Genomic DNA, 55018 nt, shown 5'->3' with positions numbered 1-55018 from the left:
GCTGGCGCGCATGAAGGCATGATTGTTTCGCCCAGCCTGACCTATTTCACGCCGCTCAGTCGCGGGGCAGCGGTCAGTCTGATTCTCAACGCCGAGCATGTCGACGATGATTTCGGAGACTATTATTACAGCATATCGCCGACTGGCAGCGCCGCCAGCGGACTGCCGACTTTCGCCGCTGAAGGGGGCTGGAAAAGTGTTGGCGCCAATGCCTTTGCCGTGGTCGATCTTGACGGCAATGCGCTCAATGGCGGCTGGGGCCTAATTTTTCTCGGCGGTTATTCGCGGCTGCTTGGTGATGCCAAGCGCTCGCCAGTGACATCCATCCGGGGCAGCGCCGACCAATGGTTTGGCGCGGTTGGCATCGGCTATACCTTCTAGGCAGATCTTTCATTTTGTGACGAAATTGCCGGTGAACAACCTGCAATTCTGAGATTTTCTTGTAATCGCGAGCGAAATATATATCCTTTCCCAACCATTTCCCCATGGAGGTCTTGATGCGCATTCAGAAAATGAAATATTCAATCGTCGCTCTCACCAGTGTTGCCCTGCTCGGCGCATGCGGACAGAATGAAGGAGCGGACGCCCCCGAAGCGGCGGCCGAAGCCGTCACCGAAACACTGGCCAATGGCATGACCGTCAAGGAACAGATTGAAACCCGTCAGGCGCAACTGAAGAAGATCGGCAAGGCCTTCAAGACGATCAGCGATAATCTGAAAGCCGACAGCCCGGATATTGCCGCGATACAGGCCGCTGCCGCCAGCGTACCGGAAAATGCCACCGGCTTGGGCGACTGGTTCCCGGCCGGCACCGGGCCTGAGTCCGGTATCGAAACCGACGCCCTCCCGGCGATCTGGGAAAATGAAGCGGATTTCAAGGAAAAGGCCCAGGCGATGCAAGATGCCGCTGCGGCTTTGAACGAAGCCGCGCAGGGCGGTGATATTGCTGCCATCGGCGCTGCGTTCAAGGAAACGGGTGGAACCTGTAAAGCCTGTCACGACGATTATCGCCTGGACGACTAGCGGGCCGTGACCGCCGATCAGATCCAAATATTGATCTGGGACTGGACGGTCCGGCTGTTTCACTGGTTGATCGTGCTGTTAATTCCGCTGATGTGGTGGACGGCCGAAGAAGGCATGATGGACTGGCATCGCCGCATGGGTCTGACCCTGTTCGGCCTGATTGTCTTTCGTCTCTGCTGGGGTGTGATCGGCACCGTGACCGCCCGCTTCGGTCCGATGCTGCGCCAGCTGGGATCATTGAAAGACTATATCCAATCGCTTAAAACCGGCGCAGATAAACCGAGTTTCGGTCACAGCCCTTTGGGTGTGTTGAGCGTTTTTGCGTTGCTTGGAACGCTGGCCCTGCAAGTGAGCACCGGTCTCTTTGCGGTCGATGTTGATGGACTGGAATCGGGACCGCTGGCGGTTCTGGTTTCTTTTGAGACCGGCCGTGATTTTGCCGATATTCATGAACTGAACTTCGACATTCTCAGCGGACTGATCGTGCTGCATCTGGTTGCCATTGCCGCTTACCATTGGGGTCTCAAAGCCAATCTGGTGCGCCCGATGATCACCGGCCGCCGCCGGATCGAGCCATCGCAGCCGAAGCCGGAAACACCTGTCAAGATTCATCCGGTCCAGTTCATCTCCGCCGCATTGATTGCGCTGGGCAGCGTCTATGCCGTGCTCGAAGCCGGATAGATACATCACGGCGCAATTCGAAGCTATCCGGACACCGTTCTGCCGGTTCGCACATTAATGGGGGAAGCTGCGGCGGAAAGAGGCCGCGGCCAAATGGAACTTCACCAGCGCTTCACTCAATGCGCGCGCGAAACTGGAGCGAAAAATTGGGATCGGGATTGCCGGCGGGAAAAACGCCCTTGGGGTTGAAGCAAATATAGCGGATATCGGGATCATAGCCGCTATCCGGTACATAGTCACAATCGGTCAGGCTGGCCGGCGCGGTCGGGGAATCGGAATAGGCCACATCATCTGTTGCATCGAACGAGATGGAAGAGCCGTTGTCGACAAACAGCACCGCATCGGTACCCGCGTCGCCGTCGTTCATGTCGCCGTTGAAGAAGCTGAGTGTGTCCGGCAACGCATCAACAACCAGAAGGCTGTTGGCATCGATATCAGCGCTGCCCTGGTTGGTCACGGTGATTGTATAAATGACATCATTGCCCGGAAGCGCGAAGATACTGCCGCTGTGAATTTCGGAAATTTTGGCGACCACAACCGCAATGTCTTCGACCGTCACTGATATCTGTGCGGTCGTGCAATTGCTGGGATTGGCGGTTTCGCAAAGCTGATAGTTGAACAGGTAGACGCCCGGCGCGGTGCCGGGTGTAACGTCGACATTGCCGGTCGCGGTGTCGAACATCAGACCCGGCGGGACCGATGCCCCGGTGGCAATGGAGAGGTTGCCATTGCCGGGGCCGGCCGGATCACCATCAACAGTGTCACCGGAAAATGCGTTGACGACCGCAGTGCCGCCCGTGCTGCTGTTGATACCGGTTATGCTGTCATCGGCCGCAACAATTGCGTTGGCGTCCCATTCAAAATTATAGAAGGCGAGGGTGACATTGAAATTGTCATTGCTGAATTTCGCGCCGATGAAGTTAAGCTCATCGATTTTCACGCCTGTTGGAAAGGTGAGGCGATATTGGTTGGCGGTTTCATCGGAATTGCCGGCCGCCGGCCCGATCAAGGTTGTGGTCGTCGCGGTCGTTGTCAAAACATTGACCCCGCCGGTAAAATTGTCGAAATAGCTTGGCAGCACAGGAACCGCGACGCCGTCGAGAAAGGCTTCAACCCTGACAGTGTCCTGTGCATCCAAGCCCCCGTGGGTGACGGTAAAATGATCGACTGATGCACTGAAATCAAATGCGAACCTGCCAACATCGCCATCAAAGTCGGTATTGTCATTCTGAGTCCACAGCTGCTCGAGACCAGACGGATTCTGAAACTGTACACCGCTCGCCCATTGCGCGGTGCCCGTGACGCTATAGGAAAAATCAAAGGTAACATTCTCATGCTCGCCGAGACCGGTCAACGTGCCGCTGGCAGTATCATCGGCATTGAGTTTGGTGTCGGTGGGATAGGTGCCATTGTTGATCGTGATCTGGGCGGCAGCAGGTCGACTGCTGATCAACAGCAGTGCCAGCACGCAGGCGGTTGCCCAGATCATTGTCTGGAGGATGGTATTGGAAGCCGTTCTGGTCATGGCTGCGTTGCGCGAAAGCGTTCCCCAAAAAATTGCGTCATTCCCGTGAGGAGGGAGCAGATAATCCTGGGGTTGAGAACGGTCGAGGACAGGCAAGCTTAAGAGATAATTGAATTTTCTGATCTGGGTAACGCTAGGTTTGCGCTTGCCACTGCTTCTGACGAGGTTCTAAAAGCAAGGGGCCTCATGGCGGGGCGAGGAAGGAAATGAAGCGTGTACAAGACTATTCGACTGTTACCGGCGGCGCTGTTAGGCCTTTTGGCAAGTACCGCTGTCGGACAGGCCTCGAACGACCATCATACCGATCCAGACGCCCCGATAGCTTCGCCTGCGCTCACCGGCCCAGCCATGGAGATACTGGGCATGACCATCCGGCTGCCATTACCGGACAATTATATCGATGCGCGCGCCAAAATGCAGATTGCACCAAATATGGCGCTATTCTTCACCGAGGCGGTGGAACCCTGGGAAGGCGCAGGTGAAGTCAGTGAATCGATTGTGTTTTACGGGATCGGTCTCAAACCGACGAGCGAAGACATCAAGCAACAGAAATTCGAGGAAATCGTCAGCCGATTTGTGGCCCGTGTCGAAGCCCAAATTGCGGGCGAGCCGGATTCCGAGATCATCAATAGCCCGGACCATCTGGTCCCCGGCGACATCATCCAGAGGATCTATGGTGGTTCGCATGGCAAAAATGCAGCGGTGCTGACCATTACCGATGATCGGAGCGACCGCAAAGCGGTGCTTATTCATTCCGGTTATGCCCTGCCTGGCACCGTGACCTATCCGCTGTTTGAGGAAATTTCATTCGTGCGGGTCGTGGATCGCATTGTGGTATTCCATGCCATTCGCGTGAACACCAATATGCTGACCGAAGCAGAGCAAGAGCGGCTTGGTACCGGCGACGCTCGTGCACAGTTGCTGGAGACCGGCCAATCGCTGCGCGATGGGCTGGTGACCCTTAATCGTTAGGCCGGACCGGGCGCTCCGGCCGGCATCGCTACGCGAGATTGGCAGGATCGATCAGCCGCCATGCATTTCCCGATCAACGCGCCTTGCGTCCCTCTCTTTAAAGCCCTAGTCTGCGACTCATCCCCGGGGAGCCGCCTGGACGCCATTTGCGAATGACGGGCAGCGGTTGAGAGCGGAAAATCCGCGACCCGTTGAACCTGATCCGATTAATATCGGCGGAGGGAGGGAGCGGTTTTAGACAAAAATCCCGCCTCTCTGCTCCGGTAACTGGAGTTAAGACTATGGCCGATCTTCCCGCAAAAACCGAAATAGGCGTCACCACCGGACCGATCCGCGGATCGAAAAAATCCATGTTGCAGCGCATAGCGGATCGGGCATTCGTGTTGCGATGCGCGAAATCCATCTCGAAGGCGGCGAGGATCCGGTGCGGGTCTATGACACGTCCGGCCCCTATACCGATCCCGATGCGCTGATCGATATCAACATGGGCCTGCCCCAGCTGCGCCGCGAATGGATCGAAGCGCGCGGCGATGTCGAAAGCTATGACGGGCGGGAGATCAAGCCGGAAGATAATGGCCAGCTTGGCCCCGATCGCAGCGGCGGTGTACCGCAATTTCCGAATGTCGTAAAACGCCCCCTTCGCGCCAAGCCCGGCGCCAATGTCAGCCAGATGCACTATGCACGCCAGGGGATTATCACGCCGGAAATGGAATATGTCGCCGAACGCGAAAATCTTGGGCGCGAGCGGCTCAAGGAATATGTCCGCGATGGCGAAAGCTATGGCGCGGCGATCCCCGACTATGTCACGCCCGAATTTGTCCGCGACGAAATTGCGCGGGGCCGGGCGATCATTCCGAACAATATCAACCACCCCGAAACCGAGCCGATGGCGATTGGCCGCAATTTCCTGGTCAAGATCAACGCCAATATTGGCAACAGCGCAGTGGCATCCGATGTCGCGAACGAAGTCGACAAGATGGTCTGGTCGATCCGCTGGGGCGGGGATACCGTGATGGATCTGTCCACCGGCCGCAATATTCACGACACCCGCGAGTGGATCATCCGCAACAGCCCGGTCCCGATCGGCACCGTGCCGATCTATCAGGCGCTCGAAAAAGTCGGCGGCGTCGCCGAAGACCTGACCTGGGAGATCTTCCGCGACACCCTGATCGAACAGGCCGAGCAGGGCGTCGACTATTTCACCATTCACGCCGGTGTGCGCCTGCCTTATGTGCCGATGGCCGCCAAGCGTGTCACCGGCATCGTCTCGCGCGGCGGGTCGATCATGGCGAAATGGTGCCTTGCGCATCACAAGGAAAGCTTCCTCTACGAGCATTTTGACGACATTACCGAGATCATGAAAGCCTATGACATTGCCTATTCGCTCGGCGATGGCCTGCGTCCCGGCTCGATTGCCGATGCCAATGACGAGGCGCAATTCTCGGAACTCTACACCCTCGGCGAGCTCACCCACCGCGCGTGGAAGTCGGATGTCCAGGTGATGATCGAAGGGCCCGGCCATGTGCCGATGCACAAGATCAAGGAGAATATGGAAAAGCAGCTCGAAGTTTGCGGGGAAGCCCCTTTCTATACGCTCGGACCCCTCACCACCGATATCGCGCCGGGCTATGACCATATCACCAGCGGCATTGGCGCCGCGCAAATCGGCTGGTATGGCACGGCGATGCTTTGTTATGTCACGCCGAAAGAGCATCTCGGCCTGCCCGATCGCGATGATGTGAAAGTGGGCGTTGTCACCTACAAACTCGCCGCCCATGCGGCCGATCTGGCCAAGGGCCACCCGGCGGCGCAGGTGCGCGATGATGCGCTCAGCAAGGCACGCTTCGAATTCCGCTGGCGCGACCAGTTCAACCTTTCGCTCGACCCCGACACGGCGGAAGAATATCACGACCAGACGCTGCCGGCAGAGGGCGCCAAGACCGCCCATTTCTGTTCGATGTGCGGGCCGAAATTCTGTTCGATGAAAATCAGCCAGGAAGTGCGCGACTTTGCCAGCAAGCAAAACCAGAGCGCCGAAGGTTTTATCGCTGCGGAAAAACTCGGTGCCGATACCGCCGCCGCCAGCAAGGCCGCAGCGGAGGAAGGCATGCGCGAAATGGCGAAAGTCTACAAGGACAAGGGCGACAGGCTCTACCTGCCCGAGGATGAAGTCGAAGAACCGGCGGAGTAAAGCCTATGAAAACTGTACGGACAGCGCTCACCGGCGCTCTGGCGATCATCGGGGCAAGCTCTGCTGCCCAGGCGGAGCCCAAGCAGACCCTGATGCCTGACAGCGAACAGGGCCGCGCGTTCATGGAGCAATTCGGTTTCTCCCAGGCGGTGATCCACGATGGCAAGGTCTATATGTCCGGCGTTATCGCCGGACCGACACCGGAAGGCATGACCGACGAGGAAAGCTATGCCCGGACCTTCGCCTATCTCGGCACGATATTGAAGCGCGCCGGGTCGAGCTGGGACGATGTACTCGATATCACCACCTATCATGTCGATATCGATCAATCGATGCCACCGCTCGCCGCAGCCAAAAACCGGTTTGTGAAAGCGCCTTTTCCGGCCTGGACCGCAATTGACGTGGACCGCCTTTACACGCCCGACGGCTTGGTCGAGATCAAGATCACCGCGCGCCTGACCCCCGAGGCGGATGAACCGGCGGAGTGAGGTTATTGATCGTCATGCTGAATGTGATTCAGCATCCAGAGTGGTTTGCCCGGACCGCTATTCTGGGTCCCGGATCAAGTCCGGGATGACGCAAAAGGCAAGGCCGGGATGATGCGATAGGCAAGACCGGGATGATGGCCGGGCGATCAGCGACCGGACGCGGATATCCAATGACCTACGTGCCTTGAAGGACCATCCCTATGTTGCCGCGCCGAGGATCCGCGAACAGGCGGCGTGAAGACCGGACCCAAGCTATGGATCGTCACGCTGAACGTGATTCAGCGTCCAGGGCGGAATGTACGGACCGCCATTCTGGATCCCGGATCAAGTCCGGGATGACGCAAAAGGGAGGTCTGGGGTGACGCAAAAGGTAGGACTGGGGTGACGCAAAAGGCTGGACAGGGGTGACGCAAAAGGGAGGGCTGGGATGACCGAATATGGTGTCCTGGGATAAACTGGAGTAAATACGCTTCATGACCCCGTCCGCTACCGCCCTGGTTGATCGCCTTCAGGCCTTTGATGGCCGGGCGGTCAGTATGCTGGGGGAAATTGAAGCCGATTATGGCGCTGAGCCTGCCTATCTCGACGCATTGATCGCGCTCGCGGCGCATGATCAAGCGGCGGTGTCGAGTGGGGCGACTTGGTTGATCATGGCGGCGCTCGACAGCGGGGCGGCGCTTTCCGCTGCGCAGCACGAAGCCCTCTGGGATGAAATCCCCGCGATCCGCTATTGGCAGGCGCAGCTGCATATCTGTCAGAGCGCCGCCGATCTCCGCTTTTCCGCCGATGGCGCGGCCGTCATGGACCGCTGGCTCACGCCGCTGCTCCACCATGATCGCCCATTCCTGCGCGCCTGGTCGGTCGATGCGCTGTGCCGGGTCGCCACCCAGCACCCGGAATATGGCACCGCCGCCCGCGACGCCGCGCGCGCCGCCGCCCAGGACAGCGCCGCCTCGGTCCGCGCCCGCGTCCGCCGGCTGGACGATCTGTTGGCAGATATCTGAACCGGGCAGGGCGCCATTGTCAGCATGGCAATGGGACTGCTATCGCAAGGCTTTGATACAGAAGAAGAGGAGGTGGCGTTGGCCATGCCAACCGAAGATTTTGACTCCTTAATTCCGGAAATGAAACTATGGAACGAAGGCGATGGGATAGACATTGATGCCTGGATCAGTTGTTCCGGAAACTATGAACTCGCCATTGGCTACGGCACGATATTCTGGCCGAAGTTCGTCGCGCATGGTCCGTACATATTGCTTGAGGACAACTTCAATGAGGAGACCGTGGCGCATTGGGAAAAGGCCCTCAGCCATCATCGCGGTCAGATTGAAGCGGTTATCAATCATTTTCATATTGACGACCTGCATTGCGACCGGGCTTTGACCGAAGCGCAATGCAGGCATCTGGGACGAAAATTGTCTGAAATTTACCGCGTGAAACTCGCGCATGATTTTCCGGATCGCTCGTTTGAAGTGACATTTACTGACGAGGATGGTCTGGGTATCCATGATTATGAGCTGACATTCTATCAAGTATGAAAAACGCCGCGCGGAGCATCCAAACCAACGCCCCTTCGTCATCCGGACCTTCACCGCCATCCAGACCCTCACCGTCATCCTGAACTTGTTTCAGGATCCATTCCAGAAAGCCACCGCCCATGACCGCTGAGACCCCCGCCGCGATTACACCGCAAAGTGCAGACCAATGGCGCACCGACGGACAGCTGGTCGACTGGCAGAGCCACCGGATTTTCATCCACACCGGCGGCAACCCTTCCGCGCCGCCGCTGCTGCTGCTCCACGGTTTTCCGACCTCCAGCCTCGACTGGTTGCCGGTCTGGGCCGAACTGACCGCGCGCTATCGGGTGCTGGCGTTTGATTTTCTTGGCTTTGGCTATTCCGACAAGCCGCAAAACCGCCGCTATGATCTGCAGGAGCAGGTCGACCTCGCGGTGGATCTGGTGGGCCAGTATCTGGCGGCGGATTTTCACATTCTTGCGCATGATTTTGGCGTCAGCCCGGCGCAGGAATTGCTCGCGCGCAGCGGGGAAGGGACGCTGGCCCATCGCGTGCTGAGCTGCGCCTTTCTCAACGGCGGCCTGCTGCCTTCGGAACATCGCGCGCGGCCGATCCAGAAGCTGCTCGCCGGCCCGCTGGGCGGGCTGTTCGTCCATCTGATGAACCGCGAGCGGTTCGGCCAAAGCTTCAGCGCGGTGTTCGGCAAGGACACCCAGCCCAGCGCCACCGAACTCGACGCCTATTGGCAAGTCATCTGCACAAATGGCGGCAACCGGATCCAGCACAAGCTGCTCCACTATATCGCCGACCGCCGCACCCACGGCGCGCGGTGGGAAGCGGTGCTGAAAGACCCGCCATGCCCGATCGCCCTGATCAACGGCACCCAGGACCCGGTCTCCGGCGGGCATCTGGTGGATGCGGTCGCGGCGCTAAGCCCGGCGGTGCCAGCGTGGCGGCTGGACCATCTGGGGCACTATCCGCAGACCGAAGGGGCGGTGGATGTGCTGCAGGCCTATGCGGAGTTTCGGGAGGGGGTTTGAGGGTTTGGAATAATGGACAAATGATATTTTCATTGGTTTCTGGAGAGTAATTCAACTGAGGTTATCAATAAGCACCACAAATAAATGATATATGCATGCCTTTGCGGCGATCGGCCAAAAACCCTCAACCCAGATCCGTAACCCTCACCAAACTCCAGTCACGGCCGAGATCTTTTTCCCCACCCAAGCAAGCCACTGGCCTTTGCCATCAAATGTCATTACCCTCCACTCCATGAACCTCCTATCCAACCCCGCCCTAAACTGGATCCCCTTCACCGACGCGGACAAGCGCTTTGCCTATCCGATCGCCTATCAGGGCGCGGTCCTGTTCGTGCGACCCGATGCGGAGGGGCCGGGTGGGCAGATTGATCTGCTCTACCGCTGGGAGCCGGACAGCTATTGCCATTTCCACCGCCATGTCTGCGCGACCACGTCCACGGTGCTGGCGGGGGTGTTGCATGTTGTCGACTATGAGGGCGGCGTCGCTGGCGAGACGCGTATTCGCGCTGCGGGCGATTATGCCGCGAAGGATCCCGGGGATGTGCATATGGAACATGGTGGGCCGGAGGGGGCGCTGGTGTTGTTTCATCTGACGACCGTCGATGGTCGACTGGCCGAGTTTCTCGGGCCGGAGGGGCAGGTGCTGACGACGATCACGCTGGAGGACATGACCACCGGGCGGCTGGCACAGCGTGCCGCTTAAGGATTGGCCACGATCGGTTATGAACCCATTTGGCACCCTATGACTTCAAAACAAACCAAAATCTTCGTACTGCTCCTCACCCTGACCGGCCTCATCGCCATCACCATAACCCTGTTCGCCGCCACGCTCGCCTGGGACGCCTGGCAGCTCCCCTATAATGCACAGGGGCGCTATTTTGATCCGGTGACGGGCGTGGTGATCAGCGATAATGCGCCGCTGGGCTATGGGATATTGGCGGCTGTCAGCGGGATTTTTGCCATGGCCGCTCTTGCCGGAGCGCGGCGATTATGGTTTAATGCCCGCACTAGTCTTCCGTCCGCAGGGGCACGGGAGAAGAGCTAGAAGGGGGTAAGTCATGCGTGTGCTGTTTCGGGTTGGAGCCGGCTTGTCGGCCTGTATGATGTCTTTGGGCTTTGCGTCGGCGGCGCAGGCTGGCGAAGTAATTATCTGTAATAAAAAGCAAACTACTTATTATATCGCGTCTTTCTGGAAAGAAGGCCCGATGAGCTGTGCCTTTCAGCGCACCAGCTGTGCGATCGTTTCGGCCGGCTGGTGGGAAGTGAAACCGGGCCAGTGCCACCGGCCGAAAACCGGGCTCCACCGCGAGGCCAATCTGGTGATCATGTACAAAGATGACAGCGGCCGCCGGCAATCAACCAGCATGGCGGTCAACCATGACGTGATGTCCGGTCGCCGGTTTCGCGGCAGTTCCGGCGTAACCAATCGCTCGGTCTGCGTGAAGTGGGACAGTTTCGACCGGCGCATCAACGGCGACTGGGGCGCGGCCTTCAACGCGCGCTGCCCAACCGGCTATGTGTCCTTTCCGGTGTCGATGTACGCGCGCGCCAGCGCCGACGGCAACGAGACGATCAACCTGCGCTAGTGCGGGCGGGCGCCAGGGCCGGCAGGAGAGCATATGACAGGACGGCAGAGACTGGCGACGCGGGAAAGCGTTCGCGCAGCGGTGGTGATGGCGGCTCTGCTCGCAGTCGCACCGGTGGCCGCGGAGCCCGCACCCGCATCCACAGCTTCTGATGCCGAATCCGGATTTGAAGCCAATGGCGCGGACCCGGCGGCCCGTCTTGCGGCGGCGATGCAGGGGCGCTTTGCTTCGCAGCCTGACGGTTCCGGCAATCGGGTGGCCGATTTCCGGCAGGTGATTCCAGCGCTCGGCGAAGGGACCTGGGTCTATTTCCAGCGCAATCAGGGCACGGATGATCTCGCCAAACAAGACAAAGCCTATCGCCAGCGCGTCCTCCAGCTGATCACGCAACCCGATGGCAGCGTGGTGCAAGTGACGTGGAGCCTGAAGGCGCCGGATGGCTATGCCGCCGCGCCGCGTGATCCCACCCTGTTGCGGACACTGCGCCGGGAGGCGCTGACACCGACCATGGCGCCGGGGTGCGAACAGATCTGGCATTTTCATGATCGCCCCGGAGCGCCGGCACCGCGCTGGGATGGCACGGTCGATCCGCAGCTTTGCACGATCTTTTCCAAACGCCGGCAGCAACGCATCCGGATCGGGTCCGACGTGCGGCTGACCGCGTGCGGGCTGCAGGAAGCGGAGCGCGGACTGGCCCTCGACGGCACCCGGATCTGGGGCACGCCGCAAGGGGCGTTCACGGTGATGGACCGGGTGACCGACCCATGACCGTCACTATCCGCCCCGAAACCGCCGCCGACCGCAAGGCGATCCACGCGCTGACCCGACAGGCTTTTGCGCCGATGCCCTATGCCGGCGGCGATGAACAGGATTTGATCGATCAATTGCGCGACGCTGGTGCGCTGGCGCTGTCGCTGGTTGCGGAGCACCGTCCGGCCACCGGCGCGGCGGCGGTGGTTGGTCAGATCACCCTGTCGCCTGCCTTTGCGGCTGATGGATCGGCCGGCTGGTATGCGCTGGGTCCGGTGGCGGTGCTGCCCGCGCATCAGAGTACGGGCATCGGCGGGCAGCTTATCCGTGTGGCCATCGACTGGTTGCGGGCCCGAGACGCGGCGGGCTGCGTGCTGATTGGCAATCCGGCTTATTATAGCCGGTTCGGATTTCGGCTCTATCCGGATCTCTGTCCGGAAGGGGAACCGGCCGAAGTTTTTCAGATCTTGCCGCTCGGCGTGGCAGAACCAGAAACGGTGGTGGACTTTCATCCCTTATTTCATGGGGCCTAGGGGGGCAGGCACGAACGCGGCAGGATGGTCCATATGGGTCAGTCGAGATGCGGCGGTCCAAACCACCCCTCGTCATCCTGAACTTGTTTCAGGATCTCAGGCGGCTTGGCGCTGCTTCCATGGATCCTGAAACAAGTTCAGGATGACGGTGAGAGGGTGTTTAGGATGGCGATAGATATTGTCGATACCGTTCAGGGCTGGGCCGTCGGCCGGACCAGCGACCAGTCATAGCCCAGATCCTTGACCCGTGCTTCGATGCGGCTGCGCAGGGCAGGGGCGGGCTGCGCGTCCCGGGTCAGCATCCACAAATAGCGACCGCTGGGTTCGCCGACAATCGCCCAGCTATAATCTTCGGCGCGATCGAGAACCCAATAGTCGCCATAAAATGGACCGAAAAACGAGACTTTCAGCTTGGCATTGCGGCTGCCTTGGACAATTTTGGCCTTACCGGTCGCGCGGTTGGTCTCGCCGTCCTTGGTGCAGCTGTTGACCACCTTGATCTTGCCATCGTCGCGCAGGCTGTACTCGGCCGTGACGCCGTCGCAGCCCTTTTGAAACGGCGCTTCATAGCGCGCCATTTCATACCAAGTGCCCAGATAGGCTTGCAGATCGACCGCTTTGGCCGGTTCCGGAACCGCAGCATTGCCCACCGGTCCCGGGCTTCCGGCACAGGCCGAGAGCAGGCCGAGCGCGAGCGGGGCGAGCAGGATCGGGAAGCGGCGCAATCGGGGCAGACATATCATCGGCGATCTCCATCAACACAAATCATCTCCTGTCTAGACGGTGATGAGTGGTTGATGAACATGTCTTATCGGTCAGGCTGCCTACCGTCTTCTTTAGCCCAGCTGAATACAGTCCCGGCCCGCATTTTTCGCGGCATAGAGCGCCTGGTCGGCTTGACCGATGGCCTCGTGCAACGGTTGATCGGCCTGCCATTCGGTAATGCCGAATGAAGCCGAAATACGCAGGGTTTCGGGCCAGTCCGCGCTGCGATGTTGGTTCAAGGCCGCGCGGATTTTCTCGGCAATCTGTTCTGCCTGCGATCCATCACAGCCGCCCAGCGCGATGACAAATTCTTCGCCACCCCAACGGGCAATAGCACCGCCATTGGCACCTTTTGCAGATACGTGCGCTTGCAGGATGGCGGCGGTGGCCTTGAGCACTTCATCCCCGGTGGCATGCCCATGATCGTCATTGATCCGCTTGAACTCGTCAAGATCGAGCAGGATGATCGCGGTTTTCCGGTCGTCGTCGGCAGCGCTTTCGGTCGGCTGAGTGTGCTGCCGGACAGATTCTGCCACGGCATCAAAGTCCCGCCGGTTGAGCAACCCGGTCAACGCATCATGCCGCGACAAATAAGCAGCATCATCCAGTGCGCGGCTAAGCCGTAGGGTCAGCATCGCGACTTCCATTTCCGCCTTCAGCGCCCCCAGGGCCTGCCGTTTCAGCGCATAGATGGGAAACAAGATACCGGACAGGAACAGCAGGATCGCACTGGTTGCATAGGTGCTGAAAATATCCTGAAAGCTGATCATGATCGGTATCGCGGTGGCGGCAAATCCGATCAGCAGCCCATAGACAAGCCGCGATACGGTCGCGGCCATGAGACAGGATGCGGTCAGCGTGACGATCAATGTCACACAGGCGGTCAAAGCCGCCATATTGACACCCTGGCTGCTGTTAATCCCCATGCTGTGCGTGATCGGCAATAGCATCAGCGCCCATATCACACCGGCCAACGCTTCGGTGAATGTCCAGATCGCCAATATCGTGCGCGATGGATGTTGTTCTTGCATTGTCCGTTTGACCGCGATGGAGCTTATCGCGATACCCAATTGGACCAGAAGCTGGACCCCGATCAAGCTGTAGAGAATGATGCTGTGCGGTGTGCCCGAGGCCGCATAAACCAGAATGGCGAGCGGAAACAGCAAGGAAAGCTGTCCCGAGATCCGCTTGTCGATCGCACGACTGAGCAATTCGCGCTCGACGTGCCGCGCAGAAATCGTCTCCACCGTAATCGGTGTCGCGTGGCTGTAATCGTGATGTTTGACCGACAGGTCCATAGGGCCGCACACTTTCGTAACAGACGTTGAATAGCCTGTAGCGACAATTGGTTAAGGGTCCGATAACTATGGGAAATCCGGGTTTTCGTTGCCCTTGTCTTGCGACAAGTTTGCCATGCTGTCACAAGAGCAAGAAAAGAGGAGAGAGGAAATGCGGACAAGCGCGAAATTTTTAGCAGCAGCGGCAGCAACCCTGACCATGGTCGCCGGACCCGTCGCGGCGCAACAGGCTGAAGAGAATTGGTATCCGTCGCCTTATGGTGCCGATGATCGGATCGGAGCGATGAATAATCTGTCCGAACAGGGAACCCGCGACGCGGCCAAACTGGTCAAATTGGGCAAGACCTATGCTCTCGGTGTCGTGACCGGGCCCAAGACACCCGCTTATCCGCCCCGCAGCTACAGCGCGGCGATCGTCCAGACCAATGATGGCGATGGCGGCGCGCTCGGCGCGAACCAGGTCACGGCGCATGATGACATCATCCACACCTGGGTTGGTATCGGATCCCAAATTGATGGTTTTGCCCATCTTGGCATCAATCATCGCTATTATAACGGCGTCAAAGGCAGCGAACTCTACCAACCGGGCGGCGTGACCCAATATGGCACCGAAACCATCCTGCCAACCGCAACCCGCGGCATATTGCTCGACATGACGAAACAGTTCAAAAAGGACGTGGTCGACGGGGGGACCGCCTTTAACCGCGCAGAGATTGATGCCGCTGCCAAAGCAGCCGGAGTCACGATTGGAAAGGGGGATGTCGTGCTGTTCCACACCGGTTGGATGTCCAAAGCCGAGAGCGATCCTGCGGGATTTATCGCGACCCAACCGGGCCTCGGCGTGGAAGGCGCACAATATCTGGCATCGCTGGGCGTGGTCATGATCGGGGCAGACACGGCGGCGTTGGAAGCGATTCCCTTTGAAGATCCGACCAGGCCGTTTGTGGTGCATCAGACCCTGTTGGCGAAAAAAGGGGTGCATATCTTGGAGACCATCAACACCGCCGAACTGGCCAGGGACGGGGCGACCGAATTCCTATTCGTGCTGGGTCAGCCGCGCTTCAAGGGGGCGGTCCAGATGGTGATCAACCCTGTGGCTATCCGCTAAAACTCAAGAAAGCGCCGGAACGATCCAAACTATCGACATCGCCAACAAAGCGAGCAGTAAGGACACGGCCAAAACCCACCGGACGCCTTGTGGCCGGGTTTTGTTGCTGGCCTCTTTTTCCGATACCGTGATATTCTCTCCGTCGCGTTCCACAGTCCTTCTCCTTGTCGATGCGGGAGGCGCGACAATAGCATGAAAGGCCGCTCAAGTCGAAAGCGGCGCTATTTTTGACGGAATGGCCAGTTGATTACATTCCCGGCAATCAGGGCCCACCAGATGAAGACCGGCTGAAACAACAGCCGTGGTCCGTGATAGAGCCAGGATGCGGTTGTCTCGCCAATTGCGATGTTATTGATGGCATGATTGATATTGGCGGGAAACACGAGCAGCGCATAGAGAGCCAGGCCGATACCGGCGGCCTGTCGCACTTTTGGGATGATCGCCGGCGGTATCAGCAGACCGATGGCACCCGCAATCTCGGCTATGCCGGTCCAGAATATGACCTGCTCCGGCATCGGCACCCACTGCGGGGTAATCGCCAAGAAGCCATCGGGACTGGCTATGTGGGCATAGCCGGCGATCAGGTAGATGGCGGCCAGCAAGAGGCGAAACGCGCTGCGGATCATCGCAGTAACCTGTGCCGATTGGGCAACCGGGTCAAGACCGCACGATGGTCAGTTGCGATCCCGATCCGTCTGATTGGGTTCATCGCCCCAGGCGGGCGGGGGAGCGGGAACCGGTGTGGACAGATCAAAGCGAACCTTGAACCGGCGGTTGTCCGAGGTTTCAAGGCGCCGCAATTCATAGCTGAAATGGGCGTCCGTCTGACCCGGCGGGTTGATTTCGACCGCCCAGACATTGGTCACGGAAACATCGAGGCCTTCGGTTTCAAACAAGGCAATGGATTCCGCGTCGACCGGAAATTCCTGTCTCTCCTCAGTGCCCTGATCCGCCGTATCGCCGCCATAGTTGGTGACCTTGTCGAGGCTGCCATCTTCGTGCCGGTGCTTGTGTTTCAGGCGCAGGCCGTCAGCCTTGCGGGTGATGATCCAGGTGCGCGACCGGTTCCATGTTTCGCCATCCTGACCGACATGGAACGGAATCTGAATTTCATTCTGATCACAGTGTGCGACATACATCACCATCGGCTGGCCCGCCATGTCGGCGTCCTGGGGATCCGCGGACACCAGAGCGCCGGGATAAGCCTTGCCGCATATCAGAGACAGGCGCTCGAAAAACACGTCCTGAGGATTGGTGTCGGGCCGGTCGACCTCGCCAACGGGATCACAGGACACAAGCAGGGCGGAAGCGGCCACAAGGCCAAGGACAGTCATTTTCATGCCTGGGGGCTACACCATAATGGGTGTTGAAGGAAGAGCGGCGAACGGCGGTACGTCTCATCGGGCAGGGTGGTGCTCCGAAGCGCGTTCGGCTATTTCCGAATGATGCTGGAAAACATCCCCAAAGCGCCAAAACTCTATGGCCTGTCCGGCTTGCTGCCGCCTGTGCTGCTGACCCTCTGCACCATATTTGGGCCAGCGACCTGGCAATGGAGCGCGCTGGCGATCGGCTATGGTTATGCCGCGCTGATTTTCAGTTTCTTGGGTGGCTTCTGGTGGGGTTTGGGAGTTTCCCGGCCTGCGGCGCCGGCGTGGATCTTCGGCGCTGCCGTCGCGCCCAGTCTGATTGCTTTGACGACCTATGTGCCGTGGATTCTGGGATGGAGCTGGCCAGGGCCGTCGATGCTGCTGCTGGGCCTGTCTATTGGCGGATCCGTGGTTGTGGATCAGCAATTGTACCGCCAGGGTTTCATGCCGAAATGGATGCTCCAGTTGCGTTTGCTCTTGTCCATCGCGCTCGGCGCTCTCACGTTTTTGCTCGGCATTATCGCCCTGACTTTGACGCCATAATCGCTCGGGCTGCCGAATCTCAAGCGACTGCGTTTGCTAAGTGCAACTTTGCCTGCTATGGGCGGTTCAGCTAATAATCGCGTATGACGAAATTCTGGTTACGCGGCGCCTTTGAAAGCCCGCCTGCTCATTTTTCTTTTTCCACGACGTTGGCCCACCCGCCTGTTCCCGCGATTTTGCGAGATCAGGTATCATTAAGTTATGAATAGGAATTAGAATATGCCTACAGGCACCGTAAAATTTTTTAACACCGAAAAAGGCTATGGCTTTATCGCTCCTGAAGATGGCGGCGATGACAGCTTTGTCCATATCACAGCCGTTCAGGCTGCTGGCATGCAGTCGCTCGAAAAAGAGCAACGCCTGACCTATGATATTGAAACCGGCAATAACGGTAAAAAGGCTGCGGTGAATTTGCAGCAGGCCTAAATCAATAGCATTTTGAGAAAAGGCGGGAGAACTTCGGTTCTTCCGCCTTTTTTTATTTTTGAGATCGGCTGTTCGCTGGTCTACAAAGCGCGTTGTTGAGTGCAAAAAGGGGAAGAAAAATGAAGATTGCTATTCGCTCGCTGGTCCTGTTGGCCGTGCTTTTGGTGGGCGCCTTTTTTCTTTTCCGCACCCCGGATACGGATCGCGACGCAATGATCGCCAAATATTCCAGCGAAGCCTCGCAATTTGTGGATGATGGCATCGGGGGCAAAATCCACTATCGAGACGAAGGCAACAAGGATGGTCCGGCGCTGCTGTTAATCCATGGCTCGAATAGCTTGCTCCAGACCTGGGAACCGGTTGTCGCTGCATTGGGTGATGGCTATCGGCTGATTTCTCTGGATCTCTATGGGCACGGACTGACCGGCCCGCATCCGCAAGACCAATATAGTGCCGACGACAATATCGCCACTGCTGTGAAGGTTCTCGACACGCTTGGTGTGGATCAAGCCTATTGGGTTGGCAATAGTATGGGGGGATGGGTGTCCTGGCGGGCTGGACTATCGGTGCCGGATCGCGTTTCCGGTCTGATCCTTATTGACTCTTCCGGTGCGCAAACGGGAGAGAAAGTCAAACCCTATCTCGGCGCGCGGCTGGCCCAGTCTTCGATCGGAAAACTGCTTCTGCCGGAGATCACTCCGAAATTTCTGGTTCGGTCATCGCTCGAAGAAAATTTCGCGCAGCCTGAGCGACTGACCGACGAACTGGTCACGCGCTATTGGGAGATGCTGCGCTTTCCGGGCAATCGGGAAGCGGCCGTGGCGCGCGGGCAAACCTCGCGGCAACCGGAAAAGTGGGAGGATATTGGCAGTCTGACCATGCCTGTCCTGTTGCTTTGGGGCGAACAGGACCGGGTGATTCCGCTTTCCCATGGCCAGGCCTTTGCCGATGCGATCCCGAACAGCCAATTAATCGTCTATCCTGACGCCGGCCATCTGCCGATGGAAGAAACGCCGGAACCGGTCGCGCGCGACATGCGCACCTGGCTTGAATCTGTAACCACACCCGCCGCCTAAGCGAATAGGCTTTCATGACCGAAAGCAAAATCCAGATATCGCCGCGGCCGACACTGATCATGGTCTATAATGCAGATGCCGGCTGGGTATCAGCGATCAAGGATGCGATTCACAAGATTGTACGGCCGGAAACCTATCCGTGCAGCCTGTGTCAGATCAGTTACGGGCCGGTGTCGATGCGCGGCGCCTGGCGTAGGTTTTTGAACCAATTGCCGCTGGAGAAGCGATTTTATCATCGCCAGGATTTCGCGCGAGACTATCCTGCCGAACATTATCCGCAATTGACCGATCTGGCTTTGCCGGTGATCCTGTTGCAGGATGACGATGTGCAAATTGTCTTGAGCGACGCCGATTTGGACCAATTGCCCGACGTGATCGCCCTGATCACAGCGGTAGAAGACCGTCTATCGCCGCATTTGGGTTAAAGGGATGGCAGCGACCAGTCGATCGGCCCTTGACCATTCTGCTCGAGAAAGGCGTTGGTCTTGCTGAAATGGCGACATCCGAAAAATCCGTTATAGGCCGATAGTGGCGAGGGGTGCGGCGCGCTCAATATAAGATGTCTGCCGCCTTGCGAGACATCCTCGACAAAGGCCGCCTTTTTCTGTGCATAGCTGCCCCACAGCAGGAAAACGACGGGGTCCTGCTTGTCCGCGATCAATCTGACGACCGCATCGGTAAACCGTTCCCACCCCTTCTTGCGATGGGACGCCGCGGCGGCCTGCTGGACAGTCAAGACGCTGTTGAGCAGCAATACCCCTTGATTGGCCCATGATTCCAGAAAGCCGTGACGGGGCCGGGGAATATTCAGATCCGTTTCGAGTTCCTTGTAGATATTGACCAGCGATGGCGGCGGTCTGACACCGGGCTTTACGCTGAAACAAAGGCCATGGGCCTGGCCCGGTCCGTGATACGGATCCTGGCCGAGAATAACGACCCGGACCCGGTCGAGCGGGGTGAGATCGAGCGCCCGGAAATACTCGCTGCCTTTTGGAAAAATAGTCTTGCCGAGCGCTTTTTCGTTGATCAGAAACGCCCGCAATTGCTGCATATAGTCGCTTTTAAATTCTGACGAGAGCGGGTTTTTCCAGCTCTCATGCAATTGGATTCGGTCAACTGTGGTCATGTGCAAAAGATAACAGGCCTGCGGTGATTGGCAATTGCCCTGTGACTTCGCTTGCCACGATGCCAAACCGACTTTACGATATTGGTTGAGGCGCCCCGGAGGCGCGTGTGAACCAACAAGAGAATGTCTCCCGATGACCGAAACACCCGTTCCCGTAATCTCCGCAACCGGTCTTTTTACGCCAGATGACAGCATCAGCAACGCGGAGCTGGTGGCAAGCTTCAACGCCTATGTCGATTTGCACAACCGTGAAAATGCAGAAGCCATTGCGCGTGGTGACGTCGAAGAATTGCAGCACAGTTCGGTGGAATTTATCGAAAAGGCCTCCGGCATCAAATCGCGATTTGTGCTGTCCAAGGCCCCGATCCTGGATCCGGAAACCATGTGCCCGCGCCTGCCGGAGCGGCCGAATGACGAGATATCCGTTCTTGCCGAAATTGGCGTTCGGGCAGCAGAACAGGCTCTGGAACGGGCCGGGCGCAAACCCGAAGATGTCGATGCCGTGCTCTGCGCCTGTTCCAACCTGCAACGCGCCTATCCGGCAATTGCAGTGGAAATTCAGGATGCACTGGGCATGGGTGAAGGCTTCGGTTTTGACATGAATGTGGCCTGTTCGTCCGCAACCTTCGGGATTCAGACAGCGGCCGATTATATTCGGTCGGGCAGCGCGCGCTCGGTGCTGGTGATCAACCCGGAAATTTGCTCCGGACATCTGAACTGGCGTGATCGCGACAGTCATTTCATTTTCGGCGATGTCGCAACCGCGATTCTGGTCGAAGCCAAGGATGTTGCGCCAGCAGCGCACTGGGAAATTGTTGGAACCAAGCTGAAAACCCAATTTTCTAACAATATTCGCAACAATTTCGGCTTTCTCAACCGGACGAGTCCGGAGACCCGGGACGAGGATGACAAGCTGTTCGTCCAGGAAGGGCGAAAGGTGTTCAAGGAGGTTGTGCCGATGGTGGCGCAGATGATCGTCGAGCAGGCGGAACGGCTCGGCATTGCCGGAACGGACTTGCGACGGCTCTGGTTGCATCAGGCCAATGCCGGCATGAACCGGCTGATTGCCCAACGGGTCCTTGGTCATGAGGCGAATGACGATGAAAGCCCAACTGTTCTGGATACCTACGCAAACACCTCGTCGGCCGGCTCAATCATCGCCTTTCATAAACATAGCGAAGATCTGGAAGCCGGCGATCTGGGCCTGATTTGTTCATTCGGTGCGGGCTATTCTGCCGGCACAGTGTTCGTCAAGAAAGCATCTTAACAAGGGGAGACTAACGATGTCACTAACCGGTCATTGTCTATGCGGCGCAGTCAGCTACGAAGTCAGCGGAGAGCCGCAAATGTCCGGTGTCTGCCACTGCAAAAACTGTCAGCGGCAGTCGGGCAGCGCCTATTCGGTGCTGTTTGCGGTCTCGAATGATCAACTCACCATCACCGGCAAAGCAACGACCTATGACGATAGCAGTGACACCGGAAACGTCGTTGAGCGCCATTTTTGCAGCACATGTGGTTCGCCACTTTTTTCCACTTTGCCAACGCAGCCAGGCATGACTTTTGTCAAGGCGGGCACGCTCGATGATACCAGTCATCTGAATCCGCAAGTGCATTTCTGGACAAAGAGCGCGCAAAACTGGGTCGAGATTGACCAGAATGTCCCGCAAATGGAAGGCAATCCGGGGTAGGCCGTTTCATGACCAGTATCAGAGCAAAATTGCTAGCAAAAGCGCTGCCGCTAACCGGCATCAAAGCGCTGTTTTCCGATGGAACGAAGCTGAAAGCGAGTCTGGTCAAAGCCCGCAAGAAGCCCATCGCCGCACCCGGCATGATGGTCCGGCGAAAGCTGGAAGTTAGCCGGCGGGACCTGCGCGGCCATCCGATTTTTACCCTGTCTCCCAAGGCGGGCAGCCGGCGGCGCATCTTGTTCATTCATGGTGGCGCTTATGTCCTGGATATGCAGTCGACCTATTGGTCTATGCTGCAGGAGACCGTGTTGCGCACCGATGCGACCGTCGTCGCGCCCTGCTATCCCCTGGCTCCGGAATATGATTGGCAGGAAAGCTATCAATGGATGATGCAGGTCTATGACGAGCTGCTGGCCGAAATCGGCGTCGATGACGTGATCCTGATGGGCGATAGCGCGGGGGCGGGATTTGTGCTCGGCCTGGCCCAGATGCTGCGGGACCAGGGCAAGCCGATGCCGCACAAGATGGTTCTGCTGTCGCCATGGCTGGATGTCAGCATGACCGACCCCGAGCAACCCGCGCTGGCGGCCAAAGACGGCATTTTGGGTATCGACGGTTTGCGGGCCGCAGGGCAATGGTGGGCCGGCGACAGCGGCGCAACAGATGGGCCGCCCGTGAGTCCGCTGTTCGGAACGGTTGACGGCCTGCCACCGACCGCGATCTTCACCGGTACATTCGATTTGTTGTGGCCCGATGCGAAGAAACTGAACAGCAAGATGGAAGCCGCTGGAGAATCCCTTTCCTATCACGAATATCAAGGCATGCAGCATGTCTGGATGTTGTTCCCGATCCCCGAAGCGAAAAAGGCGCGGCAGGAAATTGCGGATTTTATCAATGCCAAAGTCGGATGAGCGTGGCCCGTAACCCTCGACCAGCCAAAGCAAAGGAAGGAAAGCCGGGCATGATTGTCCGACTATCCTGCATCGCCGCGTTGATACCGGCTGTTGGGTTGGTCGCTTGTAGCGATCAACCTGCGGCACCGGTAGATCCAAACCCGCCTGCACGAGAGTCCGTGGCCGTCGCCATTGAACCCGCCGAAGCCGCTGAACCTGATGCCGCCGTGACGCCGCCACCGTCCGAACCAGAAAAGCCCTTTTCGTTGCTCGCGCTCGATGCCGGCGGATTGCAGATCATTGAATCGGTCGAGGGCAAAACCAGGTTTATTCCGTTTGGCGCCGACCGTGCCCAGGTCGAGGCGGTGTTGACCCAGGAACAGGGTCGAGAACCAACACGCGGGGCCAATGCCGAATGCGGCGCTGGCCCCATGCAGTTTTCGACATTTGGAGCCTATACCGCGAATTTTCAGGAGGACCGGTTTGTCGGTTGGTTTCTGGACGAACAGGAAGGCCAGCTGAAAACGACGGAATCGATCGGCATCGGTTCGAGCCGTGCTGCCCTGGAAGCGGCCATGCCGATTGCAATGCAAGAAGACAGCACGATCGGCGTGGAATTTTTTTCCGAACGCGGTGACGACAATTTTATCGGGGGATTGCTGTCCAAAGCCAGCAAGGATGGGAAGGTGACGGCCCTATATGCGGGAACCAATTGCTTCTTCCGTTAGATCACCTTGCTAGTTTTTGAGCGCTCGGCCCCGTTCGACCACCGCCAGGCGCCGCTGTTCGACTTCCTCGGCTGACACCGTGTCATTATAGCTGTCGGTCACTTGTTTTTCGAGCGCCATGGCCTCTTTGAAATTCCGGTCATAGCCATCGATGATCAGTTTCTTATAGGTTTTCAAGAAGGCAGGATCGATCGTGGCCATGTCCTCCGCCAGCGCCCGTGCTTCATGCATGAGCGCGTCAGGAGCGTAAACACGATTGATCAGGCCCCAGGAACAGGCGGTTTCGGCGTCAAGAAACTGACCGGTAAAGCTCAGCTCGCAGGCCCGCGAGAGTCCGACGAAACGGGATAGTTTTTGCGACAGACCCCAGCCCGGGATAATACCCACCCGGGCATGCGTGTCGGCAAAGCGAGCGTTGGTCGAACCGATCCGCAGGTCGCAGGCCAGCGCGAGTTCAAATCCGCCGGTAATGGCGACGCCGTTAATCGCGCCAATGGTTGGAACCGACAGTTGTTCGAGCGCGCGACAAGGGTTGCGGGCCGGATTCTGGTCGGTTGCGGCACCCAGCCCGTTTTGTCCGAGTTCCTTGAGATCGAGACCTGCGGTGAACGCCCGCTCTCCGGCGCCGGTCACGATAACCGCACGCACGTCCGGATCACCCGAAACATCCTGACAGGCATCAAAAAATTCCGAACGCAGGTCATGGGACAGCGCGTTCATCGCTTCCGGACGGTTGAGCGTGATGGTCGCAACATGATCGGATTTGTCGAGTAGAACCAAAGCCATTAATCGTCGTCTCCAGCCTCATATTTCTCGGCAATCTGGGCGCCCAGACCAGCGGTCATGGCAAATAGTTTTTCAGGATCGCTCTGGCGCAATTGGGCCAGCGTCAACTCCGCGCCTTCGGCGACAATCAGCTCCGGGACATAGCGCGTAACGGCATCCAGGATTTGCTGGGCGCACAAGTCCGGTTCCATACCGTTGTCGATCACATCATCCGACTTTTCCCGTTTTGATCCATCCTTGGTCAGCGCGTTGCGCGAGACATTGGTACGGATCGAACCGGGCAGGATATTGGTTACCCGAATATTGTGGCGCGTCTCGGTTTCTGCACGGAGCGCATCCATATAGCCGATCAAGCCATGTTTGGCCGCGCAATAGGCGGTGCGCAGCGGAGCCCCAATCCGGCCTGCGACAGAGCTGATCGCTACGATATGGCCGCCGCCGGCTTTGACCATATGCGGCAGCAGCAACTGGGTCAGCCAGATTGGTGCGAGCAAATCGACATTGACGATCTGATGATGAACATTGGGGTCGGTGTCGATGGCGAGACTGCGCTGGCTGATCCCGGCATTATTGACGAGAATGTCGACCCGCCCCTTCCAGGCGACCGCCTTTGTGATGGTTTCAGGCAGGATGTCATAGTCGGTCGACTCAAAGGGCAGGATCATGCTTTCAGTCGTCAGGCTATCGGAGACGGATTGCAGCGCTTCGGTCCGACGACCGGACAGGATGATATCCGCTCCGGCCGTGCTGAAAGCCCGTGCCAGGGCTTCACCAATGCCCGATGAGGCACCGGTTATCCATACTGTTTGTCCCGTAAAATCCATTATCCGCTCCCTAGCTCTTCTGCTTTTTGCAGTTTCCAGCCCCAGTAACAGAGGATCAGCATGATCAAATTGCCGATCGCATCAATCAGTCCGATCGTGGTGAACACGGGGTCATGGAAAGTGAAATAATAGTTGAACCCAAAAAGGGCAGCAATGCAATGGCATAAACCAGAAATGTGGTTGCCGTGAAACGCGCAAAGGCCGCGAAAAGCCCGGACAACAAGGCTTGGGCACCAAAGCAGACCATCATGAACGGCAGGATCCTGCCGCCCTCGCGAAAGGGCGGCAGAAACACCGTATCAATGACGTGCTGCGGAAAGAACAACGCCCAACCGCCGAGGGTGAAAAAGACCAGCGCGATAAAAAACTGTATATGACGCGCTGTCATGATGATGGTCTGGCTCTAGGCGTCTTTTTTGATCCGCGGCGCATCATCGCCAAGATCTTCAAACCACGCCTCGACCTCTCCGTTGAGCTGGATCAGCAAGGGATTGCCCTTGCGGTCCATGGTTTTGCCTGCCTGCACCTTCACCCAGCCTGCGGAGACACAATATTCCTCGATATTATGCTTGCGCTCGCCGCGAAAGGCGATGCCGATCCCGCGGCTCAGCAAATCGCCGCCATAATATTTGCTCCGCGGATTGATCGCCAGACGGTCCGGTGGGAGATCAGGGCCGGAATTGGTGTTCGGGGTCTTCTGGTCATTTTCTGTTGCCGGCGTTTCAGTCATTCTGTCGGTGCTCCAAATGGGATGTCTATCTGTGTTCAGTGCTTATCGCTTTCCACCGGTATCGCAACAGTCTTTTGCGGTAACCGGGGAGGAAGATCATTCCGTCGCGATCGGAAAGCAGTCCAGATCATCGGCAAAGGCCACGGCGCCATCATATTGGGTTGCAATAGCGGTTCTGACGTCCTTGTCCGCTTTGAGCGCCCGTTGCATATGGTGGGTCAGGAGCAGGGTGCTGGCCTCCAGCGCGGCGGCGGTTTCGCCGATTGACTGGGGATCACGATGCAATCCGCGGGGCTGGCCGTCGGCCATGGTGATGGCGTTGTGCATGATCAGCAGATCCGGTTTGGAACCGGCGAGTGTTTGGATGAAATCTTCGCTCAGGAAACTTTGGTCGCCCGCAAAAATAATCACTTTACCCTTGTTGCGAATGACATAAGCCACGGCCGGTACATCCAGATGGGCGACCGCGATGGCGTCCACCCGCAACCCTTGTTTATCAAACACAGTTTGCAACCCGGTTTTCCCGGTGTCGATATTGTTCGTGCGCAAGCGGGGCAGGGCGTCATCGTCTGACAAATAGGGGCTCAAATAGCGCAACGCGCCGTTGTCCTTGCTGATCAAAGCATCGAGAAATTCTGCGGTGGACGGAAAGGATCCGCCGCCAGCTGGGCCGGCAATGGTCAGGTCTTTCTCGCGCTTTGCAAACGCGCCACTGTTCAGCAAGGCGGGCAGTCCGCTAACATGATCGCCGTGCAAATGGGTGAGCAAAATCGCCTGGTGATCTGCAAAGTCGATCTGCGCTTCGCCATAGCGAACGAACAGTCCGCTTCCGGCGTCGATCAACAGCCGGGCCTGACCGTTAACCCAGATAATATTGCCCGAGCCAGCCCGATGGTCGTCGGCAATCGGGCCGCCTGTTCCAAGGGTTTGCAGCGCGAGACCATGATCGCGGCACGATGCGCCATCACCGGTAGCCGCGGCGTCCTGGTCGTCGACCTTGACGCAGCCGGTTGCGGCCAGCGCAAGAGCCAGTGCTGCGAAGCTTTGCCAAAAACCCAATTGCCTGTTCATCATCCGATGCAGAGTGATCGAACTTGATCTGTTTGGCAAGGCAGCGCTGCGTTTAAGCGGCCTCTGCCCGGCGCGCGGCTTTTTTGCGGTCATTGGGGTCGAGATAGCGTTTACGCAAACGAATATTCTGCGGTGTGACCTCGACCAGCTCGTCATTGTCGATATAGGCAATGGCTTGCTCCAGGGTCATGACTTTCGGTGTGGTCAGCCGGATGGAATCTTCCTTGCCCGAAACCCGGAAGTTGGTCAGCGCCTTCGACTTCATCGGATTGACATCGAGATCGCCGGGTTTGGCGTTTTCACCAATGATCATGCCCTCATAAACCGGCGTTTGCGCGCCAATAAACAAAATGCCGCGTTCTTCGAGCATGTTCAGCGCATAAGCGGCGGTCGAACCGGTGCCGTTCGAGACCAGCACACCAACCGGACGGCCTTCGATCACGCCTTTATATTCGCCATATTTCTCAAACAGGCGGTTCATCAGGCCGGTACCCCGGGTGTCAGACAAAAATTCGCCATGATAGCCAATCAATCCGCGCGACGGAGCCGAGAATGTCAGACGTGTCTTGCCGCCGCCGGAAGGACGCTGTTCGGTCAGTTCGGCTTTGCGGCGCTGCATCTTCGATACGACGGTGCTGGCATATTCATCATCGACATCGATGACGACGGTTTCATAGGGCTCCTGCCGTTTGCCATTTTCTTCCCGGTAGAGCACGCGTGGGCGGGAGATGCCCAGCTCAAACCCTTCGCGGCGCATGGTTTCGATCAACACGCCGAGCTGCAATTCGCCGCGGCCCGCGACTTCGAAGCTGTCCTTGTCTTCGCTCTCGGTGACTTTGATCGCGACATTGGATTCCGCTTCGCGTGCCAGGCGGTCCCGGATCACGCGGCTGGTGACCTTGTCGCCTTCGCGGCCAGCCACCGGGCTGTCATTGACGGCAAAGCGCATCGACAGGGTGGGCGGATCAATCGGCTGTGCGGCAATCGGTTCGGTCACCGACGGGTCGCAGATGGTATTGGAAACCGTGGCATCGGTCAGGCCGGCCAACGATATGATGTCGCCCGCCTTGGCGCTGTCAACCGGCACGCGTTCAAGGCCGTTAAACGCCATGATCTTGGTTGCGCGACCGGTTTCGACGACATTGCCGTCCATATCAATCGCATGGATCGGCATGTTGAGATCAATTTTGCCGCTCTGGACCTTGCCGGTCAGAATGCGGCCAACGAAATTGTCGCGATCGAGCAGGGTGACCAGGAATTTGAACTTGGCATCTGGATCAACATCAGGCTCGGGGACATGCTCGACAATTTTGTCGAACAAGGGCGCGAGGTCGCCGTCGCGGACGTCCGGTGTGTCACCGGCATAGCCGTTGCGGCCGCTGGCAAAGAGCGACGGAAAATCCAGCTGCTCGTCATTGGCGTCGAGATTGACGAACAGGTCAAACACTTCGTCCAGCACCTCTTCGGCGCGGCCGTCGGGACGGTCAATCTTGTTCACGACAACAATCGGCTTCAGCCCGAGAGCGAGCGCCTTGCCGGTGACAAATTTGGTTTGCGGCATGGCGCCTTCCGCGCTGTCGACCAGCAGGATCACCCCATCGACCATCGACAGAATCCGCTCGACTTCACCACCGAAATCGGCGTGGCCCGGCGTGTCGACAATATTGATCCGCGTACCTTTCCATTCGACGCTGGTGCATTTGGCCAGAATGGTGATGCCGCGCTCTTTTTCAAGATCATTGCTGTCCATCGCGCGTTCTTCGACCCGTTCATTGTCACGGAAGGTTCCGGACTGCCGGAAAAGCTGATCCACCAAAGTGGTTTTGCCGTGATCGACGTGCGCGATAATAGCGATATTGCGTTGGGACATAATATTTCTGCCGTAGAAGAGGAAAGGGGGCTTTGGCGCCTGACCTTGTATTGCGAGCGCCCTTAGCGGGTTTGGTGCTGCACTGCAACACAAGAAGGCTTGCAATACGCTTCCATGCCATCCATTCGGGCGCAAGATATGCAAACCGTTCGCTTGATCCTGTCTGACAAGTTCATCTGGCTGCTTGGGGCAGCCGTTTCGCTGGCCACTCTATTGCCGGTTCGCGGAGACGCCGTACCTTACGCGTCATTCTCGGTATCGGCGGCGATCTTCTGGATTTTTCTGCTCCATGGCATCCGTCTCGAACGCAAGGAAGTGGTCGACGGGTTTCGCAACTGGCGGCTGCAATCGGCGATTTTCGGATTTGTCTTTGGCGCCATGACTGCGGCCGGACTGGCTTTATCCATTCTGCTGGACGGACATATCACGCCGATGATTGCTGTTGGGTTCCTCTATCTCGGATGCCTGCCATCAACGGTACAATCCGCTGCGAGCTATACAGCGATCGCCAAGGGCAATGTCGGTGCGTCCGTGGTCGCCGCCGCGGCGGTCAACCTGTCGTCCATCGTCCTCACCCCGGTGCTGTTTGCCTTATTGGCGAGCAGCGTGGGGATCGTCATTACCGGCGCGTCCTTCATCAAGATTGTGACCATGCTGCTGCTGCCCTTTGCCCTTGGTCAGGCGATTCAGAAATGGGCCCGGCCCTGGATCCTCAAATATAAAAACATCGCCGGCTGGGCTGATCGTCTGGCCATCAGTCTGGCCGTCTATGTCGCCTTTTCGGGCGCCGTGGTCGGAGGTATCTGGCAGCAAGTACCGCTCGCCGACTTCCTGCTCGTCGGTTTGGCAATCCTTGGTTTTCTTGCCTTTTCCTTCGGTGGCGCATGGTTGCTTGGCGGTTGGGCCGGGTTCGTGCGGAACGACCGCAAGGCGCTACTGTTCGGCGGCGCAAAAAAAGCATCGCCGTCGGTGCCCCGCTGGCAGCGATCTTATTTCCTGCCGATGCCGCCGGGATGCTGCTCGTGCCGTTGCTCTTCTACCATTTGAGCAGCCTCACCCTGTCTGCACCGCTCGCGGTTCGCTTGGCCGAAGACTAGAGCTCGCGCAGAGCGCGTGCCGGTTTGGCAGAGAGCACCGGGATCGAACCAATCAGCCCGATGCCAAGCGTCACCACCGCGCCGATGCCCAGAGTGATCAGGACAACCGCCCAATCGGGTTGCCAGCCAAATTCAAAAATCTGGGTGATTACAAACCAACCTGCGAACAGGCCAAGAGCCAAAGCCACTGCTGACAGCAGGATCGCCAGGACGGCATATTCAATCGCCTGGGCAGACAGGATCTGGCGCCGCGTTGCGCCGAGCAGCTTTAGGATGACACTGTCATAGATACGCGACTGTCGGGACGCGGCAATGGCGCCGATGAGCACCGCGATGCCCGAGAAAATGGCAATCGATGCGGCTGATGCGATGGCGGTTGCCATCTGATCGAGAATGGTACTGATCTGGGAGGTGATCTCCTTCACCCGAACCATCGAGATTGACGGAAAAGCATTGGGCAGAATGCCCAGCAATCCGGCCTCCTGCGCTTCTTCCACCTGAATTGTCGCCGCGACATTATGCGGCGTATTGGCCAGGACATTGGGCGGAAAAACGAGGACATAATTGAATCCGAAATTCCGCCAGTTGACGGCACGGAGCGATGCAATTGTGGATTTGATTTCAACCCCGAGCAGGCTGATCGTCAGGCTGTCGCCAACTTCGAGACCGAGGACATTGGCGACTTCTTCATCCATCGATACCAACGGTGGACCGGTATAGTCATTGTCCCACCACTGGCCGGCAACCACTTCACTGCCTTCCGGCACGGTCGCGCTGTAGGTCAGGCCGCGATCGCCGCGAAGCACCCAGGCGCCCTCTGGAATTTCATCCAGCTCGGAGACAATCTGGCCGCCATATTCGGTGATAATGCCGCGCAAAGTCGGCACAATATTGATTTCCGCTTCGCCGGCCTCGGCCTTGACCTGGCTTTTAAAGTCGTCCGCCTGCTCAACCGGGATATCCAGCACGAAGAAGCTCGGCGCTTCCTGCGGCACGGTCGAGCGGATTTCGTTGGTCAGGCTGGTCTGAATGGCGGCGAGTGTTGCAAACAGGGTCAAGCCGAGTCCGAGAGCGACAACCAGTTGGCCGGTTTGCGCGCCCGGGCGATGCAAATTTGTCAGAGCGAGGCGGAACAAGGGTTGTTTGGGGCGGGGTGCCTTGCTCGCGATCCACCGGATGAGGGATCCCAACAGGGTCAGCAGCAACAAGATGCCCAAAGCGGATGCGATGAACGCCAGCGTGAAGGTCGGCTCATTGGTGCTGCCAACCGCCAGCGCTATAATTCCCGCGATGGCGAGCCCTACATAGATCCAGGTGGACTTGTCGATGACCCGCCAGGACTTGCCGTCGCCGCGAAACAGACCGGCTGCCGGGATAAGTTTCGCGCGGGCCAGTGGCGGCAGCGCGAAAATCACCGCAATCAAAAATCCATAAGCGGCGCTCACCGCGAGGGGCAGTGGGTAAATGGCAAATTCAGGGCGAATAGGCAGGACATCGCCGGCGACCTGGATAATCGCCAGTGGCACGAGGGCTCCGACAACCAGTCCAGCGATGATCGCCACCGTGGCAATGGCAAAGATTTGGAACATGTAGATACGGAAGATCATGCCGCTGTCGGCACCGAGGATTTTCAGGGTCGCGATGGCATTTTGTTTGCCGCGCAGATAGGACGCGACACCATTGCCGACACCAATACCGGCGATCACCAGGGACGCAAGGCCCACAAGCGTGAGAAACTGACCCATGCGTTCAATGAAGCGCCGGGTTCCCGGTGCACCATTTTCCCGCGTGTCAATTTCCCAGGCCGCGTTTTTAAACTCTTCTTCGAAACGGTCGGACAGTTTGTTGGGATCGGTTTCGGCGGGCAATTTGATGCGATATTTGCTTTCGAACAGGCTGCCGGGCTGAATCAAATTGGTCGCCCGCAAGCCTTCAATCGACGTGATCGCCACCGGGCCCAGCGAGAGCCCTTCGCTCAACCGGTCGGGCTCCTCCTCAATCACACCGGTAATCGTAAAGTCGGTTTCGCCGAACGACACCGTTTCGCCAACTTTCAGGGTCAGTCTCTGCATCAGGGCTGGCGTGACATAGATTTCGGACGCGTCCAGCGCGGGCGCAACCTGACCATTTTGCAAGGTAAACGTGCCGTAGAGGGGATAAACGTTGTCGACGCCCTTCAGCTCCACCAATTGCGTGTCGCTGCGATCCGGGAGGCGGGCCATGGCCTGCATGCGGATGGTTTCCGACAATTCGCCCTCGGCTTTCAATGCGTCGAGCTCGCCGGACGTGGCTTCCCTTTGCGCAATGGAAATCTCGATGTCACCGCCGAGGATCGCCTGTCCACGATTGGCCAGTTCGTCGGTGATCGAAACCGTCAGACTGCCAATTGCCGCCAGTGTCGCCACGCCAAGAAACAGACAGACGATCAGCAAGCGCAGGCCAACAAAACGGCCGCGCAAATCCCTGCGGGCAATGGTCCACGCCTTGGACAAGTTTTCGCTCATGCTGCGCTGTCCGTTTCGATCATTCCGTCGCGCAGCGCAATGACCCGGTCACAGCGTTTGGCGAGTTCGGGGTCGTGGGTGATGATCAACAAGGTCGCGTCATTCGCTTTTTGCCGGTCGAACAGCAATTCGATAATTTTCTCTCCGGTCGCCCCATCGAGGTTTCCGGTGGGTTCGTCCGCGAAAATAATCGATGGCCGGGACGCCATGGCCCGGGCAATGGCAACCCGCTGTTGTTCGCCGCCAGACAGCTGTGTCGGATAGTGACCCAGTCGATCGCCCAGTCCGACATTTTTCAGTTCTTCGGCAGCCACGCCAAAGGGATCGTCCTGCCCATCAAGCTCCAGCGGCACGGCCACATTTTCGAGCGCTGTCATGGTTGGCAGCAAATGGAACGCCTGCAAGACGATACCCACCCGACCACGCCGCGCAATGGCCAGCTGGTCTTCATTCATCGCCCCAAAATCGGCACCGGCGATGGAAACGGTGCCGCCGCTTGCCCGCTCAAGACCGGACAATATTGCCATCAGCGACGACTTCCCTGATCCGGATGGCCCCAGCAGGGCAACGGTCGATCCGGCTTCGATCGACAGGTTTATCCCGCCCAATATGTCAACGCGGGCATCGCCTTCGCCCAAAGACAGGGTGACATTATGGGCATCAATGGCAATATGGGGGGTAACGGTCGCATCGTTGGGTGTTGCGGCGTCCGAATTATCGGTGTTGTTTTGAAGCATGATAGGGAGATTGATCCGATGATGAGCAGGTTTTTTGCATATGGGTTTTATATTGCAATTCTTCAACTTCTGATTGCCTGTTCACCCGCCGGGGAAGACCAGGCGGCTCCCCAAACCGAGTTGGCGAGCGAGGCAACCGCGCCGGAAGCGCCGGTTTCAGAAGCCGACACGCTCATTCTCGCTTTTGGCGACAGTCTTTATGCCGGCTATGGTCTGGCCCCCAATGAAGGTTTTGTACCTGATCTGCAGCAAGCGCTGAACAGCCAGGGCGAAGATGTTCGCGTGCACAATGCCGGTGTATCCGGCGATACCACGGCGGCAGGACTGCGCCGGATGGACTTCGTTCTCAACAGTCTGCCGCGCAAACCCGATCTGGTTCTGCTCGGATTGGGCGGCAATGATCTGCTGCGCGGACTGAAGCCGACGGAAACCCGCTCCAATTTGGAAGCGATGGTCCAGAAGCTGGAAGATCAGGATATTCCGGTGATGCTGACCGGCATGTTGGCCCCGCCCAATCTGGGCCAGGACTATAGCGACCAGTTCAACATCATTTACCCGGCGCTGGCCAAGCAATATGATACTGCGCTCTATCCGTTTTTCATGGACGGCATTGTCGGGCGTCCGGATCTGATCCTGCCCGACGGGATTCATCCGAATGCCGCGGGTATCGATATCATCGTTGAACGGATCACGCCGGCGGTAAAGGCGGCCTTGCCGAATTGATCCCGTTTCAGGCTGGTAAGCGGGGCAATTGACGGGTTCGACGAACCGCGTTTTGGGCCAATCCTGTATTATTTTCATAATACAGCGCGGGTAACGCTTGAAAAACAGAGCATTTGCATCCATTTAATAAGCAAATGCTGGACTTTTTCGGCTGGATGGAGGCTTGACGCAATGGCGACTGAAACGATTACTGCAACCGATGACCTGACTTTGACGCCGCCAGATCCGGTGGTTGCGGTCGCGCCAACCAAGGCATCGGGCCTGGTTCCGGTCGGAGATGAAGTCAAATCCAAGCTTGAGGAAAAGGTCGACGGCTTTATCGATGACCTGATCGCGCAGGATGAGAATAGCCCTGAATTCGGGAAAAAGGTCGATCAGATCACCAATATGGGCCGCAAGGAAATCGTCGAAGCCGCCGGGCAATCCAACCGCTTTCTCGACCGCCCGATCCGGACGATGGACGAAAGCAGCGGGATTGGCGCCGACCTCGCGGAATTGCGCCGCACGGTTGAGGATCTCGATCCGGGCAAGCGCGGCAATCTGCTGGCACCGCGTAAAATCTTCGGCATCATTCCGTTCGGTTCGAAACTGCGCAACTATTTCGATGGTTATAAAAACGCTCAGGGTCATATTTCATCGATCCTGTCGCGGCTTCAGGGCGGCAAGGACGAGCTGCTGATGGACAATGCGGCGATCGACGTCGAACGCAAGAATCTCTGGGCCGCCATGGGACGTCTGGAGCAGATGATCCATGTGTCCAAAACCATGGACCAGCGCCTCGAAGACAAGGCCGCAGAACTGGATGCGACCGATCCGGCCAAGGCCAAGGCGATTCAGGAGTCTGCGCTGTTTTACGTTCGTCAGCGGACACAGGATTTGCTAACCCAGATGGCTGTGACAGTGCAGGGTTATCTGGCTCTGGATCTGGTGAAGAAGAATAATGTCGAGCTCGTAAAGGGCGTTGACCGGGCCAGCACCACCACGGTTGGTGCGTTACGCACCGGCGTCACGGTCGCGCAGGCCCTGACCAATCAGAAGCTGGTGCTCGACCAGATCAGCGCGCTGAATACGACGACCGCCGGCATTATCGACAGCACCGGCGATATGCTGAAAAACCAGACTGCCGAAATTCATGAGCAGGCCGCTTCGGCGACGATACCGCTGGAAACGCTGCAACGCGCGTTCCAGAATGTCTATGACACGATGGACAATATCGATACGTTCAAAATCAAGGCGCTGGAAAATATGAAGACAACGGTCAATTCCCTGTCCGGCGAAATCGAAAAATCGAAAGGCTATATTGCGCGCGCGGAAGGCCAGGACAAGGCGGCCTTGGAAGCGCCATCCGAAAATCCATTAAGCGCACTGGAAGACTAAATGGTGGCCGGACAGTCTTCGGATCAGATCATGGCGGATGCCAGCCGGTCGCTGCGGGATGTGCGGTTCCGCCAGTCGATTGGCCAGCGCTCGCAAGCGATGAAGCGCGGGCACTGGTTCAAGAAAATCGGTCGCGCTGCATTGGCGACGGCCGGCATCCTGGTCGGCGCGAGCATCGCGGGCGCGATCCTCAATGGAATCGGCTTCTGGGGTGTGATGATCACCACTGGATTGATCGCCGGCAGCATCTGGGGGTTGACCAAATTTCCCAAAATGAAAATCCCGACGCCGGAAACGCTGGTGCAATCGGATCTCACGACGCTCGCCGGGAAAACCGAGATCTGGCTGGAATCCCAGCGCCTGGCCTTGCCGAAGCCGGCGGTTGGTATCATCAACAATATCGGTGTTCAACTTGATATGCTCTCGCCGCAATTGCAGAAACTGGATGAGGCGGAGCCCGCCGCCTATGAAGTGCGCAAGCTGATGGGCGAGCATCTGCCGGAACTGATATCCGGCTATCGCGCAATCCCTGAAACGCTGCGCAAGGACAGCAGCGACAGCGGCAAGTCACCCGACGAGCAACTGGTTGACGGGCTGACCTTGATCGAAAAGGAAATCGCCACGGTCACGCAGCAAATTGCCAAAGGTGATATTGACAATCTGTCGATCCGCGGCCGGTATCTCGAGCTCAAATATGATCAGTCGGGAACGGCCGAAACCGGATAGGAGCGGCGAGGATCAGGTCTGGAGGCTATTCAGCCGGTCCAGCAGATGCTGCAAAATGGCTGGATGCAGGTGATTGGTAAATTCACAGCCATAGTCATTATAGTCGATCCATCTGATCCGGGCGCTGAGCATCTGAATGCCGGGCAAACGGATCAAAACAAGCTGCTGCGGATCAAGGTTGGTCCAGCTTTCCATGCGAAAACCCGAAACCGACAAATTTGACAAAGTCGCCCGAAACAAGCGCGAGCCCTGCTGCTTGATAAATATCTCGGCATCAACCGAATCCCGGTTGTCCTGACGCACGATCGGCCGGCCAGACTGGAGTTGATCGCGGCTCTGAAACTGTTGCATATCCCGGTCCTGTTTGTTGCTGGTGACTTTAGGACGGCGGGAATGGCAATTTCTTAAGAGACGCGGTAACAAATTTTTTCGAGCTGCATTGAGCTGAATCGCGAGGGTGGCAGGGATCGCCGAAAACATCTCACGATATCAAGCCGGCATAGAATCCGAACTGATATGAGCAATTGGCCGGCATCTGAGGATATTCTGGATCCCCCGTGAGGATTCGAACCTCAATTGACGGAGTCAGAGTCCGTCAAAAGATAAGGTTTTCCGGTAGTCCTGGCCTGCTATGTTGCATCTTTGTAACGCCTTATAGGGAGTCAAATAACTTCTTTGCTTATGGCGTTTGCGATTTCCTGATCTTGTTTTGTCTGTTCGAAAAGATGACCATATGTATCATAGGTTACTTGGATAGAACTGTGACCCATAAGGGTTTGAATTCTTTTTGGTGTAGCATTTTGTTCGATCCATAACGAGGCGGCAACATGACGAAACGTTCTCATTCCGTACAGGTGTTTTGAGCCCGCCCGAAGGCCCGCTGCAATCTGAGCTGGAGCTAGAAGTTTGCGCGTAATATAGTCGTTGGATATGACCTTTCCCCTTACTGATGGAAATACAAGGCCTTGTTTCGATTGGGGACATGCAATTTTCCATTTGCGTAAGGCGCTAATTGCCACCGAGGGAAGGGGAATCGTTCGGTTCGACGTGTATGATTTTGGCGCTCCAAAGTTGTTTTTTGCGTCTACTCTCTTGGACACGGTGACTGTGTCTTTGGCCAAATCTATGCTTGACCAGCACAATCCTCTCAGTTCTGAAGCTCGTAAACCGCTGAATACCAGTAGGCAGGCTAGCGGGTATGCTGATATTTCATCGCATTGCTTAGAAGCGGTTAGATAGGCAGAAATTTCGGCCTTTGAAGGTATTGTCGTTCTTGATTTCTCTCTGGGGCGACGAGGCATTTTGACCGGCGAAGCTGGGTTGTGAGCGATCAAACCACGCCGATATGCTTCTGTAAGGATTGCTTTAAAGGAACGAAGCACCCTCTTCGCCATTGGATATGATAACTTTTGCAAAAAGTTATCTCTTATTCGTTCAATTATTGGGGGTGTTAGCTGGGAAAGCTTTCGTTCGCCGCAGATCGGATTGATGTGAAGCCGAACATGTTGCTCATATGCAGCAATGGTTGTTGGCTCAAGATCGTTACATTGACATGCGTCAAGCCACAATTGCGCTGCGACATTGACAGTAATGCTCTGACTGTCCGCAGTATGAATTCCCTGAGAGACCTGCCAAGCTGCGTTGGTAAACCAAGCTTCTGCGTCCTTCTTTCTAGAAAATGTCTTTTGACGCCTTTTTCCGGTATTGTCTCGGTAATCGACAACCCAACTAGATTTCTCCTTGTTTTTACCCCACTCACGTTTGCGAATACTCATCGAGCTGAATTCGCATTTTGAGGGATGGATTCCAACCAAACGTTGAACGAATTGAGCGTTGGATCCAGGCCTTGTTCCATTTCGAAGGCTACGTGATTGAGAGCAAAAATGATCGTGTGACCCAAGTTCAAAATTATATTGCCACCCGCGATAATTTGTTCGTTGAGCTCGCCGTCAAGCAAGACCTCGTCTTCTCCAAAATATGCAATGAAGGATTGATGGCGTTCTGGTTCATTTTTGATGGCTCTCAATGACTGAACGGCACAGGCCAAATATGCGTTTTGTCCATCCGGAACTTTATTCGCGATCACCCAATCTGCAGTGAAGCCTCTTGCTGTTATTGAACCTGAAAAAGCTAGAACACCAAACTCAATCGCTTCTTGATTTGCACTTATGAGTTTTGCGGCGACCTCTTGCGGCAATCCTGCATCCATCAGATCGAATGCAACTGCAAACTGAATTATTTCCCACCAGCCGTAATCAACACGCCGCCCCCTTCCGGTGTTGGTACCCTTTGGAAACTTCAATCGCTGCAGGTTTTGAATTCGACCTAGCAATGTGACCTTTTTGTCTTCTGCAATATCAAGCTTTGCCCTCAAAAGAGGCTCCAATTCCTTCAGTAACACCTGTTTTCTCCTTATTACGGTATATATGCCGTAATACATTGACATTTAAGAAAAGCAAGTGTAATCGGCTCAACATTCGAATTACGGTATATGTACCGTTATAAACGTAAGGAGTCTAGTATGACAAAAAAAATAGAAAATGATCTGATCGAGGGGGCTGAAGCTGCGGCTGGTATCCTCGGACTAACGAAAAGAAAGATTTACCACATGGTTGCCAAAAATCGATTGCCACACACACGCATTGGAAACCGTCTGTATTTTCGAAAGTCGGAACTGAATTCGGTATTCAGTTCAACAAAACACGAGCGGTCAGTTCAATCAAAATCGTACCTTTCTGATTTTATCGAAAGGAGCTTTGCTGCATGTCTAAAAGTCTAAAAAAGCTCACGAGAAAAAGTGGAATTATTAAGCGTCAACATGCTGAAGTTCGCAAGATGCTTCGCGACAAAGCAATCATTGCAGAGATCATGCAAAGGAAGCGTGAATCGGAAAAGCTACATTCCGTGTTTGGGAAACCCATAGAGCCGCTATCTCGCTATTTTCCGCAAGATACTCCTCCACTCAACACAGCGCTAACAGCGTTTCCAATGACTCATCGACCCGATGGAAGACCGATGCCGCCTTGGGACGATTTGACGCCTTGGGCAAAGATGCAGTTGATAATGTTGGCTATGAACGAGTATGGTACTTTAGTTGTCAATATTCACATCCACGAAAACATCGTACGTAAGTGTGCAAATGAAGATCTAGATATCAGAACATACATACGAGACAGAGTTCGTAAGGAGCTAAAGAAACATCCTGATATTGACGACGATCTAGATTTCTTCTTTGTGATTGAAGGAAGAAGAAAAAAGAAAAATGGATGGACTGGAAAATACAAGCCAGCGAAGACCAAGCTTCACATTCACGGTGCGGTGATAATGATGGAGAAAGACTATCAAAAGCCTATCACAGAAGCTGTAGCAAGAGCTTGTGGACAGAACATCGGTACCAATCGTCAAGAGCCTCGGTCGGTTCACAGCGTGGTATATAAAGATCGCGGTCCGGCTTTCGTAAGTTACATAATGAAATTCTGGAAAAGCCGCGACGCTAGATTACCGGAAAGGCGCCATACACTCTCCAACGGTGCGATAGGCGCAGGAAAATTGTTCTACGAAGGTATCACCGGACAATGGCCAGGATTTGATAAGATGCCTTATTTAACATTCACTGGGCAACCGGGAAGATGTTGACGCTAAGTTGACGGATCTAAAGTGAAAACCGGTGTTTGAAGTTTCTGTTATCCACAAGCATCCGTTGTGATGGGCTGGTTTCTGCGAGATCAGCCCAATCGCACAGAATTTTCGATGTTGATTGAGTCAACGTGGTATAAAATGTTGAAGTCTTAGCTCGTTGCCAATGTCATTACCCTGATGCTTCCTATCCGCCGGAGGTTTTGGAACCCGATCCATCCACGTAGATGTCACATCAGAGTATTCTGAATGAAATTGATCCCTTATAGACCTATTGAATGGTTCTCATTGTTCCACAGACCTATTCATTGTTGTTGTTTTTACAGCTCACTTCTCACTGCACGTGCGGTGACCCTTGCTAGCATATCTTCATTCATTTTGACGCTCAGAATGACGCCGTGAGTTTTATGACTGACAAACGGCTGGCTGCGATGGCACTTGACGCACTTGAACAAACACTCGCCCAAAGCGATGAGGATCGCGTTAGGGGCTTATAACCGATTGCGATGTGCGCAAGGCCTTGAGCCTCGGAATGCATCTAAGGGATAGCTCTTCGATGATTTTCAATAATTCTTGCTAACAAACGTTATGTTATGCTGAAAATTAGAGTTTCGAACTTGACTTCACCAAGCGTTACGAACGACAGGATCATTAGTAAACCGATCAAGATAAACCCGAACCATCCGAATGTTCGTTTGGTCTTCTCTCTTTGCTCAGAAATCTTTGCTTCAACTTCTTGGTGTGATGGAGCGAATTGATCCATGAACCCAGGAAGTTGCAACTGCCGCTCTTGCTTGGTTTTGTCTTTTGTCCTCATCCTTTCAGCCTCATCAAACAGCGCCCCTCACTTTTTGGTGATAGGACGGGGTTGATACCAACGGGGAGGAAACGAATTGCTCCACGCCAGTAGAAATCATCATGGCAGAAGCAATCAATGTAATTGAGTATTAGGCTATATAATAAACATCTTTTCGCGTGTCATTATCGCTAAAAAATCCTTCAACAAACCACTTCTAACTGACATCAATGTAATTTAATTGTGCTGTTAAATCAATGCAATTGTATACAAATTCAAGGACATAGCCCTGTATAATGTGATAGGATTATAGTTAATTTTGTAATCAAATTGAGAATTGGAGATGGGTTTTCGCTGCTAGAGAACAAACTCCAACTCTCCTTCCCCACCTATGTCGATGGGATCAAAGCGCTAATCACAACTGTCAAAGTTTGCGTTGGAATTAAAATATAAATTGCTCTGAACCTACCTTGCCTCTTGTCTATACGGGTCTCTTAACAACGACACTTTTTTGGCATTTGAAAATTGCTCGACCGATATCAAGCGGACCGATGCTGTTCGGATATTTCTAAAAGTGCCCCTTCCACCGGCGAGCAATATGTCACGAGGATGCTCATAGGCTGAATCCGTACGATATCCGTATTCGAAATGTTAAGCTCTTGAAATCACTTTGAGGCGGATTCCTCGATCAATCCAAATACTGTTTTAGGTGTGACCGCAAACTACATAAAAGCTCTGATCAACCAGAATATTGTCGCAAAACAGCGTGTATTGAATTGGCAATATCGGCGTAACTCGTCCCAATTCAGTAATACGAATTTACGTTACCAATTCAGGGTAAGATACAATAGATAGACATATGAGATTCGCAAACAAAGCTTGAGGACAACTGAGCATCCAGGAAGTCAACGACAGTTCGTCCACAATCAAGCTTAATGTGAGCAGTTGAATGCCTGCAACACGCAACAATCATTACGTTCCGATCTGGTATCAACGAGGATTTCTCCTGCCGGAACAAAGCCAGCTTGCATATTGTGACATGCAGCCCAAATCGCATCCATCGCGCGACGGAACTTCTCGACCCGGCAGGTCACGCTTTAAATCGTATCCCAGCCAGTGCTTCGTTCAGCGTGATCTTTATACGACATTCTTCGGTGCTCACCCAAATGACGAAATCGAGCGAAAAATGTTCGGCGCGATTGACACAGAGGGCGCACCGGCCGTTAGGGCGTTTGCGACAGACAATGTGGGCGCATGGCACGCACAATTCCAAAATCTCTTCTTATACATCGATGTTCAAAAAATCCGCACTCCGAAAGGTTTGGACTGGCTTCGGTCTCGTTACCCGAAGCTCACACAGAATGATCTTATGATGGAAATGCAAGCAATACGGTCGATGCATTGCACCATATGGAGCGAAGGAGTGAAAGAAATTGTATCGGCGAGGGATTCCGATGTCAAATTCATCATAAGCGATCACCCAGTTACAATTTACAATCACGCCTTTCCACCCGAAGCCGACGATTGCCAGTATCCACTCGATCCTTCTATCTGGCTGAAAGGCTCACAAACTATCTACGTTCTCGATCAAGACCATTGCCTGATCTTAACGAATCTTGAGTATGCGCAAGACCCCGCCGTACCACCTACAGAAAAGCGTACATTTGCGAGAAATTTCAGGTCTTCGATGGTTCGTACCGACGCTTTTGTTAGAACGCGTGAGTTAACGGCTAGCGAAGTTTGCCAAGTTAACCACATCATAAAGGTTCGTGCACGTCGCTTCGTTGCAGCAGGCAATGAGGCCTGGTTAGATCCCAATTTGGGAAATATTCCAACATGGAGTGCACTAGGAGAGTTGCTTCGTCCACCAATTGACGAACTTCACCATTACGGCGGTGAATTATACGCCAAGTTCGATAGTGGTGACTTTCATTACCAAGATGAGTTTGGTCGGACCGAGAAGGCTGCTGGGTGGCTCAAGAAGCAATGCCCAATTGAGAAACTCGGGTCTTCTGAAGCATGCGGGTGCGGTTCTGGATTGAGCTATGGCTCGTGCTGCAAAAAAATATCCGAATATCTGCGGCCTAGCTGGACAGAATTGAGCATCCGTGAGCGCAATCTCACTTTCGGGCGTGGTATAGTAGATATCCTCAAGCTTGACGGTCGCAGAGACTGGAACGAATTTCGACGTTCGCTAACTAAAGATCAGATAAAAGATGTGTATCTCCTATATCATGCACTCTGGCCGATAGAGACCGATATACTATCGTTGCTCCCGAAGCCGGATGGTCGGCCACGCAGCGTATATTCAGGCTCACTCCATCCGTATGCGATCAAAGACTTTGCTATGGGCTTAAGCCTGTATTTCGGAGAGATTTTGATAGAGAACCCCTTTATCCATCCGGGACATATGGTTGAGGAGTTTAGCCCTGTGAGGAACCCTCAATCGCACCATCAAGATTTCATCAAAAACGTCTACTTCTTTCTGATGATTTTGCCTTTGATCGAAGCAGGTTTTGTAAATCTCATCCCAGACCCTACCGACTTCGATTTGCACCTAAAACGACAAGTGATGGAAATGGCCCAGAGGCGGTCTGCGAGAATGCAAATCACACTTGAAGGCGAACCACGTATAAAGCGCTTGATGGAAGAAGATATGCGCCGAAACATTATGTCGATGCCATCAGAATATCTTGCTAGCCAAGTACGCAAATCCTCACCGGAAATCGATGAGAAAGGTGTTGCTAAAGCACTCGATTATATTCGAATACAGCAGGAACGCGATCCGTTAGCTGCTTTGCAAAAAAATATCTTTGAGGGCGGGGACCAAAGTGGACAACTCGGTATGGCAAAGATGAGTCCAAATTTCGAGATGTCGCTGTACATTGCTCAAGCGACAGGAGCTTCGATAATTACCGACTCTCCCCATCGTTGGAAAGAGATTCAAGTGGCAATTTCAAGGCAAAGCGGCGGTGCACCACATCGTCTCACTCGCTTTGCAGATGAACTGAAAGGGAAGACTTTTAACTTCACAAATTCCATCGAAGAATTCGCTCTGATGCACGAGACGAACGCGTTTCAATACTATGCACCACTCTTCGCTGATATTTTCAACTATCTGTTAAAGCGTAATAATCAATCTGCCAAAACAAACTGGGAAAGCCAACTGCCAAATCGTCTTCATCGGATGCACAAGGGGGCACAAAAACAATTTAAGCGCTATGGCGGTGTATTTAAATCCGCCAAAGTACAGGGGATTTTTCCGAGCGGTGGTATCCACGATAATACAGTGAACAGGCTTCTATTGATGTCCAGCGCGGAACACCATCTTGACAGCGTGCCCATGGCATTCTTTGTGAAGTCAGATGGACTGTGACATCGCAACCTCATTTGAGTAGATCTGCAGACAATTTTGAAACTATGCCGAGCCACCGTTATTTCTTGTGGCACGTGACCAGCACTGCCAAACCTGTGCTAGCCGGCACACCAATCACTGTGCCAATCACTTTTCGAATTTGACTAATGGGCTCTCGCGAGTAATGTTTGCAGGAGATGCCTTTTCCAGTCACGCCATCAAATTCAGCAAACGAGCCTTTGTTCTTAGTTCAAGACCCATTTGGATTAGGCAGCAACGTCTTACCGCTCTGGAATTTACATCCCGATTGTCAGACCTTAACCGCCCTGGGTACAGCTTTTCGCATTGACCGGCATGGTCAGATGCTGACTGCCTTTCACGTTCTTGAGGACACCTTCGAATTCAGCGCAACAAATTTGACGAAACCATCACCCAGAGATGGCGCCAACCCCTTAGCAATCGAAATGCTTGGGTATGTTGTCGGCACGGCTGGTATTCGCGACGAAAATTGGTTGTCGATACAAGACTATTATACGCGTGTGGCGCCTCAGATCGACCCATATACTCAAACGATTCCTCGCAACCTGACTGAAATCATCAAATTAGACATGCCGTCCAAATTGCTGCCCCCCCACGAGCACCAATTCCTAAATTGCAGCTCTAGGCGCGTTGAAGTTGGGGAGCGGTTGTTGGCTGTAGGCTATTCAGAAATGGATGTCGAAACTCCAACCGATACTGAAACAGCGTTAACGCTTTCTTCGTATCTCCACGGGTCAATTCGGACAGTGACCGAAGTCGTAGCTCACGATGCTGAATCATCTCGTCCCTGGCCGAGGTACATCGTTGATGGTGATTGGCCAGCGGGCATGAGTGGCGGTCCCGTTTTCGATGAACAAGGTAGTGTCATAGGTTTGGTCAGCACCGGCTCTCCAATGGGGGGCTATGCGACCGCTCGAGCATTTTGGGGTGATAACTGTCTGATCGAAGGACAAAATATGAATCTACCTCGATCATCGATATACTGAAGTGGCTTAGCCTGCCTGGTTTTTCTAACTTATGCCGGCCAAAAAACTGCGCTGGTCAGCTCAACGAAATCTGGTTCCGTAAATTTTGCTACCCCAACCTCCTGAAATATCACAAGGAACGATTCGGCCTCAACGCTCTCCGGTGTAATGTATTCTGCTAGCGGTCCGGTACAGGACGCGCAAGCCGCAGCAAGAATAGGGACTAGGTTGATGAAAATCTGGCGACTTGAATAGCCCTGGCTACTGCACCAGTTTTCAAATATTGTAGCTCCAATAGCTTCACGCCCTGCAATTACGGAGTCAGGATATTTCTCATGCTGCTCGTCAAGTACGGCTAGAACGTCCTGCCAAGCAACGAAGTAGTCGGCAAAGCTTCCTCCTTTTTCACCAGCTCCGGCAGGAAAATCAACTAGTAAATAATCGACGGGTGGTTCCTCACCCCGAGCGCGCCGATAAATGCTGCGCACACCGTTCGCCTTGTTGTGATGCCGCGCATTCCTTAGCCTCAAAATGGTCGCACAGATCGGACTTTGGTAGAAATCGAAAGAGGCAGGAGCTTCAATTTTCGCGGCGTCATACAGCCCATGAAATGCATTGAGTATTCCATCTATTGCATGATCTAAATTCCCTACGGCTTCGGGAGCATCTATTAAAAGCAGTGGCCCAAATTTCAATTTCTGTTCCGTAAAGACGCGAAATGCCTGCGCCAAAGATTCAAACCGATTTGAAATCATGATTATACTCACAGGTCAAAAATGATCGATGCGCCAACAATCTCAATCGCAATCCCATGCCGGTATCTTGCGATATATTTGGGTTAAATTCCCAACGCAGAATCAACGTCTGACTGCTCTGCGATTTTTAGCGACACCTGGTAAGTTGGGTCGGTGTTACTGTTGCAAGTAGTGCTAGGTGAGAAATCAACACTGCGTCCGAATGCCAAGATACTGCTATTTGGATAGATTGGCTGACGATTGCCATTTTCGTCGGAGATGCGCTGACCATCGACTCGGATATAGGCTGGGAACGATGCACAGCTAGGGGGAACATTAGAGAGTTGAAAAGTGATCACAAGATAGGCTGGCGTATTGATCCTAAGTATCTGGGAGGCGCCCTGATTGTTAGGGTTCACATTGGACTGTGTGGACTTAAACGGAATTGAGTTTTCGCCCTCCGTAACCGCCGTCCATCGCCCTTCAACACTTTCACCTTGTTGCGAGACTCTGATTACAGCGCTTTTCATGTCATAAACAAGCGTAGAACCAGGTGAGAAAAACACTCTTTCGCCCTTAACCCTATCGTGTAACTCTAATCTCCTAGGCTTTGCTTGAGGCCCCGAATAGCTATTGAATGCCATCCTGGACTGAAAATTAGCTGGAAGATTATATGTAATTATGGCTTCTTCGCCCCACCAAGCTTTCCACATGCCTGAGAGAAACTTCCTTGCTGGCTCTTCCTGCTGCTGAAGTAGATGTAGCTGATACTGGGGTAGCTCAGAGCTACTGTCATTACTCGCAATAACAATTTCAGCTAGGGCAATCTGTGAACTCATCAACAAACCAATCGCCAAAGTAATGGTTCTTCGCATGAAAATCCCCCTAGTAATACCTTATAGATAATGGGCCATCAGGCAATTGTATATGCCCAGTTCCGTTAAAGTAAACCCATCCGAGGCGTCTCGCCGCTTCCACTTCCTGTCTCAATAGAGTTCGCTTCCGATTATGAGGCGGTAATTTCACCTGACTCTAGAGCTAAACGAGACAGGAGAAACAATAATGACGATGGTAGCATACGCACGTGTAAGTTCGGTTGGGCAAAGCTTAGAAGTCCAGATCGAAAATCTCAAAAATGCAGGCTGTGAGAAGGTTTTCTCGGAAAAGCAGAGCGGAACTTCGGCGACCAATAGAATGGCGCTACAAGAGGCTCTAGAATGGCTTAGAGAAGGTGATACACTAGTAGTAACTCGTCTTGATAGGTTGGCGCGATCTGGCAAAGATTTACATGACATCATTCACCAGCTTTCGAAAAAGAAAGTTGGCTTCCAATGCCTACAGCAGGACGCTGTAGATACCACAACATCGATGGGTAAACTGGTATTGGGAATTCTTGGCGCTGTAGCTGAGTTTGAAACCGACATCCGAAAAGAGCGTCAACGTGAGGGCATAGAAAAAGCTAAGAAGCGCGGTGTGTACAAAGGTCGCCCAGCCAGCATCAATGCCGAAAAGGTCCGAGAGCTCAAATCGGCTGGTATGGGTGGCGCTGCGATTGCCAAAGAGATGGGCATTGGGCGAGCCAGTGTATATCGATTGCTCAATGGGACATGAAACCATGTTCTGAAACGATATCTTGATTTCAAGTTATCGTTTCGTAGGACAATTGTTGCTCCGCACTGAACCTAGCAATAATTCTCGACAATCTGTCTTTCATAGCTGCGATAGTGATTGTCGCTACCTTGATTGTCTACCCATACAACAAGTTTGCCGTCGTCAGTCTTTATGACAGCTACAGGTCTATAGCCTGTGTAAGCGCCGTAGGAATTTTTCGCATTGAGACGATAACAAGCAAACCAACCTGACCATTTCTTTTTACCGAGCAATCCACGCTTTAATACCACAAGTTCATGACGCGCCGGTGTTATCAGCTTTATTTTTACGGAGTCGGGGTCTTTTGTGTTGATGTCCAACCAGTCTCTGAAGTGCGGAGTCAAATCAACGCTCTCTTGAGTTGACTTGTGAACATCCTCAACTTTTGAATCTTCCATGGTAGTTGCCGGCAAATCGCTTTGCTGTGTTGTGAAGAATGATGCGATCAACGCAAAAGAGAGAATTTTCATAATGCCTCCGTGTTTCAAATAAGAGGCTAACCCGACACTAGCCGGGCGTTAGTAACCTAGACTCTCGCATAGGCGCTGCCGCTTTTAGGCAGAGCCTTGGACATGGCGACAGCCACCCGGCCACACGATGTGACCGGCCGAGAGTTCAGAGGTTACTAAGCCTCACACCCAGGATTTACCGGATGCTCAATTTTTGTAACTCGCTTAACTGATTGGAGCAAGGGTTGGCTTCTTGAATTCCTTACATCCGCAATATCCCGAAAGCGGACGTTACTGATCGTCTGTGTTCGCTCGCTTCACCAGCCACCAAACGATCAGACCTGAAACGACGGCAGTGGCGATTGATGGTAAAAGAACCTGAGTCAAAAACCCTTTTTCACAAGTAGTATCTGGTGCGCAGTGTCCCAATGCGTCGACCAATAGTAGAAAAATGAACACCGGTATGCCAACTATTGCGGCGACAACGCAGCCCCATCTATCTTCTGGGCTGGCATCGCTTTTATATCCGTCATCACGCATAACTTGATCGTAACGAGTTTCTTATTGTCCGCAATATCCCGAAAGCGGACATTGGCAGATCCACTATTTATCTGATTTATTCTAGTCGGTTTTCTTTTTCCGAACAGTTTTCAGAAGCCACATCGACAAGATTATCCAAGGGCTGATTATGATCGTCCAGTAGATGCAAAAGAGAACAATCCCGTCGGTCTCGCTGGGAAGCTGAAAAATGTTCGTCCAAGGTGATCCAGCAAAACCAATCATCAAAATCAGCAGCAAAATGCTCAATGGGGCACAAACAATTACGACGAGTAGGCTGATCTTACCAACGAGCGTTTCCATTCGGACACTTTAAACAATTATTGAGCTGCTTCCAGTGTAGAGTAAATAAGCCGGCTGACGACTCTAATGTCCGTTACATCCCGATCTCGGTCATTGATGCGAATAATTTGGTTCGCCGAGATTGGATGCGGTTTGCGCCGGCCCCGTCTGCCGTAAACTAGGGGTGGGAGCGGACATTAAGGATCACGCTGTTCCATGACGTGCAGGCTCTGCTCAGAACGGATATTGAAATCCTATTGTATCAAAAGTGGCGTGGTCCCCGAAAGGGAACGCTGGGCGTTTCGGGCCGTCAAAACAACCAATAGATCGTTGGTGTCAACGCCAATCCAAATGTCACCGTGTTTTTGAAAATCAATTCTTTCCTGCTTCTTCCAGGTCCCATCTTGCATTTGATAGAGCCAGATATAGGAAACACTCCATAGATTTCCGTTTTCGGTCATTGCCAGATCAAAAAAAGGTTCATGAGCATGTAGTGGTTCTTGGTGGTTGCGAATTGTACGAATATAGCGAACCAGCTTCTTCAAAAGAGGATCGCGGCTTTTGCTGAAAAGTAACTCCACATCATTGCCACAAACCTGCGTTAGTTGGCCAAATGTAGACCAATGGGAAATTCCCTGGGCTCGGATCAAACATCCTGGATTTGCGTTTGAATTGACCAATCCGGTGATCGCTGTGCAGGGATCAAGATCTTCAATTTCGCAATCTTTGCGGCCAGATCGATCTCCCGCCCATCCAACCGATCCACTCTGCAAGTTTATGACATACAGGTCACCGCCAAGCTCGCCAGCATTGATGCCAACATAGAGATACTTGCCGTCATCTGAAACGATGGCATCAGAAACCCAGTCCCTGATCATCTGTTTGCCTCCTATGGGCTGATCAAGTATTATTTGATCCCATTTCGATCGATCTGGATCGAATAAAAGGATCTTTCGCTGAGCAACGACGACTGGAGTATCGTTGTGGATTGCGAGTGCGATGGGTCGTTCGCTTGTACCGAATGGCATTTTGTCAATTTCAACGATTTCTTGGTTCTTAAAAGTGCTAAGCGTAAACTCTCCTGGCGGCAATTCATCCTCGTACTTAATGTCATCAAGCAATCCAGTCGCAGACAATATCCAGATTTGATCGTCTGATTTTTCCACATCGATCACAGATTCAGCCTTGAGCAGCCGTGCATCCCAGTTGCTGCGATCATAGGCGAACAGCGAACCTACATTGTTGTAGAGCAATAACTCGCCGCCAGCGATTACCCCACCTTCAATATGGCTACCGATCTCTTTGTTCTCGCGCACATCATCAAAATTGAGCTCAGAATAATAATCTACCGGCCATCCATTGTAGAAGCTGTATAGGTTGAGTGCCAACCCCACCGACAGCAGCACTTTAAAGAATTTGGGTATGTAGGACTCAGGCTCCCGGCGGACCATCGCACGGCGATAAATCCACCACCATGATGCGCCAGCTATCACTCCGCAAATCGAGAGATAAAGCGCTTCATATTCCGCTCGGTCCAAAGCCAACAAACCCAATGGCAGAAGGCCGCAAATAAGGACATGTCCCCACAGACTTTCTTTCTGGGCAAGTGATTGCATGAACGTCGAAACCAATAAAATAAGTGCAGTCCAGATCAGCGATGCGACGGCGAATACTGCGATCCCTATCCAATGGCCCTCATCATTGTTGATGAAAAGATCACCAAACTCATATAGCCCGAACTCGTCGGTGTATGAGCTGCGTTCAAGGGCCAAGACCAACAGCAGAGAGCTCCAACAGGCCGCCAAGCAGATCAAAAAAGCCGTTGCGGCTCTCCAGTTTTTTACCAATTTGAGCATCTAACATGATCCTACATCGGTGCCGTCATAAATGTCTAGAGTTGGGTCGGAGCCGGAAGTTCCTGAAACGCGAACCACAACGTCTGCTTTGTCGGTATTGCCGACTAAATGCAGACATTCTGCTGACGGCCCAATTGCGGTCGTTAAAGACGGTCTAAGTTAGTGTCCGCTTTCGGGATATAGTAGCCACAACTCTAGTGTCCGCTATGGGCGCAGAAGCGGACATTAGCTTGTTTTCGGCGGGTTACAGAACGATAAATATTTTGGTACACCAATATGCATGTTCCAAAAGATAAAGCGCGCTCTGGCCCATTCATCCGCAGTTGTTGCATTTCGCGATTCCATGCGGGAGAGCGACCTTGTTTCTGCACGAATGCATTACTTAAAATTTCAAGAGAGCGAAATCCCGCGTCATATCGCAATGGGCGCTAGGCTTCACCTGGAGGAACGCGATTTCGACAAGGCCAAGATATTATTGAAACAGGCACTTGAAGCCGCTGCACAGAAAAAGGCGAAACATAACAGATACATATGTGAGTATTGCGAATACTATCTTAGTCGGATGAACGGAGATGAGAATGCCGCAGACTATAGACTTAATGCTCTCGCTATGAAGCCTTCCTCTTCACTCTTTGACGCGTTGCCTTTGTTCAGACGCGAAAAATTTGAAGATCGAAACATGGTGGAAGCGAAGCGCCTAGCCGAAAAGATTAAGCCGTAAATCCAATGTCCGCTTTCGGGATATTGCGGCCATTGGCAGCCCTGTCATGGGCTACTTCAGTGGATTTCCGTCCGCATCCAGCATTCGGCGATAAATAAACGATCGAGTGGGCCCTTTACTCACCTCACATGTCACAAGATCAACTTTTCGATGCCCTCTGAATCCAGTCATGACAGTCTGATCATCATTGATGGTCAAGCCAATACCAACCCACATATCCACCGGGCATTTACAATACATCGGCCATCGTAAGCGAATGAGATGTGCGCCGTGAACCAGATCACCCAAAACCGTTGCTGAAAAATCGATTTCTTCGGCATAGTGGGCATAGTCTGATGTTTGCTTTGTATGACGAGAGGTGAGCTTGGAACCATCATGGGTTAGATAGAGGATGCGATTATCGCCATATTTCCAATATCCAGTAAGATCATGTTGAGTGCTGTTGGCACTATTGGCCATTACAATTTGAGGAAGAAATGCAAGGGATGCCAATAACATCAAAATTCGCCTGATCATGCCGCCCCCATTCTTATTGAAATGGTCTAACACACCTTTCGGCCTCCACAATGCGGTAGATCACACAACTCGAGGAACTGTTCACCGACGTTGCAATCCTCAAACGTCCGCTTTCGGGATATTGCGGACATAATATGAAAGTTATTTCAGATGGACATGATCCATATAATTGTAAGGCTCTTGTTTGAGATCATCGCGACTGTTTTAGATCGGAAGTATGGATTATTGTCTGTTTGGGTTTTCGGAATCTTGTTCGTGACGGCTTTGATAGCCACTATAAGATTCTTGATTTGGTGATTATATTTGTCGGAGTGTTCTAATGCCCGCTTTCGGGTCGTTAGCCGACTGACAGCTTCTGTTTTCCTAACGTCGGCTTTTGCGCCCATAGCGGACACTAGCCTAATAACTTTCTTCTCAAATTGATACTATCAACGAGATTGACAAACGAAGACCATGTCGGCTGGTTGTGCCACCAATGTAGCTATCACTCCTCCATCGCGCATCCAGAAGTTCGAACCGATGGATGTCACGAGTTGGGCGCTACAATGACTTGCAAAATTGGTCGGGACCAGAGGAGACGGTACCGGCACTGCACCGCGACATCTCAAAGTGCTTGTTGTGCGAAGCTAATTCATTGCATTTTTCTTAACTGGTGAAATGTGATCCTCATGTTGCATCTATGTTGCATGGACTAGCCGTCACTTGTTGGAATTGACTGGAATTCCAAGGAATTACACTGCAATAAATTGCAACAAGGCCCAAAACATAGCTTTTCTTTAAGCTGTTGTATTAGAAAGAAAATACTGGATCCCCCGTGAGGATTCGAACCTCAATTGACGGAGTCAGAGTCCGTAGTCTTACCATTAGACGACAGGGGAATACCGGGGCGCGCAATAGGCTGGGTCGTCGGTGGGGTCAAGGCTTTTTGATTGGTCTGCTTGCGGCCTCGGGCGATCGGGGCCAGCAATGCTAAACTCTTGCACATTTGCGGGCGGATGGTTATCTCTGTCGGCAAGTACCGGCGGTATTATCCGCTTCGGAGAACATAAGAGTAACGGTCATGGCGGATGAAGCATCCCCATCGCCGCAAAGACAAGACGGCGGAAAATCCGCAAGGATGGCCCGCCCGAAAGCTGCGGCGACACATAAAAACAGAGGGCGAAATGCGTCCTCAACCCCTCATAATGGCTCCCGGTGGCCTAAACTCCGGTCCTATGCCGCCATTGATCTCGGCACCAATAACTGCCGCCTGCTGGTGGCTAAGCCGTCAGCCGACGGGTTTATCGTGACCGATGCCTTCTCCCGGGTTGTCCGGCTTGGCGAAGGGTTGGGCGAAACCGGACGGATCAGCAATCGGGCGATGGATCGCGCGGTCGCTGCGCTGTCAATCTGCGCAGACAAGCTCAAGCGGCGCAATGTCACGCTGGCGCGATCGGTTGCGACCGAAGCGTGCCGGCGGGCCAGCAATGGTGATAAATTTATCGACCGGGTGCGCGACGAGACTGGTATCGTGCTCGACGTCATCACCGCCGAAGAAGAAGCGCGTCTGGCGGTCCTCGGCTGTCAGATCTTGCTCGAGCCGGGAGATGGCCCGGCCTTGATTTTCGATATTGGCGGCGGCTCGACCGAGCTGGTGCTAGTCGATACGGCGGGCAGCGCACCCAAGATTATCGACTGGCTGAGTGCGCCGTGGGGCGTCGTTTCGCTGACCGAAAGCGAGAAATTTGATGGCGAATGTCCCCAGGCGCGGCAGCAGGCTTTTTGCAACATGCGGGAGCGGGTCAAGCAGAGCTTTGCCGAATTTGCCGCCCGTTTGCCGCGATCCGATCAATCCGATTATCGGCTTCTGGGGACCAGCGGAACGGTGACCACCCTGGCGAGCCTGCATCTCAAACTGCCGCATTATGACCGGAAGGTCATCGATGGGCTGATCGTACCGAGCGATTCCATGCGGGAAATCAGCGCCATGCTGGCCGCCTGTTCGCCAGCCGAACGGGCGGAGATCCCGTGTATTGGCAAGGAGCGCGCCGATCTTGTCGTTGGCGGCTGTGCCATTCTCGATTCCATTCTCGATATCTGGCCCGCAAGCCGCGTCGGCGTCGCCGATCGTGGTATCCGCGAAGGCATTTTGCGGTCGCTGATGTCCTCGCATGAGCAGAAACGGGCATGAGCCGCGGACGCTCCGGCCACAAGCAGCGCGTGAAAACCGCGAAAGGGCGCAAAATCGGTTCAACCCGCTGGCTCGAGCGGCAATTGAACGACCCCTATGTCAAACAGGCCAAGGCCGATGGCTATCGCTCCCGCGCCGCTTATAAATTGCTCGAACTGGACGAACGGTTCAAATTTGTGCGCCATGCCAAAGCGGTGGTCGATCTCGGGATCGCGCCTGGCGGTTGGGCGCAAGTCGTGCGGAAATTTGCCCCGCAGGCTGCGATTGTCGGCATTGACCTGTTACCGGTCGACGCGATTGAAGGCGTGACCCTGTTCGAAATGGACTTCATGGACGACAGCGCGCCCGACAAGCTGATCACCGCTTTGGGCGGCGCGCCGGATCTGGTCTTGTCGGACATGGCGGCGAATACCGTCGGCCATCAACAGACCGATCATTTGCGGACCATGGGTCTGGTCGAGGCCGGTGCCTATTTTGCGGTCGAAAACCTGCAGACCGGTGGAAATTTTGTCGCCAAAGTTCTGGCCGGCGGCACCGACAATGAGTTGCTGACCTTGCTCAAGAAGCATTTCAAGACCGTCAAGCACGCCAAACCGCCTGCCAGCCGCAAAGGCTCATCGGAATGGTATGTAGTGGCCCAGGGCTTCAAGGGGCGGTCGGACGACTCCTAGCCTCGCCAAAGTTCACACAATTCACACCCAGTCTGGTGCCTGAAAGCGCGCAGCTACTTCGATCCGCGCGCCTTGGCGATCATGTCCTTGAGCCCGTCATAGCCAACGGCGCCGACTTCGGACTGATTGCCGATCACGAAAGCCGGCGTGCCGGTAAACTGCAACTGGCGGGCCATTGCGATATTATTCTGCAATTCCTTCTGTGCCTCGGCGGTCGCAATAAAAGCGCGCGCAGCCGCCATATCCAGACCAACTTCTTTCGCGGCATTTTCAATAGTCGAGGGAGAAGGGCGCCCGGTGGCGAACATTGTTTTGTGGAATGCATAATATTTATTCTGTTTGGCAGCAGCCAATGCCATCAGCGCAGCGTCGTTGCTGGCTTCACTCAGTATCGGCAGTTCCCGGAATACTACCTTGATATTCTTGTCTTCCTTGAGCAGACGATCAATATCCGCGCTGGTCTGCTTGCAATAGGGGCAGGCGAAATCGGAATATTCGACGATCACGACATCGCCATTGGGATTGCCGGCAAAAGCGGTTCCATTGAACGGCGCCTCGATTCCGGAGCGAATTTCATTAATTGCCTGGGCTTTCTGGCGATTTTGCAAAATTTCAACAGCTTCCGGGATAATCTCGGGATTTTCGAGAATATAGTTTCGCACGATCGCCTGAATTGCGGCTTGCTCCTTGGCATCAATGCCGGCGTCGCGCGCGGCCTCGGCGGCCGTATCAGCTGCGCTTGAGCTTCCGCTTTGCATGAACCACACGGTTGCTGCTGCCGCTATGGCCAATCCGCCACCTGCCATAATCATCCACTTTCTGTTTGTGCTGTTTTCCACTGGGACCCAATCT

Annotated in this window: 57 protein-coding genes, 1 tRNA gene, 2 pseudogenes and 1 riboswitch (1 of these 61 only partly in view); of the genes and pseudogenes, 35 read left to right on the top strand and 25 right to left on the bottom strand. The window is 54.5% G+C overall.

Annotated elements, in window-relative coordinates:
* The 3 genes from ACZ1GS_RS11570 to ACZ1GS_RS11560 all read left to right on the top strand — a co-directional run.
* Nucleotides 1-381, top strand: the final stretch of a protein-coding gene (locus tag ACZ1GS_RS11570; RefSeq protein WP_472695339.1) for a MipA/OmpV family protein. The gene continues 525 nt to the left of window position 1, outside the view; the window shows 381 of its 906 coding nt (coding positions 526-906); its start codon lies beyond the left edge, outside the window; its stop codon occupies nt 379-381.
* 116 nt (nt 382-497) lie between these two features.
* Entirely contained in the window at nt 498-1022 is a 525-nt protein-coding gene (locus ACZ1GS_RS11565; RefSeq protein ID WP_472695338.1) for a c-type cytochrome, read from the top strand.
* Between the two features lie 6 nt (nt 1023-1028).
* Nucleotides 1029-1703 carry a cytochrome b/b6 domain-containing protein gene (locus tag ACZ1GS_RS11560; protein WP_472695337.1) on the top strand — a complete coding sequence of 225 codons (675 nt, stop codon included), beginning with the start codon at nt 1029-1031 and terminating at the stop codon, nt 1701-1703.
* A gap of 112 nt (nt 1704-1815) precedes the next feature.
* Here ACZ1GS_RS11560 and ACZ1GS_RS11555 read toward each other — a convergent pair whose 3' ends face one another.
* Entirely contained in the window at nt 1816-3228 is a 1413-nt protein-coding gene (locus ACZ1GS_RS11555) for a hypothetical protein (RefSeq protein WP_472695336.1), read from the bottom strand.
* A gap of 213 nt (nt 3229-3441) precedes the next feature.
* Here ACZ1GS_RS11555 and ACZ1GS_RS11550 point away from each other — a divergent pair, with 213 nt between their 5' ends.
* The 11 genes and pseudogenes from ACZ1GS_RS11550 (at nt 3442) to ACZ1GS_RS11500 (ending at nt 12305) form a co-directional block, all read left to right on the top strand.
* Nucleotides 3442-4200, top strand: a complete 759-nt coding sequence (locus ACZ1GS_RS11550) for a hypothetical protein (protein ID WP_472695335.1) — start codon at nt 3442-3444, stop codon at nt 4198-4200.
* Between the two features lie 114 nt (nt 4201-4314).
* Nucleotides 4315-4441: riboswitch (TPP riboswitch) on the top strand.
* Between the two features lie 40 nt (nt 4442-4481).
* A pseudogene (thiC, locus tag ACZ1GS_RS11545) lies at nt 4482-6391 on the top strand (phosphomethylpyrimidine synthase ThiC).
* Between the two features lie 5 nt (nt 6392-6396).
* Nucleotides 6397-6879: a Rid family hydrolase gene (locus tag ACZ1GS_RS11540; protein ID WP_472695334.1), complete on the top strand. Its 483-nt coding sequence runs from the start codon at nt 6397-6399 to the stop codon at nt 6877-6879.
* Nucleotides 6880-7352: 473 nt separating this feature from the next.
* Nucleotides 7353-7883 (top strand): hypothetical protein, encoded by a 531-nt coding sequence (locus ACZ1GS_RS11535; protein ID WP_472695333.1) that lies wholly within the window; start codon nt 7353-7355, stop codon nt 7881-7883.
* Nucleotides 7884-7907: 24 nt separating this feature from the next.
* Entirely contained in the window at nt 7908-8417 is a 510-nt protein-coding gene (locus ACZ1GS_RS11530; protein ID WP_472695332.1) for a hypothetical protein, read from the top strand.
* 119 nt (nt 8418-8536) lie between these two features.
* Entirely contained in the window at nt 8537-9436 is a 900-nt protein-coding gene (locus ACZ1GS_RS11525; RefSeq protein WP_472695331.1) for an alpha/beta fold hydrolase, read from the top strand.
* Nucleotides 9437-9668: 232 nt separating this feature from the next.
* Complete coding sequence (locus tag ACZ1GS_RS11520; protein WP_472695330.1) at nt 9669-10139, top strand: hypothetical protein; 471 nt, start codon at nt 9669-9671, stop codon at nt 10137-10139.
* Nucleotides 10140-10178: 39 nt separating this feature from the next.
* Nucleotides 10179-10481, top strand: a complete 303-nt coding sequence (locus ACZ1GS_RS11515; RefSeq protein ID WP_472695329.1) for a hypothetical protein — start codon at nt 10179-10181, stop codon at nt 10479-10481.
* A gap of 13 nt (nt 10482-10494) precedes the next feature.
* Entirely contained in the window at nt 10495-11022 is a 528-nt protein-coding gene (locus tag ACZ1GS_RS11510; protein WP_472695328.1) for a hypothetical protein, read from the top strand.
* 33 nt (nt 11023-11055) lie between these two features.
* Nucleotides 11056-11790 carry a CpcT/CpeT family chromophore lyase gene (locus ACZ1GS_RS11505; protein WP_472695327.1) on the top strand — a complete coding sequence of 245 codons (735 nt, stop codon included), beginning with the start codon at nt 11056-11058 and terminating at the stop codon, nt 11788-11790.
* The gene (locus ACZ1GS_RS11500; RefSeq protein ID WP_472695326.1) at nt 11787-12305 is read left to right on the top strand and encodes a GNAT family N-acetyltransferase; all 519 of its coding nucleotides are present in this window, start codon (nt 11787-11789) and stop codon (nt 12303-12305) included. The genes ACZ1GS_RS11505 and ACZ1GS_RS11500 overlap by 4 nt, the downstream gene beginning before the upstream one ends.
* A 191-nt stretch (nt 12306-12496) precedes the next feature.
* Here ACZ1GS_RS11500 and ACZ1GS_RS11495 read toward each other — a convergent pair whose 3' ends face one another.
* Both ACZ1GS_RS11495 and ACZ1GS_RS11490 read right to left on the bottom strand, forming a co-directional pair.
* Nucleotides 12497-13048 (bottom strand): lipocalin family protein, encoded by a 552-nt coding sequence (locus tag ACZ1GS_RS11495; protein WP_472695325.1) that lies wholly within the window; start codon nt 13046-13048, stop codon nt 12497-12499.
* A gap of 93 nt (nt 13049-13141) precedes the next feature.
* Nucleotides 13142-14368, bottom strand: coding sequence for a GGDEF domain-containing protein (locus ACZ1GS_RS11490; protein ID WP_472695324.1), 1227 nt, complete (start codon nt 14366-14368; stop codon nt 13142-13144).
* 151 nt (nt 14369-14519) lie between these two features.
* Between ACZ1GS_RS11490 and ACZ1GS_RS11485 the strand changes: the two genes are divergently transcribed.
* The gene (locus ACZ1GS_RS11485; RefSeq protein ID WP_472695323.1) at nt 14520-15476 is read left to right on the top strand and encodes a cyclase family protein; all 957 of its coding nucleotides are present in this window, start codon (nt 14520-14522) and stop codon (nt 15474-15476) included.
* Nucleotides 15477-15697: 221 nt separating this feature from the next.
* Here ACZ1GS_RS11485 and ACZ1GS_RS11480 read toward each other — a convergent pair whose 3' ends face one another.
* Nucleotides 15698-16102, bottom strand: coding sequence for a DoxX family protein (locus ACZ1GS_RS11480; protein WP_472695322.1), 405 nt, complete (start codon nt 16100-16102; stop codon nt 15698-15700).
* Between the two features lie 48 nt (nt 16103-16150).
* Nucleotides 16151-16816 carry a hypothetical protein gene (locus ACZ1GS_RS11475; RefSeq protein ID WP_472695321.1) on the bottom strand — a complete coding sequence of 222 codons (666 nt, stop codon included), beginning with the start codon at nt 16814-16816 and terminating at the stop codon, nt 16151-16153.
* A gap of 102 nt (nt 16817-16918) precedes the next feature.
* Between ACZ1GS_RS11475 and ACZ1GS_RS11470 the strand changes: the two genes are divergently transcribed.
* The 4 genes from ACZ1GS_RS11470 to ACZ1GS_RS11455 all read left to right on the top strand — a co-directional run bounded on the left by ACZ1GS_RS11470 (nt 16919) and on the right by ACZ1GS_RS11455 (nt 19313).
* Nucleotides 16919-17386 (top strand): DUF3429 domain-containing protein, encoded by a 468-nt coding sequence (locus tag ACZ1GS_RS11470; RefSeq protein WP_472695320.1) that lies wholly within the window; start codon nt 16919-16921, stop codon nt 17384-17386.
* Nucleotides 17387-17605: 219 nt separating this feature from the next.
* Nucleotides 17606-17812 (top strand): cold-shock protein, encoded by a 207-nt coding sequence (locus ACZ1GS_RS11465; RefSeq protein ID WP_472695319.1) that lies wholly within the window; start codon nt 17606-17608, stop codon nt 17810-17812.
* Between the two features lie 119 nt (nt 17813-17931).
* Entirely contained in the window at nt 17932-18888 is a 957-nt protein-coding gene (locus ACZ1GS_RS11460) for an alpha/beta fold hydrolase (RefSeq protein ID WP_472695318.1), read from the top strand.
* A gap of 14 nt (nt 18889-18902) precedes the next feature.
* Complete coding sequence (locus ACZ1GS_RS11455) at nt 18903-19313, top strand: hypothetical protein (protein ID WP_472695317.1); 411 nt, start codon at nt 18903-18905, stop codon at nt 19311-19313.
* Here the strand turns inward: ACZ1GS_RS11455 and ung are convergent.
* Nucleotides 19310-20014: a uracil-DNA glycosylase gene (ung, locus tag ACZ1GS_RS11450; protein WP_472695316.1), complete on the bottom strand. Its 705-nt coding sequence runs from the start codon at nt 20012-20014 to the stop codon at nt 19310-19312. The genes ACZ1GS_RS11455 and ung overlap by 4 nt on opposite strands.
* A 133-nt stretch (nt 20015-20147) precedes the next feature.
* On the opposite strand from ung, the gene ACZ1GS_RS11445 reads away from it, so the two are divergent.
* From ACZ1GS_RS11445 to ACZ1GS_RS11430, 4 genes are all read left to right on the top strand, one after another.
* Nucleotides 20148-21281: a beta-ketoacyl-ACP synthase III gene (locus ACZ1GS_RS11445; RefSeq protein ID WP_472695315.1), complete on the top strand. Its 1134-nt coding sequence runs from the start codon at nt 20148-20150 to the stop codon at nt 21279-21281.
* A gap of 16 nt (nt 21282-21297) precedes the next feature.
* Nucleotides 21298-21702, top strand: a complete 405-nt coding sequence (locus ACZ1GS_RS11440; protein ID WP_472695314.1) for a GFA family protein — start codon at nt 21298-21300, stop codon at nt 21700-21702.
* Nucleotides 21703-21710: 8 nt separating this feature from the next.
* Complete coding sequence (locus ACZ1GS_RS11435; RefSeq protein ID WP_472695313.1) at nt 21711-22613, top strand: alpha/beta hydrolase; 903 nt, start codon at nt 21711-21713, stop codon at nt 22611-22613.
* 161 nt (nt 22614-22774) lie between these two features.
* Entirely contained in the window at nt 22775-23323 is a 549-nt protein-coding gene (locus ACZ1GS_RS11430) for a hypothetical protein (protein WP_472695312.1), read from the top strand.
* A gap of 9 nt (nt 23324-23332) precedes the next feature.
* Here ACZ1GS_RS11430 and ACZ1GS_RS11425 read toward each other — a convergent pair whose 3' ends face one another.
* The 6 genes from ACZ1GS_RS11425 to typA form a co-directional block, all read right to left on the bottom strand.
* Complete coding sequence (locus ACZ1GS_RS11425; RefSeq protein ID WP_472695311.1) at nt 23333-24109, bottom strand: enoyl-CoA hydratase; 777 nt, start codon at nt 24107-24109, stop codon at nt 23333-23335.
* A complete protein-coding gene (locus ACZ1GS_RS11420; protein WP_472695310.1) occupies nt 24109-24933 on the bottom strand; it encodes an SDR family NAD(P)-dependent oxidoreductase in 825 nt (274 codons plus the stop codon). The genes ACZ1GS_RS11425 and ACZ1GS_RS11420 overlap by 1 nt, the downstream gene beginning before the upstream one ends.
* 85 nt (nt 24934-25018) lie before the next feature.
* Nucleotides 25019-25321, bottom strand: a complete 303-nt coding sequence (locus ACZ1GS_RS11415; protein ID WP_472695309.1) for a hypothetical protein — start codon at nt 25319-25321, stop codon at nt 25019-25021.
* A 15-nt stretch (nt 25322-25336) separates the two neighbouring features.
* Complete coding sequence (locus ACZ1GS_RS11410) at nt 25337-25663, bottom strand: DUF3297 family protein (RefSeq protein WP_472695308.1); 327 nt, start codon at nt 25661-25663, stop codon at nt 25337-25339.
* Nucleotides 25664-25759: 96 nt separating this feature from the next.
* A complete protein-coding gene (locus ACZ1GS_RS11405) occupies nt 25760-26722 on the bottom strand; it encodes an MBL fold metallo-hydrolase (protein ID WP_472695307.1) in 963 nt (320 codons plus the stop codon).
* A gap of 64 nt (nt 26723-26786) precedes the next feature.
* Nucleotides 26787-28604 (bottom strand): translational GTPase TypA, encoded by a 1818-nt coding sequence (gene typA / locus ACZ1GS_RS11400; protein ID WP_472695306.1) that lies wholly within the window; start codon nt 28602-28604, stop codon nt 26787-26789.
* Between the two features lie 114 nt (nt 28605-28718).
* Between typA and ACZ1GS_RS11395 the strand changes: the two are divergent.
* Nucleotides 28719-29701, top strand: a pseudogene (locus ACZ1GS_RS11395) (bile acid:sodium symporter family protein).
* On the opposite strand, the gene ACZ1GS_RS11390 reads toward ACZ1GS_RS11395, so the two are convergent.
* Nucleotides 29698-32205 (bottom strand): ABC transporter permease, encoded by a 2508-nt coding sequence (locus ACZ1GS_RS11390; protein ID WP_472695305.1) that lies wholly within the window; start codon nt 32203-32205, stop codon nt 29698-29700. The pseudogene ACZ1GS_RS11395 and the gene ACZ1GS_RS11390 overlap by 4 nt on opposite strands.
* A complete protein-coding gene (locus ACZ1GS_RS11385) occupies nt 32202-32942 on the bottom strand; it encodes an ABC transporter ATP-binding protein (protein WP_472695304.1) in 741 nt (246 codons plus the stop codon). The genes ACZ1GS_RS11390 and ACZ1GS_RS11385 overlap by 4 nt, the downstream gene beginning before the upstream one ends.
* An 18-nt stretch (nt 32943-32960) precedes the next feature.
* On the opposite strand from ACZ1GS_RS11385, the gene ACZ1GS_RS11380 reads away from it, so the two are divergent.
* From ACZ1GS_RS11380 to ACZ1GS_RS11370, 3 genes are all read left to right on the top strand, one after another.
* The gene (locus ACZ1GS_RS11380; protein WP_472695303.1) at nt 32961-33665 is read left to right on the top strand and encodes an arylesterase; all 705 of its coding nucleotides are present in this window, start codon (nt 32961-32963) and stop codon (nt 33663-33665) included.
* A 171-nt stretch (nt 33666-33836) separates the two neighbouring features.
* Nucleotides 33837-35042: a toxic anion resistance protein gene (locus ACZ1GS_RS11375; protein ID WP_472695302.1), complete on the top strand. Its 1206-nt coding sequence runs from the start codon at nt 33837-33839 to the stop codon at nt 35040-35042.
* Nucleotides 35043-35768: a hypothetical protein gene (locus ACZ1GS_RS11370; protein WP_472695301.1), complete on the top strand. Its 726-nt coding sequence runs from the start codon at nt 35043-35045 to the stop codon at nt 35766-35768. It begins immediately after the preceding gene.
* Nucleotides 35769-35780: 12 nt separating this feature from the next.
* Here ACZ1GS_RS11370 and ACZ1GS_RS11365 read toward each other — a convergent pair whose 3' ends face one another.
* From ACZ1GS_RS11365 to ACZ1GS_RS11355, 3 genes are all read right to left on the bottom strand, one after another.
* The gene (locus ACZ1GS_RS11365; RefSeq protein ID WP_472695300.1) at nt 35781-36119 is read right to left on the bottom strand and encodes a PilZ domain-containing protein; all 339 of its coding nucleotides are present in this window, start codon (nt 36117-36119) and stop codon (nt 35781-35783) included.
* Nucleotides 36120-36430: 311 nt separating this feature from the next.
* Entirely contained in the window at nt 36431-37543 is a 1113-nt protein-coding gene (locus tag ACZ1GS_RS11360) for a tyrosine-type recombinase/integrase (protein WP_472695299.1), read from the bottom strand.
* Complete coding sequence (locus ACZ1GS_RS11355) at nt 37540-38169, bottom strand: hypothetical protein (RefSeq protein ID WP_472695298.1); 630 nt, start codon at nt 38167-38169, stop codon at nt 37540-37542. Before ACZ1GS_RS11355 ends, ACZ1GS_RS11360 begins: the two co-directional genes overlap by 4 nt.
* Before the next feature lie 90 nt (nt 38170-38259).
* Between ACZ1GS_RS11355 and ACZ1GS_RS11350 the strand changes: the two genes are divergently transcribed.
* The 4 genes from ACZ1GS_RS11350 to ACZ1GS_RS11335 all read left to right on the top strand — a co-directional run bounded on the left by ACZ1GS_RS11350 (nt 38260) and on the right by ACZ1GS_RS11335 (nt 44580).
* The gene (locus tag ACZ1GS_RS11350; protein WP_472695297.1) at nt 38260-38547 is read left to right on the top strand and encodes a helix-turn-helix domain-containing protein; all 288 of its coding nucleotides are present in this window, start codon (nt 38260-38262) and stop codon (nt 38545-38547) included.
* Nucleotides 38532-39404 (top strand): hypothetical protein, encoded by an 873-nt coding sequence (locus ACZ1GS_RS11345; protein WP_472695296.1) that lies wholly within the window; start codon nt 38532-38534, stop codon nt 39402-39404. Before ACZ1GS_RS11350 ends, ACZ1GS_RS11345 begins: the two co-directional genes overlap by 16 nt.
* Before the next feature lie 1745 nt (nt 39405-41149).
* Nucleotides 41150-43576: a DUF4238 domain-containing protein gene (locus ACZ1GS_RS11340; RefSeq protein WP_472695295.1), complete on the top strand. Its 2427-nt coding sequence runs from the start codon at nt 41150-41152 to the stop codon at nt 43574-43576.
* A 176-nt stretch (nt 43577-43752) separates the two neighbouring features.
* Nucleotides 43753-44580: a S1 family peptidase gene (locus ACZ1GS_RS11335; protein WP_472698125.1), complete on the top strand. Its 828-nt coding sequence runs from the start codon at nt 43753-43755 to the stop codon at nt 44578-44580.
* Between the two features lie 29 nt (nt 44581-44609).
* Here the strand turns inward: ACZ1GS_RS11335 and ACZ1GS_RS11330 are convergent, their stop codons facing one another.
* Both ACZ1GS_RS11330 and ACZ1GS_RS11325 read right to left on the bottom strand, forming a co-directional pair.
* On the bottom strand, nt 44610-45314 hold the full coding sequence (locus tag ACZ1GS_RS11330) for a hypothetical protein (protein WP_472695294.1): 705 nt from the start codon (nt 45312-45314) through the stop codon (nt 44610-44612).
* A gap of 83 nt (nt 45315-45397) precedes the next feature.
* Nucleotides 45398-46168 carry a hypothetical protein gene (locus tag ACZ1GS_RS11325; RefSeq protein ID WP_472695293.1) on the bottom strand — a complete coding sequence of 257 codons (771 nt, stop codon included), beginning with the start codon at nt 46166-46168 and terminating at the stop codon, nt 45398-45400.
* Nucleotides 46169-46355: 187 nt separating this feature from the next.
* Between ACZ1GS_RS11325 and ACZ1GS_RS11320 the strand changes: the two genes are divergently transcribed.
* A complete protein-coding gene (locus tag ACZ1GS_RS11320) occupies nt 46356-46904 on the top strand; it encodes a recombinase family protein (protein WP_472695292.1) in 549 nt (182 codons plus the stop codon).
* Nucleotides 46905-46975: 71 nt separating this feature from the next.
* Here ACZ1GS_RS11320 and ACZ1GS_RS11315 read toward each other — a convergent pair whose 3' ends face one another.
* The 3 genes from ACZ1GS_RS11315 to ACZ1GS_RS11305 form a co-directional block, all read right to left on the bottom strand.
* Nucleotides 46976-47413, bottom strand: coding sequence for a hypothetical protein (locus ACZ1GS_RS11315; protein WP_472695291.1), 438 nt, complete (start codon nt 47411-47413; stop codon nt 46976-46978).
* A 270-nt stretch (nt 47414-47683) separates the two neighbouring features.
* Complete coding sequence (locus ACZ1GS_RS11310) at nt 47684-47932, bottom strand: hypothetical protein (RefSeq protein ID WP_472695290.1); 249 nt, start codon at nt 47930-47932, stop codon at nt 47684-47686.
* Between the two features lie 554 nt (nt 47933-48486).
* Nucleotides 48487-50088 (bottom strand): hypothetical protein, encoded by a 1602-nt coding sequence (locus ACZ1GS_RS11305; protein ID WP_472695289.1) that lies wholly within the window; start codon nt 50086-50088, stop codon nt 48487-48489.
* 280 nt (nt 50089-50368) lie between these two features.
* Between ACZ1GS_RS11305 and ACZ1GS_RS11300 the strand changes: the two genes are divergently transcribed.
* Entirely contained in the window at nt 50369-50809 is a 441-nt protein-coding gene (locus tag ACZ1GS_RS11300) for a hypothetical protein (protein ID WP_472695288.1), read from the top strand.
* Nucleotides 50810-50860: 51 nt separating this feature from the next.
* On the opposite strand, the gene ACZ1GS_RS11295 is transcribed toward ACZ1GS_RS11300, so the two are convergent.
* Nucleotides 50861-51307: a PH domain-containing protein gene (locus ACZ1GS_RS11295; RefSeq protein ID WP_472695287.1), complete on the bottom strand. Its 447-nt coding sequence runs from the start codon at nt 51305-51307 to the stop codon at nt 50861-50863.
* Between the two features lie 822 nt (nt 51308-52129).
* Nucleotides 52130-52203 (bottom strand) — tRNA-Gln (locus ACZ1GS_RS11290).
* Between the two features lie 182 nt (nt 52204-52385).
* Here ACZ1GS_RS11290 and ACZ1GS_RS11285 point away from each other — a divergent pair.
* Together ACZ1GS_RS11285 and ACZ1GS_RS11280 are read left to right on the top strand one after the other, a co-directional pair.
* Entirely contained in the window at nt 52386-53495 is a 1110-nt protein-coding gene (locus ACZ1GS_RS11285) for a Ppx/GppA phosphatase family protein (RefSeq protein ID WP_472695286.1), read from the top strand.
* Nucleotides 53492-54166 carry an RlmE family RNA methyltransferase gene (locus ACZ1GS_RS11280; RefSeq protein WP_472695285.1) on the top strand — a complete coding sequence of 225 codons (675 nt, stop codon included), beginning with the start codon at nt 53492-53494 and terminating at the stop codon, nt 54164-54166. Before ACZ1GS_RS11285 ends, ACZ1GS_RS11280 begins: the two co-directional genes overlap by 4 nt.
* Nucleotides 54167-54219: 53 nt before the next feature.
* Here ACZ1GS_RS11280 and ACZ1GS_RS11275 read toward each other — a convergent pair whose 3' ends face one another.
* Nucleotides 54220-54978 (bottom strand): DsbA family protein, encoded by a 759-nt coding sequence (locus ACZ1GS_RS11275; RefSeq protein WP_472695284.1) that lies wholly within the window; start codon nt 54976-54978, stop codon nt 54220-54222.
* Nucleotides 54979-55018: the final 40 nt, after the last annotated feature.

The organism is Parasphingorhabdus sp. W113 (assembly GCF_055693205.1).
This window is presented reverse-complemented; position numbering and strand designations above follow the sequence as displayed.

Excerpts from the sequence above, each read along its gene's own strand:
- ACZ1GS_RS11565 (WP_472695338.1), top strand. The coding sequence starts at position 498 with ATGCGCATTCAGAAAATGAAATATTCAATCGTCGCTCTCACCAGTGTT.
- ACZ1GS_RS11555 (WP_472695336.1), bottom strand. The coding sequence starts at position 3,228 with ATGACCAGAACGGCTTCCAATACCATCCTCCAGACAATGATCTGGGCA.
- ACZ1GS_RS11540 (WP_472695334.1), top strand. The coding sequence starts at position 6,397 with ATGAAAACTGTACGGACAGCGCTCACCGGCGCTCTGGCGATCATCGGG.
- ACZ1GS_RS11535 (WP_472695333.1), top strand. The coding sequence starts at position 7,353 with ATGACCCCGTCCGCTACCGCCCTGGTTGATCGCCTTCAGGCCTTTGAT.
- ACZ1GS_RS11530 (WP_472695332.1), top strand. The coding sequence starts at position 7,908 with ATGGCAATGGGACTGCTATCGCAAGGCTTTGATACAGAAGAAGAGGAG.
- ACZ1GS_RS11525 (WP_472695331.1), top strand. The coding sequence starts at position 8,537 with ATGACCGCTGAGACCCCCGCCGCGATTACACCGCAAAGTGCAGACCAA.
- ACZ1GS_RS11520 (WP_472695330.1), top strand. The coding sequence starts at position 9,669 with ATGAACCTCCTATCCAACCCCGCCCTAAACTGGATCCCCTTCACCGAC.
- ACZ1GS_RS11515 (WP_472695329.1), top strand. The coding sequence starts at position 10,179 with ATGACTTCAAAACAAACCAAAATCTTCGTACTGCTCCTCACCCTGACC.
- ACZ1GS_RS11510 (WP_472695328.1), top strand. The coding sequence starts at position 10,495 with ATGCGTGTGCTGTTTCGGGTTGGAGCCGGCTTGTCGGCCTGTATGATG.
- ACZ1GS_RS11505 (WP_472695327.1), top strand. The coding sequence starts at position 11,056 with ATGACAGGACGGCAGAGACTGGCGACGCGGGAAAGCGTTCGCGCAGCG.
- ACZ1GS_RS11500 (WP_472695326.1), top strand. The coding sequence starts at position 11,787 with ATGACCGTCACTATCCGCCCCGAAACCGCCGCCGACCGCAAGGCGATC.
- ACZ1GS_RS11495 (WP_472695325.1), bottom strand. The coding sequence starts at position 13,048 with ATGATATGTCTGCCCCGATTGCGCCGCTTCCCGATCCTGCTCGCCCCG.
- ACZ1GS_RS11490 (WP_472695324.1), bottom strand. The coding sequence starts at position 14,368 with ATGGACCTGTCGGTCAAACATCACGATTACAGCCACGCGACACCGATT.
- ACZ1GS_RS11485 (WP_472695323.1), top strand. The coding sequence starts at position 14,520 with ATGCGGACAAGCGCGAAATTTTTAGCAGCAGCGGCAGCAACCCTGACC.
- ACZ1GS_RS11480 (WP_472695322.1), bottom strand. The coding sequence starts at position 16,102 with ATGATCCGCAGCGCGTTTCGCCTCTTGCTGGCCGCCATCTACCTGATC.
- ACZ1GS_RS11475 (WP_472695321.1), bottom strand. The coding sequence starts at position 16,816 with ATGAAAATGACTGTCCTTGGCCTTGTGGCCGCTTCCGCCCTGCTTGTG.
- ACZ1GS_RS11470 (WP_472695320.1), top strand. The coding sequence starts at position 16,919 with ATGATGCTGGAAAACATCCCCAAAGCGCCAAAACTCTATGGCCTGTCC.
- ACZ1GS_RS11465 (WP_472695319.1), top strand. The coding sequence starts at position 17,606 with ATGCCTACAGGCACCGTAAAATTTTTTAACACCGAAAAAGGCTATGGC.
- ACZ1GS_RS11460 (WP_472695318.1), top strand. The coding sequence starts at position 17,932 with ATGAAGATTGCTATTCGCTCGCTGGTCCTGTTGGCCGTGCTTTTGGTG.
- ACZ1GS_RS11455 (WP_472695317.1), top strand. The coding sequence starts at position 18,903 with ATGACCGAAAGCAAAATCCAGATATCGCCGCGGCCGACACTGATCATG.
- ung (WP_472695316.1), bottom strand. The coding sequence starts at position 20,014 with ATGACCACAGTTGACCGAATCCAATTGCATGAGAGCTGGAAAAACCCG.
- ACZ1GS_RS11445 (WP_472695315.1), top strand. The coding sequence starts at position 20,148 with ATGACCGAAACACCCGTTCCCGTAATCTCCGCAACCGGTCTTTTTACG.
- ACZ1GS_RS11440 (WP_472695314.1), top strand. The coding sequence starts at position 21,298 with ATGTCACTAACCGGTCATTGTCTATGCGGCGCAGTCAGCTACGAAGTC.
- ACZ1GS_RS11435 (WP_472695313.1), top strand. The coding sequence starts at position 21,711 with ATGACCAGTATCAGAGCAAAATTGCTAGCAAAAGCGCTGCCGCTAACC.
- ACZ1GS_RS11425 (WP_472695311.1), bottom strand. The coding sequence starts at position 24,109 with ATGGCTTTGGTTCTACTCGACAAATCCGATCATGTTGCGACCATCACG.
- ACZ1GS_RS11420 (WP_472695310.1), bottom strand. The coding sequence starts at position 24,933 with ATGGATTTTACGGGACAAACAGTATGGATAACCGGTGCCTCATCGGGC.
- ACZ1GS_RS11415 (WP_472695309.1), bottom strand. The coding sequence starts at position 25,321 with ATGACAGCGCGTCATATACAGTTTTTTATCGCGCTGGTCTTTTTCACC.
- ACZ1GS_RS11410 (WP_472695308.1), bottom strand. The coding sequence starts at position 25,663 with ATGACTGAAACGCCGGCAACAGAAAATGACCAGAAGACCCCGAACACC.
- typA (WP_472695306.1), bottom strand. The coding sequence starts at position 28,604 with ATGTCCCAACGCAATATCGCTATTATCGCGCACGTCGATCACGGCAAA.
- ACZ1GS_RS11390 (WP_472695305.1), bottom strand. The coding sequence starts at position 32,205 with ATGAGCGAAAACTTGTCCAAGGCGTGGACCATTGCCCGCAGGGATTTG.
- ACZ1GS_RS11385 (WP_472695304.1), bottom strand. The coding sequence starts at position 32,942 with ATGCTTCAAAACAACACCGATAATTCGGACGCCGCAACACCCAACGAT.
- ACZ1GS_RS11380 (WP_472695303.1), top strand. The coding sequence starts at position 32,961 with ATGATGAGCAGGTTTTTTGCATATGGGTTTTATATTGCAATTCTTCAA.
- ACZ1GS_RS11375 (WP_472695302.1), top strand. The coding sequence starts at position 33,837 with ATGGCGACTGAAACGATTACTGCAACCGATGACCTGACTTTGACGCCG.
- ACZ1GS_RS11370 (WP_472695301.1), top strand. The coding sequence starts at position 35,043 with ATGGTGGCCGGACAGTCTTCGGATCAGATCATGGCGGATGCCAGCCGG.
- ACZ1GS_RS11365 (WP_472695300.1), bottom strand. The coding sequence starts at position 36,119 with ATGCAACAGTTTCAGAGCCGCGATCAACTCCAGTCTGGCCGGCCGATC.
- ACZ1GS_RS11360 (WP_472695299.1), bottom strand. The coding sequence starts at position 37,543 with ATGAGTATTCGCAAACGTGAGTGGGGTAAAAACAAGGAGAAATCTAGT.
- ACZ1GS_RS11350 (WP_472695297.1), top strand. The coding sequence starts at position 38,260 with ATGTACCGTTATAAACGTAAGGAGTCTAGTATGACAAAAAAAATAGAA.
- ACZ1GS_RS11345 (WP_472695296.1), top strand. The coding sequence starts at position 38,532 with ATGTCTAAAAGTCTAAAAAAGCTCACGAGAAAAAGTGGAATTATTAAG.
- ACZ1GS_RS11340 (WP_472695295.1), top strand. The coding sequence starts at position 41,150 with ATGCCTGCAACACGCAACAATCATTACGTTCCGATCTGGTATCAACGA.
- ACZ1GS_RS11335 (WP_472698125.1), top strand. The coding sequence starts at position 43,753 with ATGCCTTTTCCAGTCACGCCATCAAATTCAGCAAACGAGCCTTTGTTC.
- ACZ1GS_RS11330 (WP_472695294.1), bottom strand. The coding sequence starts at position 45,314 with ATGATTTCAAATCGGTTTGAATCTTTGGCGCAGGCATTTCGCGTCTTT.
- ACZ1GS_RS11325 (WP_472695293.1), bottom strand. The coding sequence starts at position 46,168 with ATGCGAAGAACCATTACTTTGGCGATTGGTTTGTTGATGAGTTCACAG.
- ACZ1GS_RS11320 (WP_472695292.1), top strand. The coding sequence starts at position 46,356 with ATGACGATGGTAGCATACGCACGTGTAAGTTCGGTTGGGCAAAGCTTA.
- ACZ1GS_RS11315 (WP_472695291.1), bottom strand. The coding sequence starts at position 47,413 with ATGAAAATTCTCTCTTTTGCGTTGATCGCATCATTCTTCACAACACAG.
- ACZ1GS_RS11310 (WP_472695290.1), bottom strand. The coding sequence starts at position 47,932 with ATGCGTGATGACGGATATAAAAGCGATGCCAGCCCAGAAGATAGATGG.
- ACZ1GS_RS11305 (WP_472695289.1), bottom strand. The coding sequence starts at position 50,088 with ATGCTCAAATTGGTAAAAAACTGGAGAGCCGCAACGGCTTTTTTGATC.
- ACZ1GS_RS11300 (WP_472695288.1), top strand. The coding sequence starts at position 50,369 with ATGTTCCAAAAGATAAAGCGCGCTCTGGCCCATTCATCCGCAGTTGTT.
- ACZ1GS_RS11295 (WP_472695287.1), bottom strand. The coding sequence starts at position 51,307 with ATGTTATTGGCATCCCTTGCATTTCTTCCTCAAATTGTAATGGCCAAT.
- ACZ1GS_RS11285 (WP_472695286.1), top strand. The coding sequence starts at position 52,386 with ATGGCGGATGAAGCATCCCCATCGCCGCAAAGACAAGACGGCGGAAAA.
- ACZ1GS_RS11280 (WP_472695285.1), top strand. The coding sequence starts at position 53,492 with ATGAGCCGCGGACGCTCCGGCCACAAGCAGCGCGTGAAAACCGCGAAA.
- ACZ1GS_RS11275 (WP_472695284.1), bottom strand. The coding sequence starts at position 54,978 with ATGATTATGGCAGGTGGCGGATTGGCCATAGCGGCAGCAGCAACCGTG.